Origin of the sequence: Desulfosarcina alkanivorans, from assembly GCF_009688945.1 — a bacterium.
Taxonomy (GTDB): Bacteria; Desulfobacterota; Desulfobacteria; order Desulfobacterales; family Desulfosarcinaceae; genus Desulfosarcina; species Desulfosarcina alkanivorans.
In genome coordinates, this window is the sequence record NZ_AP021874.1 from 5,637,752 (window position 1) to 5,695,422 (window position 57,671).

Below are 57,671 nucleotides of genomic sequence, written 5' to 3' on the forward strand. Positions count from 1 at the left end.
GTGGCCATGGGCACGGCCCAGCTGGTGGTGTCCACCGCCGAAGGGGCCTTTTCCGCCCTGGTCGAAGATCTGGTGGTCACCGAACGCCTGCGGGGACAGGGCATCGGTGCGGCGCTGCTGGCGACCCTGGCGGCCTGGGCGGTGCAGCACGGCGCCACCCGGCTGCAGTTGCTGGCGGACGGGCAAAACCGCCCGGCACTGGATTTTTACCGCAAGAATGGCTGGCTGCCTACGCAACTGATCTGCCTGCGGAAATCAGACCTTCCGGAGGGGTAGGCGCAATGGCACCCTTCACCGCAAAAATGCCCGTGCATATCATCGATACGACCCTGCGTGATGGCGAACAGGCACCCGGCGTGGCTTTCTCCACCGGCGAGAAAATGTCCATCCTGCGCCTGCTGACCGATGCCGGCGTGAATGAACTGGAGGTGGGCATTCCGGCCATGGGTCCGTGGGCCTGCAGGGAGATCCGCCGGCTGGCGGCTCTCGAAGCCGACTGCCAGCTCACCTGCTGGTGCCGGGCCGTCGAAGCGGACATCGAACTGGCCGCCGGATGCGGGACCGGCGGCGTGCACATCAGTTTTCCGGTTTCTTCGATTCTCCTGCGAGCCATGGGCAAGACCGCGGACTGGGTGCTGGCGCAGCTCGATGCACTCGTCTCCCTGGCGGCAGAACGGTTCGGGCTGGTGTCTGTGGGGGCCCAGGACGCCTTCCGGGCCAGTCCGGCTTTTCTCGACACCTTTGTCCGGTCGGCAGCCGGCTCTGGCGCCCACCGGGTGCGTATTGCCGACACCGTCGGGCTGGCCAGGCCCTCACAGGTGGCCGAGGTGGTCCGGCGATTGACCCGGTCGGCCGGCTCCATGCCGCTCGAGTTTCACGGGCACAACGATCTGGGCATGGCCACGGCCAATACGATCGCTGCCATCGAGGCGGGGATCGGGGCTGTCAGCGTCACCGTAAACGGGATCGGTGAACGGGCCGGCAATGCCCCGCTGGAGCAGGTGGCCGTGGCGACGGATATCCTCGACGGCCGGACCAGCCCGATCGATCCGCGGAAGCTGGTCAGGATCTGCCGGTACGTCGCACGGATTACCAAACGGCCCATCCCGGTGGACCGTCCCATTTCCGGAGAAGGGGTGTTCAGCCACGAGTCAGGCATTCATTGTGCGGCCCTGTTGAAGGACCCTGATACGTATCAGCCGTTTTCTCCCGAGACCCTGGGAAGACGGCATGCACGGCTGGTGGTGGGGCGCCACAGTGGTTCGGCCGTGATCCGGCACATCATGGAAGAGGCCGGTCTGATCCTGAACGATGAAAAAACAGAGCAGTTGCTGACCTTTGTCCGGGCCGAAGCCACGCGGAAAAGGGCCTTTCTGTCTCCCGGTGAACTCGTCCAGCTCTACCATCAAACCTTTTCCTGATCGTCGACCATCGGGCAGCCATTCACCACTCCTCCCCCTGAAAAAAGACGTTGAAAACCCGCTGTCGATTCGATAGATTGGCCCTCCGGGCAACGCCCGGTGCCGATCCTCTCCGATCCGTTTCCAAGTCGTTTTTTGAACGCATGCTGGCAGTCGAGGTTCAACCCGATGAAAAAAGGAGCGCTGTTTAAAACCGTTCGTGTGGTCGTGGTGCTGCTGGTTTCGGTGGCCATCGCCGTCGTTCTGGTGCAGTTGCGTCCCCGTGCCGAAAAGCAGGCGCGCACGTCAAACGGACGGCTGGTGGAGGTCCTTCGCACCCGTCCACAGTCGCTTCCCATGATCGTCGACGCATATGGGACGGTTGCTCCCCGGGAGGCCTTAAAGCTGGTGGCGGAGGTGCGCGGGCAGGTGGTGGCCATGCATCCGGCATTCATCGAAGGCGGGTTCGTCAGATCCGGCGAGGTGTTGTTGACCATCGATCCAAGGGATTATGAACTGGCCGTCCGCCGGGCGAAAGTCGGCGTCCGCCAGGCCCGGGCCGAACTGGACCGTCTGGCGCAGGACATCCTCAATATCAAGGCCAGCCTCGCGCTGGCCGCATCGGATGTGGATCTGGCCCTGGCGGAAGTCAAGCGATTGAAAAAACTGGCCGGTAGGGACATGACCTCCCAGAGCGTTCTGGACAAGGCGGATCGCCAATACCTTACCAGCCGGGAGCGGCTCCAGGCCCTGGAGAACCAGATGGCCCTCACCGCGACCAGCCGGATTCGGCTGGAAAGCCAGCTGGACATGGCTGAAGTGGCCGTGGAACAGGCCATGCTCAATCTCGAGCGCTGCCGGATCGAGGCGCCCTTCGATGCCTGGGTGACCGAAAAAGCCGTCGAGACCGGTCAGCATCTGACGGTGGGTCAGGCGGTGGGCGGCGTATACCGGGCCGGCGCTTTTGACATCGACGTGAAAATCCCGGTGGGGGACCTGGCATGGTTCCCCGATACCGGCAGGGCCGGTGAAGGGCCGCCGGCCAGGGTGCAGTATACGGGGACAACCCCGCCCCGCTTGTGGAATGGCCGCGTGGCAAGGGTCAAGGCGGCCCTGGACCCGACCACCCGCACCCTGCCCGTGGTGGTTGAAGTGGACGAACCGGCCACATCCGATTCCCTCGTTCATGCCGCCGACCGCATGAAGCCGGGCATGTTCGTCACCGTGAGCATCCAGGGCCGGCAGGTGGAGAACGTTCACCGGCTGCCCCGCCACCTGGTCCATGACGGCGACACGATCTATCTGGCGGACGACCTCCAACTGCGCGTCCAACCGGTGACCATCCTGCGCCGCTTTAAAGAGACCGTACTGGTCAGCGACGGCCTGTCCGACGGGGATCTGGTGATCACCACCCCGCTTTCCGGCGCGGTGCCGGGGATGAGGGTGAGGATTGAATGAAGAAACTTGCCCAATGGTCCGTCAACAACCGCGTGGCGGTGAACCTGGTCATGATGTTCATCATCGTGGCGGGACTGTTGACGGTGTTCAATATGCGGCGGGAGATGTTTCCCCAGTTCGCCCTGGACATGATCAATGTCTCCGTTCCCTATCCCGGCGCCAGCCCGGCGGAGGTGGAGGAGGGGATCTGCATCAAGATCGAAGAGAAGATCAAGGGCATCGAAAATATTACACGGACCTACTCTTCATCCCGTGAAAGCCTGGGGTCGGTGACCGTGGAGCTGGATAAAGATGCCGACGTCCAGAAAGTCATGGACGACATCAAGAACGAGGTGGACCTGATCGACACCTTTCCCGATGAGGCCGAAGATCCGGTCATTACCGAAATCATCAACCGCAACCCTGCCATTACCGTAGCCGTTTATGGAGACGTCTCCGAGAAAATGCTCCGGCGGACGGCGGATCGCATACGGGACGACCTGGTGGACACCGGCCCCATTTCCCTGGCCACGCTGGTGGGCGTGCGGGACTATGAGATTGCGGTGGAGGTGTCTGAGGAGAACCTGAGGCGCTATGGCCTGAGTTTCGATCAGGTGGTCCGCGCCCTGCGGACCGGAAGCCTCGATCTGCCAGGCGGCGCCATCAAGACCGACCATGGCGAAATCCTCGTGCGTACGAAAGGACAGCTGTACACCGGCAGGGAGTTCGAGAACCTGCCGCTGATCACCGATGCGGCTGGCACCGTGGTGCGGCTGGGACAGGTCGCCACGGTGATCGACGGGTTTGAGGATACCGACATCAAGGCCCGCTTCAACGGCAAGCCTGCGGCCCTGGTTCAGGTCAACCGTACCAACCAGGAAGACGTGATTGCCATTTCCGACACGGTGCGGCAATACGTGGCGGACCGTCGTGGCAGCATGCCCGCCGGTATCCGGCTGGCCACCTGGTTCGATCTGTCCACCATGGTGCGGGATCGTATCGACCTTCTGCTGCGCAACGGGTTCCAGGGGATTATTCTCGTTTTTATCGTTCTGGCCCTTTTTCTCAACCTGCGGCTGGCCTTCTGGGTTTCCGTGGGCATCCCCATTTCTTTCATGGGGGCTTTCATGGTGCTGGATTATAACGGGGAAACCATCAATATGATCTCCCTGTTCGCCTTTATCATGACCCTGGGCATCCTGGTGGACGATGCCATTATCGTGGGCGAGAATATTTTCACCCATTTCGGACGGGGGAAGTCGTCGGACCGCGCCGTGGTAGACGGCATCGGGGAAGTCGGCGGACCGGTGGTCATGGCCGTGACCACGACCGTGGTGGCCTTTACCCCCCTGATGTTCATCGCCGGGATCATGGGGAAATTCATCGGTGTCATGCCCCGGGCGGTGATCGCCATCCTGATCGTTTCGCTGGGCGAAGCCCTGATTATTCTCCCGGCCCATCTGGAGGGGGCTCTGGCCGGGAGCCGGCGCAGGGGAGAAAAACTGGGGCGCGTGGTCCATCAGCGTGTCAGGGGGCGGATCGAAAATGGCCTCCAGTTTGCCATTGACCGCATTTACACCCCGACCCTGCGCTATGTGGTGGACAACCGCTATTTCACTTTTTCCATCGGCCTGGGCGTGCTGATCGTCAGCATCGGCCTTCTGCGCGGCGGATATGTGCCCTTTGTTTTCATGCCCAAGGGCGACAGTGACTGGGTCATTGCCGAAGTCAACTATCCCCTGGGGACACCGGTGGAGACAACGGCGCAGACCATCGCCTATCTGGAGGAGCAGGCGTTTAAACTCAACCCGGCTTTCCAGGGACAGCTGGCGGACGGCGACTCCCTGATCACCAACACCTACTCGCTGGCCGGGTTCATTCCCCGGCGTGACTGGAAACCGGCGGAAATCGGCGGCCATTGCGGGGAGGTATGGATCGAAATGATTTCATCGGCCGAGCGGCCCAGGCTGTCGGTCAACACGGTCATCAACCGGTGGCGGGACCTGGCCGGTGAAATTCCCGGGGTTGACCGGCTCTCTTTTTTCACGATCGAGGGCGGACCGGCCGGCAGTCCCATCGAAATTCAGCTCATCGGCGATGACTTCGGGCAGATCGAGCAGGCCGCGGGGGAACTCAAGGAGGAACTGGCCAGCTATCCGGGAACCTACGACATTGCCGATGATTTCAAGCCCGGCAAGCCCGAGCGGCGCTTCCGGATCAAAGACGGCGCCCAGAGCATCGGCGTCACCATGCGTGATATTGCCCGGCAGCTGCGGCAGGGGTTCTACGGTGAAGAGGCCCTTCGCATCCAGCGCGGAAAAGATGACGTGAAAGTGCAGGTCCGGTACGCGGAAACGGACCGGCGTTCCCTGTACGCCATCGAGCAGGCCCGGGTCCGCACGCCGGACGGCCGGCAGATCCCGCTGGCCGAAGTGGCCGAAACCACCAGCTCGCGGGCCTATTCACTGATCCGGCGGGTCGACCGCAAACGGGTGGTTACGGTGAGCAGCGACATCGACGAGGATCACGGCAACGCCAGCCAGATCGTCACCGACCTCAAGGCAACGTTTCTCCCCCGGCTGATCGCGCGCTACCCGGGCCTGCGCTACGACCTGGAAGGTCAGGCCAAGCGGACCCAGGAGTCCCTGGACAGCCTGAAAAAAGGTTTTACCCTGGCGCTCATGGCCATTTTTTTGCTGCTGGCCACCCAGTTCCGGTCCTACGTCCAGCCGGTGATCATCATGATGGCCATCCCCTTCGGCCTCATCGGTGCCATCGGCGGCCACCTGGTGATGGGCCTGGCCTTTACCATCATCAGCATTTTCGGCATCGTGGCGCTTTCCGGCATCGTGGTCAACGATTCGCTGATCCTGATCGATTTCACCAACCGGGCCCATCGCGGCGGGATGAGCGTGGTCGAGGCGGTCATGGCATCCGGGCGGTCCCGTTTCCGGCCGGTGCTGCTCACCTCGATAACCACTGTCGCCGGGCTTTTTCCACTGCTGCTGGAACGCAGCTTCCAGGCCCAGTTTCTCATTCCCATGGCCGTGAGCATCAGCTTCGGCCTGCTGGCCGCCACCCTGCTGACCCTGCTCTATGTCCCGGCGCTCTATCTGATCGTGGACGATATCATCCGTGCGGTGACACGGCGATTAACCCCGGGGCGATCGGATGATGCGGCCGGTGAGGACTTGGGATCCCCGTGAATCGATCGACAAAGAGCCGGCTTACCGACCGGCAGCTGTCCCGGTTTCCCGGCGATACCCTTTATGATAGAATCGCCCGGGCGGTCTGCCGTGTGGGGACGCTGCCGGGCAAAGAATTCTTCGAAGCCTGGGAGGTGGCCCGGCGGGTGAGAAGAAAGTACCGCGGCGGCCGGGTGGTCGACCTGGCCTGCGGACATGGGCTGCTGGCTCACATCATGCTCCTGCTTGACGATACGTCTCCCGGCGCACTTGCCGTCGACAATCATCTTCCCCGAAGCGCCAGGCGGTTGTCCGACGAACTCATCGATGCATGGCCCCGGCTTGGCGGACGGATTCGTTGGGCGGAAACCGATATCGACGCGTTCGATCTTTCGCCATCGGATCTGGTCGTGTCCGTGCACGCCTGCGGCACCCTGACCGATACCGTTCTGGGAAAAGCCGTCGGGGCCGGCGCCCGGGTAGCGGTGCTGCCCTGCTGTCACGACCTGAAACGCTGCGACACCGGCGGCCTGGAGGGCTGGCTGGACGGGCCCACGGCTGTTGATGTGACCCGTGCGGCACATCTGCGTGCCTGCGGGTATCGGGTGATGACCCGGTATATACCGGCGGATATCACACCCAAAAACCGGCTGTTGATGGGGCATCCTGAACCGGGATGAAGGGGTAAGCCGCCACGCTGTACCGGCTTTGGCCACGTGAGGGCTGTTCCGGGTGCCGCCGTCATTTTACGCACTGGCATCCGTGCCGGAATGGGCATTGCCTGAAATCATCGGGCCAGGGGTCAGGGTGACGGTTCTTTTACGGGAAGCGGGCCCCATTCGGCCCCCTCATGGTCAAGCACTTTCCGGACAGTCTTCGCCAGGTGATTCAGGGTGACCGGCTTCATCAGCACCTGTTTTACGCCAATCTCCGCCAGGGTCTCGGCGTCGATGTTCACACCGAACCCCGAACAGAGAATGATGGGTATGTCTGGTCTGATTTTTTTGATTTCTTCGGCCAGTTTTTCACCGGTCATTTTCGGCATGGTCATATCGGTAATGACCAGATCGTACTTGTTCGGATTCATCCGGAAGGCTTCAATGGCGTCAATGGGACTTGACCGGGTCTCAACCAGATACCCCAGCCCTTCCAGCAATTCGTTTCCAATCTCCGTCAATTGCGCCTCATCGTCGACAAAGAGGATATACCCTGTACTGGATGAAAAGAGCCTGGTTTCCCCTGTTGGCGGGGCGGACGGTTTTTCGGTCAGGGGGAGAAAAACCTGGAACGTCGTGCCGACACCGGCTCGGCTGTAAACTTTGATGCTCCCGCCGTGGTCCTTTACGATCCCATGAACCGCCGACAGTCCCATGCCGGTTCCCTTGCCTGATTTCTTGGTTGTGAAATAGGGATCAAAAATTTGAGCCAACCGATCCTGATCCATACCATGGCCGGTGTCGGCCACCATGAGTTTCAGGTACTTTCCCGGACGAATTACCGGATAGCTCGACGAATCATAAACGCCAATGGTGACAGGGCCAAGGTCGACTTCGAGCAAGCCGCCTTCTTTCTGCATGGCATGGAATGCATTGGTGCAAAGGTTCATTATTACCTGTTGTATCTGTAATTCGTCCGCAAACACGTCACCGATAGTCGGTTTGATATGTTGCCTGATTTCAATGGTTGAGGGAAGGGTCGCCCTGATTAATTTCAAGGTTTCATCGATCACGCTGCTGATATCGATATTCCTTTTTTCCGATTTGCCCTGTCTGCTGAACGTCAGTATCTGCTGGACAAGACACTTTGCCCGCACACTGCCAATACTGATCTGATCGATGTAATGCTGCAACTTGGGGTGCTCCGAACACCTCAGCCGTGCCAGTTCAGCGTATCCGGAAACGGCTGAAATGATGTTGTTGAAGTCATGTGCGATGCCGCCGGCAAGCGTTCCCAGGGCCTCCATCCTCTGGGTCTGGCGAAGATGCGCCTCCATGATGGTTTTTTGCCGCTCGTCATTTTTTTGCCTGGTGATGTCCCGGACAAACCAGATGGAATATTTTCTCCCTTTAAATTCAAGCAGGTTCGCCGTGACATCCACGGGAAAGGTCGTCCCGTCCCTGCGGCGATGGACAGCCTCAAAGTTCACGGTGCCTTTTTCACACAGGCGCCGCCATAATTTATTCCGGTCCTCGACGGACAGGCCCGGATCGACATCGTAAACACGCATTTTGCAAAGCTCTTCACGGTTGTATCCGAGTCTTTTGCAGGCTTGTTCGTTAGCGTTCAGAATCCGACCATCCTTCCCGGCCCGGAAGATACTGATCGAGGCTTTGTCGAAGGAAAACTGTGTCAGGAGCAGGGCCTCTTCAATTCGTTTTTGTTCGGTAATGCGCTCGGTGATGTCCCGGCATACGCAGAATATCAGTTTCTGCCCCCTGTAAACGGCGCCGTTGGTGCTGATCCCGACATGGTAGCAGGTGCCGTCTTTGCGGCGGTGCCGTGTTTCGAAGTGATCTCCGCTATCGTCGATGGCCGCCAGCATTTCCATCAGCTGATCTTTGTTGAACTGAGCGTCCCAGTCCCACACATGAAGCTGGTGGAGTTCTTCAAGCGAGTATCCGAGCATCCGGGCAAATTGCTGGTTGGCCTCATATAATTTGCCGTCGGGTTTCAGAACAACGATCCCGTCTCTTGACTGTTCCACCAGAATTCGCCGACGGTTTATTTCATCTTTCAGCAGCGCTTCCGCCTGTCTGTGACCGGTGATGTCCTTCACGTGTCCGATGGCTCCCATCACATTGCCCGCATCGTCTTCCAGTCGGGAAACGGACACCTCAAAACATTCGGAAGGACGCTGTCCCGTAGGATGCGGCAGGATCTCAATGTGCGGTTTTCCCGTATCCAGAGACACCATGCAGGGGCACCCGGAACAGGGTTCCTGCCTGTTCCGAAAAGCGTCGTAGCACTTCCTGTGGATCAATGGCATCTGGGATGCGTACTTTTCTTCCATCCAGCGATTGGTGTGAACAATCGTAAAATCACGGTCCATGACGATGACGCCGTCCTGAATGGCATTAAAAACACTTTCCAATAAGGGCCGTTTATCCTTGAGGTAGTGGTCGAGAGCCGTCATTTTAATTTTTCTCCAGCCGTATGATCCCCAGTCGGTATGTGGCCTGGTGCCATAAAGACGGAACAACAGGCGAAATCGACAGATTCGTCGGACGTCAGTGTCAGCAGGTGCAGGGGGTCGCAATTGCCGCTTTGATCGGGAAAAAGGACTAGGCTGCGAACAAATGCTGAAATTCATGAAAAGAATGAACGGGTTGTGATGGTCAAGGACCATCCAAAATGGTGCATGTGCCGGACCTCTGATCAACGATAGCGATACTGCCGTTTTGTTTCGGGAGGATATCGCACGAAAAACGACGTTAATAGAACGCAGGTGATTCAGCCTTCAGGTACCATATTTCGTGCTGTTGTGACAGCTCGTTTTTGCATGACCCGGGTTTTCAACGAAGCTCATTAGGCCACAGATTCGTTTCTTGATTTGGTAAGGATGAGACCACTTTCATGTCTGAATGGCGGCCCATCGGTTCGTCGAATAAATTGCCCCCCGGACAGGGTGATCGTCCCGCAGTTGGATGGGGTGGCCGTTTTGATGAGACGCTCTCATCTAATCATCCCATGCCGTCCCAAAATCCCACGTGTCTTTTATGATTTCCACAATCAGGGAGGTTTCCGCCGAATTTACGCCGTCGATCTGGCTGATGCGTTCGAACACCAGTGTTCTGAATTCTGCCAGGGAGCCGGCAATGAATTCGATATCGATGTCACTGCCGCCGGTGGTCAGGGCAACATAACTCAGGGCGTCGATCTTTTTCAGTGCCCTCAGAATGGTCTCCGTTTTTTTCAGGTCGATGCTCAGCTTGATGTTTCCGATGATTTCAAATCCCAGCTGGATCGGGTTGCTGACGGCAACCACCTTGATGACGTCGTCCGCCAGCAGCCGTTTCAAGCGGCTCCTGGCGGTGGTCTCGGAAATACCCAGTTCCTTGGCGATGGCGACGATGGGCATGCGGCCATCTTTTTGAAGCAGCGATACCATTTGTCGATCGACGCGGTTGAGCTTTTTGATCTTGGATCCGTTTGGCTTCATGCTGGCATTCTCCCGATGGATAGATTGATTGGCCGGGTTTCTCCATGGACCACTAATGCCGATCGGTTCCGAATGTCAAGGGACCTGCTTGCCGGGTGTTACCGAGCGGCTGCCGGCGACCCTGCTTACCGGTCGAAAAGGGCGCCCACATCGATCCGGTGATAGTCGTTTTCACAGGGCGGCCCCTGGGAGAGGTACATCATTCGACGGTCCGGGGCCATGATCATGGATGCATTGGTCTGCCATTCGGCATCAGGGTCGACCAGCCCGCAGGGGTGGGTGCAGATGCTGGCGGGGTGGTCGAAATGGTCTTTCAGCGTCCGCTTGATCCAGATCATATCGTCGCCCTGGTCTCTTTCGGCGCATAACTGCCCGGCCCTGGCGCCGCGAACAATCGTATCCGGCCAACGGGCCGGCATCAAATCGGCATTGGCGGGGTTGGGTGCCAAAAAATGGTTGGTGTGGGTCAACAGTCCTTTTTCCGGATAGAGAATGTTGAGGTGGCCGGGAGAGGCTTCGACGTCCACGGCAAACCAATCACCGTGCCCGATGAGGTAGTTCCCTGCCGACGCCCGCCGGGTTTGCGTGACGGCGCCGATGGCATCCACTGCGCGCCGGGCGTTGAGGATGCCCCGCAGGACGGCATGGTAGGGCACGCCCACCCGCCATCCGTCGGTCAGCAGGGCATTGGTGCAAAGGCCGATCCCTTCTGAATTCATACCCATCTTGGCGATCAGGCCTGCTTCCACCAGCTGAAACACCGTCGGCCGGGGCGGCTGCCGGATCAGCAGCAGTACGCAATTGTCCATGGTCTTGCGGTACCAGTCCCAGTTCTGGGCCATGAGCATCGACCCGCCGGTTTCCGGCCACGGAATCGTGGCGATGGATGTGCAGCAGGGTTTTGGCGGGGCCGCGCCGGATGTGAGCAGAAAGAGCAGTTCACTGCGGGTGTTGATGGCCAGAATCTCGTTCAGATCGACCCTGGCGCCCTGGGCGATCCCCCGTATCTCCTCCATGATATCCGGATCGTATGATTCGATCGGTTTGGCGAACCCGGCAGCGGCGTCCAGCGCCCGGGGCCAGTCCAGCCCGCCCTCGGCCCGGAAGATAAACCGGTAAAAATCGATGGTGGCCCGGATGCGATCCCGGCAGGCAGCGCCGTAAGTGATCCCCCGCTGGCGGGGCGGGCCTTCCATTACGATAAGGGGGAAGGGCAGTTGCCCGGTGGTCATGACATGATTCCTTTCAACGTGTGGTTGCTCCGATCCGCCAGGTGGCAGGCGACCTGATGGCCCTCTCCCCATACTTTCAGGCCGGGGCGCTGTGTCCGGCATCGGCGCTCGGCCATGAAGCAACGGGTGTGAAAACGACATCCGTCGGGCGGATGGATCGGATTGGGCACATCGCCCTGCAGCAGCACCCGCCTGCCCTGGGCGCGGGGGTCCGGAACGGGCAGGGCGGACATCAACGAGAGGGTGTACGGGTGCATCGGCCGCCGGAACAGGTCGTCCACCGGTGCGATTTCGATGATGGATCCCAGGTACATGACGCCCACCCGGTCGCTGATGTGTTTGACGACGCTCAGGTCGTGGGAGATGAACAGATAGGTCAGGCCGATGTCGCGTTGCAATTGCTTGAGCAGGTTGAGTACCTGGGCCTGGATCGACACATCCAGGGCCGACACCGGTTCGTCGCAGACGATCAGGTCCGGATCAAGCGCCAGGGCGCGGGCAATGGCAATGCGCTGGCGCTGCCCGCCGCTGAACTCATGGGGGTAGCGGTTGAAGGCCGCCGGTGTCAGGCCGACCCGCCCCAGCAGTTCCCGGACACGGGAACGTCTTTCGTCAACGCTGCCGATCCGGTGAACGGTCAGCGGCTCGGCCACGATCTTCTCAATGGTTTTGCGGGGGTCCAGGGAACTGAAGGGATCCTGGAAGATGATCTGCATGCGCTTGCGCAGCAGCCGCAGCGCCTCCCGGTCCAGGTTGAAGATGTTGTGCTGATCGAAATGCACCTGGCCGCCGGACGGGGGGATCAGGCCCAGCATCACACGGGCCACCGTGGATTTGCCGCACCCGCTCTCACCCACCAGACCGAAGGTTTCCCCCTTCCGGATATCGAAGGAGACATCGTCCAGGGCCTTGACGGACTCCCTGGGCTGGAAGGGGCGCCATTCACCGACGGGAAACTGCTTTTCCAGGTGCCGGACAGACACCAGAGGGGCCGTATTCATGGGCCGGCTTCCTTTTCGTAAAGATGGCATGCCACCTGGTGATGGGGGCGATGTGAATTCAGCCGGGGCGTAATTTGCTCGCAGACCGCCATACGCCGGTCGCATCGCGGAGCAAAGCGGCATCCGGTGTCGGCAAATTCGCTGATACCGGGCACCACACCGGGGATGTTGTACAAGGTTTCCACGCGCCCGTCGATGCGGGGAATCGATGCCATGAGGCCGCTGGTATACGGATGCAGGGGCGATTCGAAAAGATCGAGGACCGGGGCCGATTCGACGATGCGACCCGCATACATGACCATGACCCGGTGGCAGATTTCGGCCACCACCCCCAGGTCGTGGGTGATGAACAGCACGGCCATCTCCCGCTCCGCCACCAGTTTGCGCAGCAGGTCGAGAATCTGCGCCTGGATGGTTACATCCAGGGCCGTGGTGGGCTCATCGGCAACCAGCAGGGCCGGGTTGCAGCAGATGGCCATGGCGATCATCACCCGCTGGCGCATGCCCCCGGAGAGCTGGTGGGGGTATTCGTTCATGCGCCGGCGCGGGGCGGGAATGCCCACACTCTCCAGTGCCTTCACGGCGCGTGCATGGGCGGCGGCGCGGTCGAGGCCCCGGTGCAGGCGCATGGGCTCCATGATCTGGCTGCCGATGCGCTGGGTCGGGTTGAGCGAGGTCATCGGCTCCTGGAAGATCATGGAGATGCGGTTGCCGCGGATGGCCTGGAGCTGACGATCGCTGAGGTGCTCCATGTTCCGGCCTTCGAAGCGGATTTCGCCACCGGCGGGAAAGCCGGGTTCGGGCAGCAGACCGAGCAGGGAGAGGGCGGTGAGGCTTTTGCCGCATCCGCTCTCGCCCACGATGCCCACCACTTCGCCCCGGTCGATGGAAAAGCCGATGTTTTCCACGGCGGTGAATCGACCCCGGTGGGTGGTGAAAACCACCGAATGGTCCCGGCATACCAGAAGGGGGTCACGGTCGCTATGGGAGGCGGTATCGTTCACGGTTTTATTCGGTCCTCGGATCGAGAATGTCGCGCAGGCCGTCACCGGCCAGGTTGGCGCCCAGCACGAAGAGAGAGATGGCGATCCCCGGATAGATGCTGATCCAGGGGGCGTTGAAAACCCAGTCGCGGCCGTCGCTCAGGATGGCGCCCCAGCTGGCCTTGGACGGTGCGCCGAAACCCAGAAAGCTCAGGGCCGCTTCGGAGAGGATGGCATAGCCGAACACCACCGTGGCCTGAACGATCAGCGGGGTGAGGCAATTGGGCAGCACGTGATCGAACATGATCCGCAGGTGCCCGGCGCCGACGGCCCGGCTGGCTTCCACATACTCCAGCTCGCGGATGGACAGCACGGCGTTGCGGGTCAGGCGGGCAAATCCCGGTACGTAGACGATGGCCAGGGCGACCACCAGGTTGACGGTGTCGGGGCCCAGGGCGGCCATGATGGCCAGGCTGAGCAGCAGGGCCGGAAACGCCATCAGGCCGTCGATGATGCGCATGACGATGAAATCGGCCGGCCCCAGGAAATAGCCGGCGGCCAGTCCCATTGTTGCCCCGACGATGCCGGCAGAAAGGACGACCAGGGATGAAATCAGCAGCGACACCCGGGCGCCGTAAAGCACCCGGCTGAAAATGTCGCGCCCGAATTCATCGGTGCCCATCCAGTGATGGGCGCCTGGCGCCTGGAGCCGGTCGAGAATGCGAACCTCGGCTGGATCGAACGGGGCCAGCACCGGCGCGAAGACGCTGAAAAAGATCAACGCCGCAATGATGGCGAACCCGCTCATGGCGAGTGTGTTGCGCTTCAGCGAACGCCATGTCCGTCCCTGGCGAAAGCCCTTTTGGGTTTTTGATGAGTGCTCTGTCATGTCAATAGCGGATCCGGGGGTTCATCAGGGTGACGATGAAATCCACCAGCAGGTTGACCAGCATGTAGATGATGGCCATGTAAAGGATCACCCCCTGAACCACCGGATAGTCGCGGTTCAGGATGGAATAGACCACCAGGCGTCCCATTCCCGGGATGCCGAAAACCGTTTCAATGACCACGGTGCCCCCCAGCAGCCAGCCGAAATCGAGGCCGATGACGGTGATGACCGGGATCATGGCGTTTTTCAAGCCGTGGCGGATGACCACCGCCCACCGGCTCAGTCCTTTGGCCCGGGCGGTGCGGATGTAGTCCTGGCGCAACACCTCCAGCATGGCCGAACGGGCCATGCGGGCCGATACCGCAGCCATGACCAGCGCCAGGGATACGGCCGGCAGCAGCAGGTAGCGTATTCCCTGGAAAAAATTTTCAAAGATCGAGACATATCCAGATGACGGAAACCAGCCCAACTGGACGGAAAAGAGAATGATAAAGAGAATGCCCACCCAGAAGCTGGGCAGGGACACCCCCAGCAGCGAGAAGAGCATGACGGCCCGATCGGTCAGTGTGTTCTGCCTGACTGCGGCAGTGACGCCCGACGGGATGGCGATGGCAATGGCGATGGCGATGGCCAGAAACGCCAGGGCCATGGTGTGGGGCAGCCGTTCGAGGATGGATCGGGAGATGGACCGGCCGCTGATGACCGACAGACCCAGATCCCCGTGCAGGGCCTTGCCCAGCCAGGTGGCGTACTGAACCGGCAGGGGGCGGTCCAGTCCCATCTTCAACCTTACGGCCTCGATCTCCTGCGCACTGGCATTGCGCCCCAGCATGGCCGTTGCCGGATCGCCTGGAATCATGCGCAGGAACAAAAAGACCATCACCGAAACGATGAACAGCACGGGGATCGCGGCCATCAACCGTTTGAGCAGATAGGAGACGCTCATGCCGGACCCCTGAGCCGATCGGCGGTGTCAAACGCAATCCCTCCGGGGAGGGATGGCGCGATAAAGGACGGGAGACAGATCATTTTTCGATCCAGACGTCCCAGATTCGCAGAAAAAAAGCGCCCCACGGCTTGAACCCATGGAGCTTCTTGCCGTATCCGTAGAAGTACTCCTCGGAGAAGGTAAAGAGCAGCGGCAACTCGGCGTTGATGATCTGCTGGGCCTGGTCATAAAGTGCCTTGCGTTTTTCCAGGTCCGTCGTGGATCGGGCTGCTTCGGCCAGCCGGTCCAGTTCGGGGCTGCCCCAACCGTTGAAGGTGTTTGTGCTGAGCATGCGGGCATAGTAGAAAAAATCCGGGTCGGCATGGGATCCGTAACCGTAGGAGACCACGTCGAAATCGCCCGATTTGTACTTTTCAAAGAGGGAGGACCAGTCATGGTACTCCAACTCGGTGTTGATGCCCACCTGTTTTAAATGGGCCTGGGCCATCACGGCCTGTTTGTCCATGGCCGGATACCCCTTGCTGGTGATGATCTTGATGGTCTCGCCTTTGTAGGCGCTTTTCTTCAGGTACGCCTTGGCCAATGCCGGGTCGTACCCGGGCCCGGCTTCCGGAGCGTGGGCCTTGGTGTACCAGAAGGAATAATTGGGGAAGGGGGAATTGACGACCACGCCGGTCCCGCCGGTGGTGGCCAGCAGCATTTCCTGCTTGTTGACCGCGTGGGCAAAGGCCTTGCGCAGGTTCAGGTCGGCAAAGGGCGAGCCCGCCTTGCAGTTGAACCAGAAATTCCAGAACTCGAAGGTGGGGCCGGTTCCGGCGATCACCAGGTTCGGGTTGGTGGAGAGCCGCTGGCGCTCGGCGCTGGGAATGGCCACGAGGTCGAGGTCTCCGGCCTCCAGGGCAGACACGCGCACGGCCCGTTCGGTCATGGGGCGGAAGATCACCTCGTCCGCATAGGCGGTCTTTTTGCCGCCGGTACCCGTGGCTTCACCCTCGCCGCCCCAGTAGTCTGCAAAGCGCTTCAGTTTGACGTGCCGGTCCGGAATCCATTCCACAAAGGCGAAGGGACCGGTGCCCACCGGGTGCTGAATATTGTCGCCCTGCCGCTCGATCTCCTCTTTGGGCATCACGCCGACGGTGTAGGGGCTGGCCAGGTTGATCAGGAACGTGGCCGTCGGTTTGGAAAGGGTCACGGTGACCCGATAGGGACCGGTGACCTCTGTTCTGGCGATGGTTTCGAACTTGCTTTTGATGCTTGAAACCGTCAGCCGGTCCAGGGTCGCCTTGACATCGTCGGCGGTCATCTCCTTGCCGTTGTGGAACTTGACCCCTTTTCTCATATGGAAGGTGTAGGCCAGGCCGTCGTCCGATACCTCCCATTTGTGGGCCAGGCCGGGAATGATGCCGAAGCCGTCGTCCACGGCCAGGATGCCTTCGAACACCTGGCGCAGCACTTCATGATTCTGCCAGCCGATCTGATGCGGGTCGAGGCTCTTGATGTCCACATTCATGCTCAGCCGAAGGGTGCCGCCCGATTGGGGCGTCATGGCGAAAAGGGAAGAGGTGTTGACAAGTAAAACCGCCAGTAGGACAATGCATAAACGCAACAGACACAATGGCACTTTTTTTTTCATGAAACCCCCTTGTTTTGCTAAGCAGTGTTAAAAGTTGTGACCTTCTTTTGATTGGGCATCGACTTCTTTTTTGGAAAATCCGAATTGTCAGGATCTTCTCAAACCTGCCGTATGTTCGAAAAGCCAGTGCGAAATTCGTCGCCGATTGAATGCAACCGGTGTGACAACCGCGTGTGATGCCAGACGCTACAAAATTGTAATGCGCAGCGACGGCTTTGGGCCATACGCTAATTAATGGTTAACTGTTTGTTTGAATAGTATTTTGTCATCTTATTGCCAATACATAAAAATCGACGGCGACAAACTGGTTATACAAAAATGTAGATAGATTCTTGTCGAAACACGTTAAAATTGACCCAATTTTTAGTGGAAAACATTAAAAATGTCAATAATTTTGTTGAAATAGAAACTATTATGGGCTATGAAAGAAACTGGTTGCACTGTTTGATTCCGGTCGGCAGTTGGGTATCGGCGCCCGGAGCGCAAAGCCATCCGACGGCAATCGCGGGCATCCTGCCGGACACGCTGTCCCCGGACCCGGAGACCGCATGCCGGATTCTGTAGACCGTTTAATTCAGTCCCATAAGGAGAAAGCATGAAACGCATTATTGTGATCGGGGTCGGCGCCCAGGGAAGTACGGTTGCCAAACGGATGAACGAGCATCCGGGGGTGTCTGAAATTATCTGTGCGGATTATGACCGCAAGGCCGCAGAGGCCCTGAGCGGATCGCTCAGCAAGGCCAAAGCCCTTCAACTGGACGCCAGTGACGTCAACAATGTCATTGACGCGGCCAGGGGATGCGACCTGATCGTCAACGGCCTGCCGCTGGATTTCAACCTCCGTGTCATGGAGGCGGCGCTGGCGGTCAACGCGTCTTACTTTGACATGGCGGGCCCCATGGAAGATATCGGTTTCGTTGAAAGTTACAAGCTGCTCTTTTCCGAATGGCATGACCGCTTCAAAGCCAAAGGGCTGACCGCCCTCGTCGGGGGCGGGTCGTCGCCCGGCCTGGCCAATGTCATGGCCAGGGAATCCGTGGAAAAGATGGACAGCTGCGAAACCATCAGTATCTTCGTTTATGAGAATGTGCTGACCAAGCGATTCACCCCCTTCTGGTGGTCGCCTGAGGTGGCTTTCTGGGATATGGCCTACAAGACCTTCCGCTATGAAAACGGCAGGCATGTCATCGATATTCCTTTCAGCCGCCCCATCCGGATGAAGCTGATGGGAATCGATCGTGAAGTGCGCATGGTGGACCATGAGCACGATGAGCCGGTCACCATGGGGCTGCTGGCCGACACGGTTCTCAAGGGAGTCAAAAATGTGGAATTCAAGTATGGCGGCTTCGGCGTGAAACTCTCCGAACTGTTTTACAAAATGGGACTGCTGTCCGACGAACCGGTGGATGTCGACGGCACGAAAATCGTTCCCATGGACCTCATTCTCAAGCTGTGCCCCCCGGCCCCGAAATATCCGGATGAACTCAAAGCCATCATCAATGACGGGGTCGTGGCCGAAGAGGGGGCCTTTCTGGTCCGCGTGGAAGGCTTCAAGGACGGGAACCCCATCCGCATCGACAGTTATGCCATGGGGCCGGGCCTGGTGGAAGCCTTCGAAACGTCGGGCCTCAGCCATGAAGCCTACCTGACCGGCCAGTGCGCTTCGGTCTTTGTTAAAATGATGGTGGATGACGCCTTTTCCGAACCGGGGCTTTTCGTTCCCGAACAGCTCGAAGCGGATGCCCGGGAATATTGTTTCCGCAACCTGGCTGACCTGGGGGTGACCATCGACGAAACCCAGCAGCAGAAAAGCGTCTATTCTCGTGAAAATCGAAAAAAAGAAGCCTGAAGCCAGGCGGCGTCCATTGCCGGCGGCAGACGGAACGCCACCCGGACATCCTCTTTTGCGAGACCGTTGACCGGCCGGTTCCGTCGGCGGTGGTCGGACGCATGGGCGGGTGCATCTTCCGCCGGCAGCCACGCGGCGGTTTAAACCAGTTCAACCCACAGGGGAAAAGGAGGCCAGATGAAATTCATCCGTGTCCATATGTCGGAAAAGACGGTGGTGACTGAAACCGTGCCGGACGCCTACCGGGGGATCGGGGGGCGGGCATTGACATCTTCATACATCAACGACCATGTTCCCGCCGACTGCGATCCGCTGGGGGCGGACAACGTCCTGGTTTTTGCTCCGGGCTACTTCAGCGGTACGCCGCTGATCAATACCAGCCGCCTCTCCGTGGGCGCAAAAAGCCCCCTGACCGGCGGAATCAAGGAAAGCAATGTGGGCGGAACCGTCGCGGCGTCGCTGGCCAGCCTGGGCATCACCGCCGTGGTGGTCGAGGGGATGGCCGCCGCCGGCCAATGCCGGGTCCTCGAGATCGATGAAGCGGGCAACGCCCGGCTGCTGGATGCATCGGACTGCCAGGGGATGAGAACCTATGCCCTGGTGGAAAAACTGAAAGCCGCCCACGGTGAAAACAACAGTATCACCTGTATCGGTCCGGCCGGCGAAATGCAGCTGGCGGCGGCTTCCATTCAAACCACCGACCTGGACGGACGCCCCTGCCGGGCGGCGGGCCGCGGCGGGCTGGGTGCGGTGATGGGATCCAAAGGGCTGAAGGCCATCATTGTCCGCCGGTCGGGCAAGCTTGCCGACCCGCTGGACGACCCCGATGCGTTCAAGGCGGCGGCCAGGGAGTATGCCAAAGCCGTCAAGGCCGATGAGTTCAGCGGCGAGATCCTGCCGGCCCTGGGGTCGGCTGCCCTGGTGGCGCCGATCAATGAAGCCGGGGCCTTTCCCACCCGCAATGCGCGCGAGGGGCAGTTCGAGGGCGCCGACAGGATCAGCGGAGAGACCATGGCCCGGATCATCCGTGAACGCGGGGGCAAGAACGCCCACAAGGGATGCGCCGGCTGCATCATCGACTGTTCCAACGAGTATGTGGATCCGGATGGCCGCTTCGTTACCTCCTCCCTGGAATACGAAACCATCTGGTCCATGGGCGGGATGATCGGCAACGACGACCTGGACGCCATCGCCCGGCTCGACCACCTCTGCGACGACATCGGTCTGGATACCATCAGCACCGGCGTGGCCGTGGCCGTGGCCATGGATGCCGGATACAGATCCTTCGGCGACGCCCGGGCCGCCATCGAGATGGTGGAGGAGGTGGCCGCGGGAAGCGCTTTCGGAAGGATTCTCGGAAATGGGCCGGCTGCCGTGGGCAGGCATTTCAACCACACCCGTGTGCCGGTCATGAAGGGCCAGAGCATGGCCGCCTATGATCCGCGCGCCATTCAGGGTATGGCGGTGACCTATGCCACCTCGCCCATGGGAGGGGACCACACTGCCGGCTGGGTGGTGGACCAGAACCTGGAGTCCTTCGGGGGAACCCTGGACCGGTTTTCGGCCGATGGCCAGGTGGCGGCGTCCCGCGATACGCAGATCCACATGGCGGCCGTGGATTCGGTGGGCATCTGCGACTTTGCCCAGAGCGGCCTGGCCTCCCCGGAAGGGATCGCCAATGTCTACCGCATGGTCGCGGCCAAATCCGGGAATCCATTCACCGAACAATCCTGGCGGGAACTGGGGCTGCGCGTTCTCCGGGCCGAGCGGGACTTCAACCGCCGGGCCGGCTTCACCCCCGCGGACGATCATCTGCCGCGCATGTTCTACGAGGAGCCGCTGCCGCCCCACAACAAGGTGGTGGTGATCAGTGATGCCGCCATGGAAAAGACCTTCGACTTTTGACCGCCATGGCCCTGCAGCTGACCGTCAAGCTTTACGGGACCCTGGACAAGTGGGTTCCGGGATACCAACATGAATCGGGTTGTGTGGTTCACCTGCAGGCATCGTCGACGGTGGCCGACCTGATCGGCCAGCTGGGCATCCCCCCCCGGTCGGTCGGCATTGTGTCGGTCAACGGCCGGATGGCCAGAAAAGCCGACCTGCTGCCGGACAGGGCCGTGGTGAAGGTGTTTCACCCGATTTTTGGCGGTTAAGCTCCCGCTTGACGGTTGCCCGGATCGGTTGTGCAGGATGTGCGGGTGCTGCTATAGCCCGTTGCGGCCCGCCATCGACGCCGGAACCGAATGATCGTTGCGGACCTGTCGTTATGATTCCGTTATCACCGTTTCGTATGAATCGCGCACCCGGATCTCAGAGGATATGAACCCAAACCAGAATCTCACCACCGACCAGGGCCTGATTGCAAAACATGTCTGCAAAACCTTCGGGGATGTCAAAGCCCTCGATGACGTGACGCTCGATGTGTCACCGGGGGAGTTTTTTACCCTGCTGGGCCCGTCGGGATGCGGCAAGACCACCCTTTTGCGGATCATTGCCGGGCTCGAACTGGCCGATTCGGGCCGGATTTACAGCGGTGGCAAGGACATCACCGGCCTGCCGGCCATCAAACGCCAGGTGAACACGGTGTTCCAGAGCTATGCCCTGTTTCCCCACCTGACCATCTACGAGAATATCGCCTTTGGCCTGCGTTCCCGCAAGTTTCCCGAGGCCGAAATCAAAAAACGGGTGGAGCGTCGGCTGGAGATGCTGGATTTAAGCGCCATGGCCCGGCGTCATCCCCACCAGTTGTCCGGCGGCCAGAAGCAGCGGGTGGCCCTGGCGCGGGCGTTGGTCAACGAACCCGACGTGCTGCTGCTCGACGAACCCATGAGCGCCCTGGATGCACGCCTGCGCGCCCAGGTGCAGGAAGACCTGCGGCGCCTGCAGCGCAAGCTGGGGCGGACCTTCATCCTGGTGACCCACGATCAGGCCGAAGCCCTGGTGTGCAGCGACCGGCTGGCCGTGATGCGCCAGGGGCGCGTGGTCCAGTGCGGGACGCCCGAAGACGTCTACGATAACCCCAGGGACAGCTTCGTGGCCAAATTTCTCGGCGCCGCCAACCTGATTCCCTGCACCAAGGCGCCGGGCGGCGTTCAGACCGCCTTCGGATTTCTGGCCCTGGAAAAAGAGCCCGCCTGGCAGGAGGGCACCGTGGCCATCCGGCCGGAGTGGATCGGTATCGGAGACACGGAACCCGAGCGCAACGGAATTCGCGCCCGCGTGACTGAAATCGTATACAGGGGAACCAATTTCGACCTGTGGCTGGAACCGGGGCCGCTGCGCGTGCGCACCAGTTCCTACCGGCGAATCGATCCCGGCCGGGAGGTCTGGCTGGAACTGGCTCCCAAGGAACTGGTGATTCTTGAAGACGAAACGCGCTGATTCGCTGATAACCTGGTTCGGGGAACTGACCACCCGGCAGCGGCTGCTCAAACGCGGGTCGCTGCTGTTGATGCCCGGCATGCTCTGGCTGATGCTCTTTCTGGTACTGCCCGGCCTGGTCCTGGTGGTCGTGAGCGTGGTCACCCGGGGGGCTTACGGCCAGCTGGAGTGGACGTTCACCCTGGAAAACTACAAGCGCCTGGCCGGCTTCACCCTCTTCGGCTGGACACCGGATTACCTGATGATCCTCTGGCGATCGGTGGTGGTGGCCTTTTTTACCACGCTGGTATCCGTGATCCTCTCCTATCCGCTCTGTTTTTTCATTGCCGGCCGTCCCGAACGAAGCCGCTACATGTGGCTGACCCTGGTCATCATTCCTTTCTGGACCAACATGGTCATCCGGGCTTATGCCTGGTTTCTGATCCTGTCACCGGAGATGCCCTTTGCCCGGCTGGCGGCGGTTTTCGGCTTTATCCCGGACGGCACCCCGCTTTACCCGAACGCCTTTGCCGTCTATCTGGGCATGGTGTCCATGTTTCTGCCCTTCGTCACCCTGCCGCTCTACGCCAGTGTTGAGCGGCTGGACTGGTCGCTGGTTGAAGCGGCCCAGGACCTGTACGCATCGCGATTGCGAACCTTTACCCAGGCGATCCTGCCGCAGACCATGCCGGGCCTGTCGGTGGGGATCATCCTGACCTTCGTTCCCGCCATGGGCATGTTCGTCGTTCCCGATCTGCTCGGCGGGGCCAAGTACATGCTGGTGGGAAACCTCATCCAGCAGCAGTTCGGAACCAGCCGCGACTGGCCGTTCGGGGCGGCCATCAGCATGGGATTGATGGTTCTCACCATGATCGGGCTCCAGATCTACCGCCGTAAAGGAAAGGAGATCAAGGTCGTATGAGGCGCCAGCATCCGATAATCATCGCCATTTCCTATCTGACCATGGCCTTTCTTTACCTGCCGCTTTTCGGCGTGGCGGTATTCTCCGTCAATGAGGCCCGTCGCGGGCTCGTCTGGAAAGGGTTCTCCCTGAAATGGTATCTCAAGCTCTTCGAAAACGAATGGATTCTCGAAGCGGCCTGGAATACCCTGCTGCTGGCGGTGATATCCACGGTTGTCGCCACCATCCTCGGTACGATCCTGGCCATCGCCATGGACCGCTTTCCCTGGCGCAGCCGGACCAGCAATTTCCTGGACATCATCCTGCACATTCCCGTGATCATTCCGGACATCATTCTGGCCGCGTCCCTGGTGGTGGCCTTCGGTTTGCTCCGGCTGATATCGTCCATTTTCGAACCCGGCCTGCTGAACATGATCATCGGTCACATCACCTTTCAGATCGCCTTTGTCGCCCTGGTGGTGCGCAGCCGCCTGGTGGCCATCGGCAGCGAGGTGGAGGAAGCGGCCCGGGACCTTTTCGCCACGAACTGGTACCTGCTGCGGAAGGTGATGCTGCCGCTGTTGATGCCGGGCATTATCGCCGGCGCCATGCTGGCCTTCACCCTTTCCCTGGATGATTTCGTGATCAGCTTCTTCACCGCCGGTCCGGAGTCGCAAACCCTGCCGCTGTTTATTTTCGCGGCCGTTCGCCGGGGGGTTACCCCGCAAATCCATGCCCTGTCGACCCTGATCATGCTGGTCACGGTGGTATTGGTCGTTGCGACGGAGCGGTTCACGCGCCAGCATGAAAAGAAATGACGGGCCTTTTTTCAGTCAACAGGCCGTCGACTGATGACTATCAATGCAAGATGGACTCGTAACGAGCCGCATTTCTGACGAATTCGTAAAAACGCCGAGATCAAGGCTTGCAAAGCCCGAGGAATGAGGCGTACTGAGGGTACGCCGCAGTGACGAGGGATGAAGCGTAACGCAGATATCGGCGTTTTTACGAATTCGTCAATGCATACTAACCCCCATTGCTGAAAAGGAGAAACAAGATGCGTAAACTCGGTCTGCTCGTACTGGTGTTGGTGCTTTTTGGCGGGATGGCCGCCAGTGCCGAAGAATTGAGGGTATACACCTGGTCGGAGTACATGGATGAGGAAAAGATGCCGGCCGATTTTGAAAAAAAGTTCGGCATCAAGGTCCGGCTGGACATCTACGAGAACAACGAGGAAATGGTGGCCAAGCTGCAGGCCGGCGGGGCGAGCCAGTACGACATCATCGTCCCCTCCGACTACATCATGCCGGTGCTGATCAACCAGAAACTGATCCAGCCCCTGAACCTGGCCAAGATTCCCAACCTGAAAAACCTCAAGCCCCTTTTCAGGGAAACCAGTTATGACCCGGGCAACAAATATTCCGTTGCCTACCAGTGGGGCACGGTGGGCCTGATGTACCGCAGGGACAAGGTCGGTGACGCCGCGGCCCAATCCTGGTCGGTGCTTTTCGATGCCGCCAAACAGCCCGGCGCCTTCTGGCTGATCGATTCGGTTCGCGAGATGATGGGCATCGCCCTGGTCTACCAGGGGCATGATTTCAACAGCACCGTCCCCAAGGAACTCAAGGCCGCTGCCGACCTGCTGGTGGCCACCAAACGGACCAAAAACTGCATGGGCTTCAAGCCCGGGGTGGGCGGCAAGAACGATGTGGTCGCCGGCACGGCGGTCGCCGCCATCGTCTACAACGGGGACGCCATTCAGTCGGTGACCGAAGAACCGGACAAACTGGGTTTCGTCATCCCCAAAGAGGGCAGCGAAATCTGGTTCGATTCCATGTGCATCCCCAGCAGGGCACCCAACCCGGATGCCGCGCACAAGTGGATCAACTGGATACTGGAACCCGAGGTGGGTGCCGAGCTTTCCAATTACAACCAGTATGCGACGCCCAACCAGGCGGCCGAGGCCTTCATCACCCCCGAAGACCTCAAAAATCCGGGGATTTACCCGACACCCGAGATCATGAAGAATCTTCATTTCACCAAGGATCTGGGCAAGGACAACCGGATCATGGACGAAGCCTGGACGCGCGCCAAGTCCCACTGATCGATGGTCAGCCAGAGCACCCGTAAAGTGCCACGTCTTCCTCTCCCATGGAGGGCAAGGGGCGTGGTGGGGTGTCAGGGCTTGAAACAGATACAGAACGCAGACACACCAGGCGCCTGATCTGCCGGCAACGCACGACCGCACGGATCAGGCGCTTTTCTCTTTTCCGATAACGCTGGCGGTCAGGATTGGAAACTCAGGCGGCAGGCGATGTCAGGTCGGCCTGACCCACTTGTCTGTTCCCTCGTTTAACCGCTTGCAACGCCGTCGGGGCGATTTATCCGCTACCAACCGGCGCGGCATAATCGTTGATCCGGTGGGCCACAACCATAGCGATGTATATCATCCAGAAGATCAGGCCGATGTGAAGCACGTCATTCTGGGAGAACCAGACCCCATCTCCCCTGGCCCAGAGTTTTCCGGTGATATCCATGTCGTCGTAAAGACAATAGGCGGCGCTGGTGAGAAGCAGCAGCGCCCAGGTGCCCAGAAGCGCAAGATCCATGGGGTCCCTGAACAGGTAATACCGCCAGCCGTTCAGGATGAAAACGATCAGGAGAATCGGGGTCGATACCCGTACCATCATCGTGAAGGTGATAAGCGACTGGAAGGGCGCCATTGCTCCGATGAAGGCGACAATGACATATGCCACGGCGCTGACCAGCGCGTAAGCCAGCAGCGCCTTCTGCAACATCCCATCGGTGCAGGAATAGGCCACGGCTGCCAGCATGGCGTCCATGCTGATTTGCTGGAGCATGAGGTAGCTCACCTCCCACCAGCTGGTCCAGGCGCAGGTGTGCCGTCCGGCACACTTGATCTGGTAGCCAAAGGCCTGGTAACTGGTTCCGGCCAGAAGCGCACCGATGCCCCACAACATCAGCGATATCCCCCACCACAGACGAGATTGTTCACTCCCCCGGATCTGCAGAAAATAGAGGCCGGTGGCAATGGTCAAAAGCCCCAGGGCGTAGACGAAGACCGTCGAGCTCGGCTGGGTCAGGAGGATATCTCTCGATGCGAATCGAATCTTTGTGCACGGCTGTGCTTCGCACCAGTTTGCCGGGGTCAGCTCCGAATCGGTGTGCCGGATAGATTTCAGGCGGCTGAAAGCGGCCGACACGGTCGTGATTGTCATCAAGTAGTATGAGCGCCTCATAAAACCCTGTTGTCGTGTTGAACGTCAAAGACGGCACAAAGGCGTCAAGGTGCAACGATCCCGGCTTTAGCCCCGGGTCATCTCTTTTTCGCTTTTCGTCGCATGGTCAGGTCCTGCGCACGTGTGAGCCTCAGGGCGTTGTTCCGGACAGTACCGGATGGGAGTCATCCAGCGGAGGTGGAATCAAAACGAATTTGCCCACATGCTTCTTCTCCGTGAACTCGCGCTGCGCCTCCGCAATCCGTTCAAGCGGGAACGTCTTTGCAAGGAGCGGACGGATCTCACTCTTCTCGATATAGCCCACCAGGTTGGGGAAAACAGGCTCATCCCAGGCGGTGCAGCCGATCATGGTCAGGTCCTTCAGATAAAAATCACGCATATCGAGTGCCACCATGGGCCCGCCAATGGCACCCGAAGATGCATATTTGCCACCTCTTTTCAGAACTTTAAGCATTTCGCCGAAGGCCGGACCCGCCACGTTGTCAACAACGACGTCAACGGATTTTTCACCCAGGCAGGCGACGATATCGTCGCCGCGGGCGACAAGGCGATCCGCGCCGATGGTGCCTACCTGCTCAAGTTTCTCCCGCCCTGCAATGGCTGTCACTTCGGCCCCGCGGCGTTTTGCCAGCTGCACGACCGCCGAACCGACGCCGCCCGACGCCCCGGCGACCAGTACATGGTCGCCCCTGGACACCTTTGCCCTGTGGATCATATTCTCAGCCGTGCCGTAGGCACAGGGGATCGTGCCCAGCTCGGCATCGCTCCAGTCACAATCCACCGGAAACACTTCGCCGGCCGCCACTTTGACGAATTGGGCGAATGCGCCATCGAAATCAGAGGCCATCCAGATATTTTCAAGGGAATCCCATCCCGTGCTGCGGATGCATGGTCGTATCAGCGCGCGCGAACCGATGATGCTCTGATCTTCACCGGGAGCAACGGCAACAACACGCCCGCAACAGTCGGTGCCCTGGATGAACGGAAACGGCGTTGCTTCGTTCCATCCGCCATCCGCCTTTTTTTTTGCTTTTTCTTTCTCGGCAGCCGTCAACGCTTCGGTGCCGCTGGTGACGGTCGAGGAGTACCAGCCCAAACGGGTATTGATTTCGGTGTTGTTGACGCCGGCTGCGAGGACCTGCAGAAGGACTTCTCCCGGTTCCAGCACGGGAACCGGGACATCCCGGTACGCGAGCTTTTCGTAACCACCGTTTCCCAGAGTGACCACCGCTTTCATGGTTGTTTTACAATTGCTGATATCAAAGCGGTCCTTTTCGGGCTTGACTTCGCGTGGGCTGTTCATGTTGTCCATTTCTCCTCTGTTTTTTACCTCAAAGCTTATCGTATGAATACGGTGGCCGTTAGATGTCTGGTGTAACCCTTTAAAAAGTTTGATATCACAAAGGGTATTATAGTCAACGACCCGTTTCTGCAATGTTGGGGGGTCGTTATTCCCCAAGAGGGCAGTGGGATCTGGTTCGATTCCATGTACATCCCCGACAAGGCATCCACGCCGGATGCCGCGCAGAATTGGATCGACTGGTCCCCGGAGCCTGAAGTCGGCGCCGGGCTTTCCAGTTACAACCAGCATGCGACTTTCATCCAGGCGTTTTTTTCCCGATAAAAGCGTTGTGGTGGGATCGTATAATGACATCACATACAAAGCTTACAAAATGTAATCGCAAACGAACCGGACTTCCAACCGACCACAACATGTAGATTCATCCGAATACAATTTAATATCAATGTGTGGCAAGTTGTGTTGTGAGTTTGGTTATGTTGTGGGTTTCATTCCCCATTTCATTCCATCTAATTCCAAAAATATTCAACAATCCATATCATTCATCTGATTCCTCCCCCCTATCGTTTCACGACGACTGGAAGGAATACCTGTATAGCTCTGACTATCCGGATCTCTTGTACTTCGACCCACGATTTGCGACTCTAAATGGGAATAGATAGAAAAGCCCGAAGTGGCACCTTCGGGCTTTAGGCAAGAGCTACCGCAAGCATCCGGAAGCTCCCACACCATACTTCCTTTCTATTGCACCTTCCGGCTGTTTGCAAGGCCGGAGGCATGCCCAAGGTGTTACTGATTCTCATTCAATGTCGATGGTGCGATTTTACTTTTTGTATCTGCAGAAGCTGTTTTAGAGGACAGGCCTATTGTTGTGATGAATGCCGTAGTGCGGGAAAGCGCAAAAACCATTGCAAAGCACAAAGAAAATATCGCCGGACCCAAAAGGGCAAAAAGAACCACTGTGAAGCTGAAAACCGTCGCAGACACGGCAATGCGCAAAGAAAACCAAAAAACATGGATGATGCAACTTCCACACCCCGGCGCCCATGGGCTATGAAGATAGTCATCCGCCTAAAAAGCTGTATCTGCCGTATCGATACAAGGCCATTTTGCCATTTTTGCGGTATCCGTGGCCGGATTGTGGAGACGTTCCCTCGCCGCGGATATGGTTAACCCAATCGAAAAGGTGGCCATGATGATTAAAAAGAAAGTTCTCAACCCTGATCGTATCAGGCGCATCCATGGTGGATTCAGTTTTGTCCCGCACCGTTTTCTTTCCCAGGGATTTTTGTCATCTTTGCAGCAAAAGGAAATACTTCTCTACCTCTTGCTGGTGCTCGCTTCAGACCGTCATGGACTCTCTTTCTACAGCTACGACACAATTTGCAGTTTGCTGCAGATGAATCTTGACCAATACATCAACGCCAGAAACGGGCTCATAGACAAAGATCTGATCGCTTTTGACGGCACGGTTTTCCAGGTACTCGAACTTCCCGCAACGCCCGTTTTGTCGCCAACCACATTGCAGGTAGACAGCAAACCAACAAAGCAGCAGGTGTCCATCGCCCGCCTTGTCGACCGATCGCTAAAGCGGATGACGCCATGATGGAGAATCGTCAGGCAACTGCTGAAGGGGTCGTCATTGCCCTTAAACAGGCCATCAAAAACCATCGGCAGTGGATGGCCACCCAGGGCTATGCCCAGAGCACCCAGAGAGATTACCGCTGGCGATTGATCCAATTTATCGATTTCATCAAATCCGGAAGCTATGAATGGGAGGGCATTTTTACTTTCGCGACCATCAAGCGCTTCAAAAGTCCTCCTCACGCGGTTACCAACCTGTCGAGATATCTTTACGCGCAGGGCAAAATTGCTCAACCGATTCGCTATCCAACACCGTCCGTGAACTTACCAGACGTGTTCGAGGATTATCTGCGCTTTCGAAAAAAATTTCATCAAACCCCTGAACGCACCATCAAGGCCAACCGGCGCGTGCTCAACGCTTTTGCCCACTACCTCCAGCGGCACCGGATCAAGCTGCGGGCGGTCGGCATCGAGCAGATCGATGCATTTTTAAAGACGTTTTTAAACGGGTTTTCAACTGCCTCCTGCAGGATTTATCGGTCCTATCTGCGCGGATTTTTACGTTACCTGTTCGCCGAACGCCGATTATTGGCCAAAGACCTGGCGCCGCTGGTCACCGGACCACCCTTGTTTGCCCAGCCAAAACCGCCCAAGTTCTTACGCAAGGATGAAATCAATAAGCTGTTTGCCAGTTTAAGGTATGCGACGGCCAGTGAACTTCGAACCGCCGCAATGATCCATCTGGCCTATCTGCTGGGGATGCGTCCCTGCGAGATCCGATCGCTCAGATTGGACGATATCAGCTTCGGCAAGGCGGAAGTTTACCTGCGGGATCGCAAAAACAACCGTCCGGCCAAATTGCCGTTGCCCGATGCAGCGATCAAAGCCGTCGCCGCCTACCTGATCGGCGGTCGCGCCCAAAGCAACCACCGGGCTTTGTTTTTAACCCTGCATCCGCCTCATCGACCGCTCAGTCCCAATGTCATCGGCCATTGCGTCCGCAACTGTATGCGGGCTGCGGGCCTGGACGCCAGCGCCTATTGGCTGCGCCACACCTATGCGCAAAACCTGTTGGAAGCCGGTGCATCCATTTACGAGGTCAAAGAGATGCTGGGCCATGACAGCATCGAGTCCACCCGAAAGTATCTGCACATCCATATCGAATTGATGCGAAAGGTATTATTCGATGACCCCCTTTAACAGCTTTCTGGCAACGCGGCTCACCGATTATATGGCCTACCGCCAGTCCCTGGGGTTCTCGACCAAAGCGCTGTATGCCCACCTGAAGACTTTTGATTGTTATCTGGCCAAACGTCATAAAGAACCGGCTGCTCTGCCGGCATCGTTTTTTCTTGAGTTACGCGCCGATCTGAAGGTCGAATCTCGCAGCATCAACCGGGTGATCTCCACCGTGCGGATGTTCTTCGGCTATTTGGTGCGCTGCGGGGATTATGCGGTCAATCCGGTAAAGGACATCCCGCTGTTGTCGGAAAATGAGATCATCCCCTTTATCTTCTCTGCCAAGCAGGTCGATCAGCTGCTTTTGGCTGTATGCCGGACGATCCGCAGGCAACCCAGGTGCTTCATGAAGGATTTGGCGGTGTATCTGGCGATCTTGCTGCTGGCCCGCTGTGGGATGAGAATATCGGAACCGGTGCGATTGCTCAAGCATCACTATCGCCAGTCGGAGCGGACCCTTTATATCGAAAAGACCAAGTTTAAAAAGGACCGCCTGATACCGGTGCCGACAGCGGTAAACACCCAACTGCAAAACTACCTGAATGTGCGTCGCAACCTGATGGATGATGCTCACAACCCGTATCTTCTGGCCGGGTCCCGGTACGGTGGCCTCACTCCAGAACGGATCCGCTTGATCTTTAACCAATCCGTCAGAACCATCGGTATTGAACAGGTAAGGCATGTTGTCGGCCGCACCAACTTTTGCGCCCCGACCGTACACAGCTTGAGGCATTCGTTCGCTGTCAACACCCTTTTGCAGGTCAAATCCCGGCAAGGATCGCCCCAACAAGCACTGCCTGTCCTGGCCGCCTATATGGGGCATAGTGAGTACAAGCATACCGTCAAATACCTGAAAATGGTCGATGCCGACCAACGAGAACAACTGTTGGATTTTGTTCTCACCCGAAAACGATGAATCTTAACCAAAGTATACACCAATTTTTTGAGCAGTACCTGCCTCGTATCAAGGGCTGCAGTGTGCAGACGATAAAGGCGTACCGGGACACCTTTAAACTATTCTTGCCCTATGCGGCCGCATACCATGGCGTTAAGATCAAATCGCTGACAGTCGATCATTTAACCAGTGCGTTGATCCTGGACTTTCTCGACCATCTTCAAACCAAACGCGGCAACCGGGCATCAACACGCAACCAGCGGCTGGCGGCCCTCAAATCATTGGCCAAAATGATCCGCTTTATGGTTCCGGAGAAAAGACGTCTGGCCGGCATGATCCTCTCTATTCCCCAGAAACGCTCGCAACGACCGTTGATCGGGTTTTTGTATCCCGATGAAATCCTTAAGGTCTATCAAGCCGTTGATCTTTCTAAATCCGAGGGGTTGCGCGACTATGCCTTATTGCATCTGCTTTATGACTCAGGGGCCAGAGCCAGTGAAGTCGCGACGTTGAACCTGGAATACTTTGATCCCCATCATCAAACACTGGCCGTCTTAGGCAAGGCCAACCGCTTCCGCCAGATGCAACTGTGGCCGAAAACGGTCGACTTGATCAACACCTACATCACCGGCTACCGAAAAAAGCCGAACCCAATGTCCCGGCAGCGGTTGTTTATCAACCAACGCGGCGACGGCTTTACCCGGCACGGGATCAATCGAATCTGTAAAAAATATCTACAGCGGGTACTGGACCCGAAACGCCTTGCAGACATCAATCCGGCCCATAGCTTTCGCCATGCATGTGCGGTAAGAATGCTTTGCGCCAAAGAGCCAGTCTCCGATATCAAAAACCGATTAGGTCACGAAAATATCCAATCCACAATGACCTATCTGCAAATGGATCTGACGCACAAACGAAGCATCCAGGAGCAGTTTATCCGATACAGCCAGTCGCTGCTCAATCCGGACCCCCGCCTGGAAGAATTAATCGACTGGGAAAACAAACAGGACACGTTGGCTTGGTTGGACACACTGTGACGGGGTGCGACCCGGTTCCCGACCATCTAACGGTATGTCGATGGAAGCTACATTATGTTGACTGTTTTTTGAAAAAATCACAAAATGATCCGCAATTCATTGATATCATGCAGAAATCGCATTTGGATAGACCTTGTTGAAATACATCGAAAGTTCAATGGGTTACGTGTACTCGCAACATAAGGCAAGGTATTGCAAAACCTGGTGGCTTGCGCCCTGAAAGTGGCCCTGTATTTAAATGGAGCTGCAGCAGTTGTGGCTATGTTTGGGGCAAAGCCTGAGGGAAAAAAGAACTGCTGTCGTGTCAGGCTCACTGTTTTTACTTTCAGAATTCGTAATTGCAGACTACTGATACGTTTGCGAGTGACAGGCCGAGGGTGGGAGATCGAACCCGCCTGCGATAGCTCGTGGAAGCTGCGCTATTCTGTAACTTGGAAACTTGCCAGTCATCTATTTATTTACTCCTTTTTTTAAATCGAGACATTGGTCCCCTTCCCATATTTGATTGGAAACTGATTCCAATGAAAGCCGGAAGGGTGTTCTTGATAGCGAATTATAGTGAGATGTTTAAAGGACTTGACATGCGTGCAAACAGCCATCGTGGTCAGTCCACCGGCGAAGAAATCGCCAACAGCATCAGTCACGGCGCAGGGCTAATCGGCGCGCTGGTCGGAACGCCATTTCTGGTCATGCATGCAGCAAGGCACGGAGATACCGGATTCATAGTCGGTACGAGTATTTTCGCCGCGTCCATGATTCTTCTTTATCTGGCCTCAGCGCTCTACCATGCGTGGCCAATAGGCAAAGCCAAACGCTGTTTTCGGATCATCGAGCATTCCGCGATCTTTATCCTTATCGCCGGCACGTACACGCCTTTAACCCTTGGCATACTCCGCGGTCCATTGGGCTGGACGCTCTTCGGTGTCATTTGGGGTCTGGCCATAGCCGGGGTCGTGCTGAAGGCATTCTATAAAACCGACCATCCCATAATCTCCACCTGCCTTTATCTGTTGATGGGGTGGCTTGTGGTGATTGCTGTCAAACCGTTACTTGACCGCATGCCAACTGCGGGTTTGTATTTGTTGATTGCGGGAGGACTGTCCTACACCGCTGGGGTCGCCTTTTTCGCAACCGACTCGCGGATACCCTACGGCCACCTGATCTGGCATCTATTCGTAATTGCGGGCACCACATGTCATTACTTTGTAGTCCTAAATTATGCTGCATAGACTTCAATTCCGCCTAATATATGGTCAAATATGACCAATGGTTATATGTGACCTGAAACGCTAAGCATGTTCTTCCCTCACAGCTGAAGCCTTCCAATCATATTTCTTCATTAAATCAACTTGATGCGAAAAAGAAACGAGCAGGAATGATTCGGCATGAACTTTGAGATAGCCAATCCATTAATGGATGCTTCCGGTGGTTGGAAGCAATAATCCACATATACTAAATGGTGTGATGCCCTAAACAAACAAGCATCGATGAAGCTGATCGGCTCTTTTACTAGGAGGTAAGTTATGACTGAATGGAATCAACCCCAAGGGGGATCCAAACCGACGTTGGATGACGTGCTGGAAAAAATCCTACAGCAGTTTAAAAGATTCAAAGGCGGTCCGGTCTTCATTCTTGTCGCCGGTCTGGTGGTGGTGGTCTTATGGACTGCATGGTTCACCGTTCAGCCGGAGGAGACGGGGATTGTACAGCGCTTTGGCAAGGTCATGCGCACGGCCGGCCCAGGACTGCACTTCAAATTGCCCTATGGCATCGAAAAGGTCCGTCTGCTGCCTACGGCTCGGGTGCTTAAAGAAGAGTTTGGGTTTCGGACGGTATCGGTTTCCACCGTTCCCGGTGAAAAGACCCGTTATGATACGCGAGGTGAATATAAGGACGAGTCGTTGATGCTTACCGGCGACTTAAATGTCATCGATGTTCAATGGATCATCCAATACCGCATCGAAGATCCGATCCGCTATCTGTTCCAGGTCCGCGACACATCGAAAACCATCCGCGATACCACTGAGGCGGTTATGCGCCGCGCGGTCGGCAACCGTCTGGGCAGCGATGTACTGACCACCGGACGGGTGGCCGTGGCCAGTGAAGCCAAAAACGAAATCCAGAAAATCCTGACAACCTATGAGTCCGGCGTGCGACTGGTTACCGTGGAACTTCAGGATGTGACTCCGCCGGATACGGTTAAACCGGCTTTCAATGAAGTCAACGAATCGCGCCAGGACAAAGAGCGAACGATCAATAAAGCCCAGGAACAGGCCAACCGGGAAATCCCCAAAGCTCGAGGGGTGGCTACGCAAAGCATCAGCGAGGCCGAAGGTTACGCACTGGAACGCGTGAACCGGGCCCAAGGAGAGGCCACCCGTTTTGAGGCCATATTAGGACAATATCAGCAGGCGCCGCAGGTCACGCGCCGGCGGCTGTATCTGGAGGCCATGACCGGTTTCCTGTCAGACATGAAAGGGCTCTATATCGTGGATAAGGACCAGAAGGCCATGGTGCCCTGGCTCCCATTGGAATCCAGTGGGCAACTATCAGCACAAGGGAGGCAGCCATGAAGTTTACCTTGAAAGCAGTAATCATTGCGATAGCGGTGGTGATCGTTATCGCACTCTATGGCGGTCTATATACATTGGAAGAGGGTCTGCAGGCCATTGTCGTGCAGTTTGGCCGACCTGTTGGGGAACCGGTAACCCAGGCGGGGCTGCATATGAAACTGCCTTTTGTGCAGGAGGTCCGGCGATTCGAAAAGCGTCTACTGGTCTGGGATGGCGATCCGAACCAGGTTCCCACCAAGGGGCGCGAGTTCATCTGGGTGGACACCACCGCCCGATGGCGGATTGCCGACGCGAAAAAATTTCTGGAGAATGTGGCCAGTGAAGAAGGTGCCCAGTCGCGCTTGAACGATATTCTCGATTCGGTGGTGCGCGACCAGGTGTCGAGCAGTGAACTCGTGGAACTCGTGCGCAGCGCATCGTGGGAAGTGCCTGAGGGCGAGGCCCTGAAGGAGATCCCAAAGGAGCGCGAAGAGGAGCTTAAAAGGGAGATTGCCCGCGGCAGGGAGGAGATCACCCGAACGATACTGACTGAAGCACGAAAGATCATCCCGCAATATGGCATCGAATTGGTGGATGTCCGCATCAAGCGTCTGGATTACGTGGAAAGTGTCCGTGAAAAGGTCTATGAACGCATGATCTCCGAGCGCAAACGGATCGCTGCGCAGTTCCGCTCCGAAGGTGAGGGACGCAGTGCCGAGATCCTCGGTACAATGGAAAAAGAGCTGCGCCAGATCCGCTCCACCGCTTACCGCCGGGTGCAGGAGGTCCAGGGCGAAGCCGACGCTGAGGCAACGCAAATCTATGGCCAAGCCTACAATAAAAATGCAGAATTCTATGCTTTTTTGCGCACCCTTGAAAGCTACAAGGAAAAGACTAATAAGAACTCCGTTTTGATTCTCACCACAGACAGTGATTTCTATCAATATATCAAGCAGGCGAGCCCCGGGAAAGGGCGGGTTCGATGAATGCCGATCCGTTGACTTTGTTCACTCCCCGGGAGACGAGATGTTACCGGGAAAAATCCAACAAATAGATAAGAGAGGTAGTATTCATGAAACAGGAAACTCAAAGTAAAATGAAGTATGGAAGCTGGGGGCTTGTGATTGGAGCCGCCATCGCGATGATCATCGGTTTCGGGTGGGGTGGCTGGTCTACCGCATCGGCTACCCAAGAGATAACCGAAAAAGCGATTCTGGAAGGCCGGACGGCGATTTGCGTGGCCCAATTCATGGCGGATTCCCGCAAAGCGGACAATCTTGTGGAATTTGAAAAGATCGACAGCTGGAAAAGACATGAGTTGGTTTCAAAGGGCGGTTGGGACAAAATGCCTGGGCAGGAAGAGGCAGGTTATGGCGTCGCTCGAGCTTGTGCCGCTGGAATTGAACTGCTTTTGAAAAAATGAGCCCGTCTGTGAAAAGAAGATGCAACCATTGTATCCGCCGGCTAATAGATTTTTGCCGAATTCCATGCCGGGTCGGGCAAAAAACGGTCGAAAGGACGCATCATGTCAGAATACTTAGAATCCAAGAATATCGAACAATTAATGGCCGAGGCCGATGAACTGGTCAAGCGGATTGATGCCGATGCCATTAAAAGCATGGAAGAGGAGCATCGCCTGCAGGTTGAAATACACGCGCAACACTTGAAAATGATCAAATCCGCGGTTCAGGACAAAATCGAAAAGAAAGGTTCATCCAAAAAAGACCACGGCGCCGAAGGCATGCACGAGGCGATCCAGGAAATTACCAAGGCCATGGGAGCGTTGAAAAAATACATCTCCGGTGATTGAGCATGCGCCGTTAAATTACAGACGAGAAAATGGAAATGGCATCCAATTCAAACAAAGATCCCATCGCTAATCTTACGGATAAGCTAAGAGACCTCTTTGGTTTCGGCGATCATCCGAAAAATAAGGACACGTTGCCGCCCAAGAGGCGTTTCAACATCTGGTATTTCCTGTTGGCCGTACTCTTTTTTTCTTATCTGCAGCCTTTCTTGTTTTCTGAAAAAGTGGAAACGATCCCGTACAGTAGGTTCAAACAAGCCATCGCCGACGGAACCGTGGGCAAATTGATCATCGGGCCTGAAACTATTACCGGAACGCTAAAGGGTTCCACCGGTCAAGCGTTCAAGACCATTCGGGTCGACGATCCAGGTCTGGCGAAGGAACTGGACGAACGCAAAATCAGTTATTCCGGACGATACGAAAACAAATTTCTGAGCAGCCTTCTCTCCTGGGTTCTCCCTTTGGGCTTTTTTTTCCTGATCTGGCGCTTTGCCATGAAGAAGATGGGGACGGGGATGGGTGTGATGTCTTTCAGCAAGAGCAAAGCCAAGATTTTCGCCGAGAGCGAGACCAAGGTCACGTTCGCCGATGCCGCCGGCATCGATGAGGCCAAAGAAGAGCTCCAGGAGGTGGTCGAATTTTTAAGCACCCCGGAAAAGTCCCAGAAACTGGGGGGCCGGATACCCAAAGGAGTGCTGCTGGTTGGCCCGCCGGGAACCGGTAAGACCCTTTTGGCTCGAGCGGTGGCCGGGGAGGCCAAAGTGCCTTTCTTTTCCATCAGCGGGTCCGAGTTTGTGGAGATGTTTGTCGGTGTAGGGGCGGCCCGCGTCCGTGATCTCTTCTCTCAGGCCGCGGCTCAGGCACCCTGTATCATCTTCATCGATGAACTGGATGGCTTAGGCAAAGCGCGGGGGATGAACGTGATGGGCGGCCATGACGAACGCGAGCAGACACTTAACCAGCTTCTGGTGGAGATGGATGGGTTCGAAACAAATAAAGGGGTCATCATCATGGCCGCCACCAACCGGCCGGAAATTCTCGATCCGGCGTTGCTGCGGCCAGGCCGGTTTGACCGGCAGGTGCTGGTGGACCGGCCGGACATCAATGGACGCGAAGCCATCTTGAAAATCCACTCCAAGAATGTGGTCTTGGGTCCCGAAGTCGACCTGCGACTGATCGCCGGCAGAACCCCTGGATTTGTGGGTGCGGACTTGGCCAACATCATCAATGAAGCTGCGCTTCTAGCGGCCAGGAACAATAAAGAAATCGTCGAACTGACAGATTTCGACGAGGCCATTGACCGGGTGGTGGCAGGTCTTCAGAAGAAAAATCGGGTGATGAACCCCAAGGAGAAGGAAATTGTCGCCTTCCATGAGTCCGGACATGCAATTGTGGCCGAGTCTGTCGAGCATGCCGATCCGGTGCATAAAATTTCGATCATCCCCCGCGGGATCGCGGCGCTTGGGTACACCCAGCAGCAGCCCACCGAGGACCGTTATCTGATGACCCGCGCGGAACTGCTGGACCGGTTGGCCGTCCTCCTCGGCGGTCGCGTGGCCGAGGAACTTGTTTTTGACGAAATTTCCACCGGGGCCCAGAACGATCTGCAGCGGGCGACGGACATTGCCCGCTCCATGGTTGCGGAATATGGCATGAGCGATCGCTTAGGACTGGTGAGCTATGAGCGCCCGCGCCAGGCGATGTTTCTCCCGGAAAGCATTTCTTCCGCTAAACAATACAGTGAAGCCAAAGGCGCCCAGATCGATGACGAGGTCTTTCGGTTTGTCGATGAAGCCCATCAGCGCGTGCGCAAAATCCTATCGGAACGGCGAATCATTCTCGATGATCTAGCCCGTCTCCTCTCGCAGAACGAAAGTGTGCAGGGAGATGAACTCAGGCAGATGTTGTCGGTCGCCACACCCGGAACGGTAACAGTACCGCCCATTGATCTGCCCGAAGACATTAACGGGAAAACAGATCAGGAAAATGTCATCTAATCAAAACCAATGCAACAGTTAGTCATCATCGTCCTGTACCCCGGTCTGTCCGGCCGATGCTGACCTGAACGGTACCGTTAAACGTATCCGAAGTTTCAAATCTCCGGACGATATTAGATCCAAAAGGTTCGCGCTGCGCACAGAACAACCAACAACCCTGGTGGCCCGAATGTCACGCATGATTCCAAACAACCAGATTACCCTGTTACAAAATGGCGAGGCTTATTTCCCGGCGATCGAAGCGGCACTGGATCGGGCGATGCATGAAATCTTTATAGAAACCTATATCTTCGAAAACGACAATACCGGCCGACGCATCTCCGAAGCACTCAAGCGGGCGGCCTTGCGTGGCGTAACAACCTGCGTGCTGATCGATGGATTTGGCTCGATCGGTTTTCCGAAAACCATGGTCGATGACCTTGAGGCGGCCGGCGTAAGGGTGCTGAAGTTCCGGCCCAAGACATCCCCCTGGACGTTGCGGCGCCGGCGGTTGCGTCGCTTGCACCGCAAAATCGTGGTCGTGGACCAGACGATCGCATTTGTAGGTGGAATAAATATTAACGATCATCGGGATATAAGTAGCCAAACATCGCTGCGAGTTGACTACGCGGTGAGTATTCAAGGGCCGTTGGTAAAAGAAATTCATGATTCCGCCCGCCGGGTATGGTCGCGTGTGGCCTGGATGCGCTGGCTTCCCGACCGGGGCAGGAACGACGACAGATATAGGCCTTCAACCGAACCCACAGGCCTGATGCAGGCGGCTTTTCTGGTACGCAACAACATCCGCCACCGCCGCGACATCGAAGAAGCCTATCTGCAGGCGGTCGAGCAGGCGCAAGACGAAATTATTCTTGCCAGTGCCTATTTTTTGCCCGGATTGAATTTCCGGCGTGCGCTTACAGATGCTGCCGGGCGGGGTGTTCGGGTGGTGCTGCTGTTGCAGGGAAGGATGGATCACCCATTGCTGCATTATGCCTCGCAGGCCCTCTATGGCAGTTTTCTCGCTGCAGGGATCGAGATCCATGAATACCACAAGAGCATGATGCACGCCAAAGTCGCCGTTATCGACGAGCATTGGGCCACGGTGGGATCTTCCAATCTTGACCCTTTCAGCCTGCTGCTTGCGCTGGAAGCCAATGTGGTTGTTGACGATGAAGCCTTTGCCAAAGAATTGAAGTTCAGCCTGGAGCAGGCCATCGAGACAGGGGCACAGCGAATAGGTGAGAAAAACTGGGGAACCCAATCCATCGGACAGCGTCTGGCGAGTTGGCTGAGTTACGGCGTGGTGCGATTCATGATCGGAATTGCGGGCTATGCCCCGGGTGAACTGCCTGGCCGAGCAGTGCCGATCGATCACGCGGCATAGAAGAGAGGCGCGGTAGCGCACGTATGCAAAACCGGGATTTGTGATGAAAACCTACCAAGACATCAAATCGGCAGCGACCATCGATGCCGTCATCCATTATATTGAAGCGCTGCTTGATACTCGTTTCAAGCGTGTTAAAAAAAATCGGTACAATGCCCCATGCCCATTTCACGCTGACACCAATGCGAGTTTCATGGTGTATGTCAACAAGGATGATGAGGTCCGGTTCCATTGTTTCGGCGCCTGTAAGGGCGATTGGGACATCTATGACCTGATCATGCTGCGCAGGAACTATCGGTTCAGCAAGGCACAGCAGGTGTGGGCGGCGCATTTGGGTGTCACGGATTTCAATTTCGATGATGGCAGCAGTTCCGGTATTCCTGAACCTGACGAGACATCGGAACCCGATGAACCGGTTGGGTTTGTCGAACCGAAGCAAGGCGATGCAAAGGGGCTTGCCGCCCTGGAAAATGCCGCCGACTTTTACCATGAGCTGTTTGTCGCTAATGAAGACCGGTTCAGGACCGTTTGGGAGTATCTTGCCCGCCGGGGCGTCGGAAAAGAGACCATCGACAAGTTCACCATCGGCTACGCGCCGCCATACAGCGACGAACAATACCACGGTAGGGCACTGATAGATGGTTTCGTGCCACACTTTGTAAAGGACACTGATGCCTTCGAAGCATTCTCAAACGGGGGACTCTTCAGGTTTTTAAACGATGCGACCGTGAAGGGATACGGGTACTATTGCCGGCAGATCGATTTCAACCGCAAAAACCTGTTTTCAAGAAATTACGGCGATTTCTTCGCCGGTCGGATAGTGTTTCCCATTTATGGCGCCGACGCCGGTGTGACCGGAATGGTAGGCAGACGCCCGGGTGATAGGGGCGTTCGCTGGCTCAAACACCAGGTCAGAGAAGTCCCCCTATCCGCCAAAAGCTGGCTTTATGGCATTGAAAAGGCCGCGCCGTCCATCCGGCAGTACCGGACGATCATCCTGGTGGAGGGCCTATTTGATTATTTTGCCTTTTACAACCTGCTCCAAGACCAGGACAAAGCGGTAGTGGTTTCGACATTGGGTTCCTATCTCACCCCCGAGGCGGCGACCTTTCTCAAAGGCCTTGATATCGAAAATTATATAGTCGCCTACGACTGGGATGAACTCGGCAGAAACGGCATCGAACGGATTGCAGCCAAAACAGGCGGATGGGTCTATTACCTTGGCGGTTTGGCAGACGGCCGGGACCCTTTCGCTATGTTGAAACCGGTGGTTCATACCATCAGTGGATTTTCCCTGAAACCCATGCAGACCGATGCGCAATGAAGAAAAAGTTCTTTCGAATAGCCGAACCACTGAACCAATTATTGCGGCTTCACCCTCTACGCAATGGATCTGAATCCCATGGAATTTACAACGCTGGGGTAGTCTGTCTTTGCGCCCGGTTGCGTTCACCATACAACTATATTATTATGAATAAAACGATATTCTGGACAAGAAGCAACTGCCTAATAAAATTAAAACAATCCGGTATACGGATAACGCAAGACAAGTTAATGGGAAAAGCTTATCCGGATATTTTTGATAGCATCCTCGGTTCGATTCGGGAACCAGTGGTAGTACTTGATCCTGATCTGAAAGTGATCAAGGCCAACCCTTCCTTCTACGACACGTTCAATGTTAACCCCAAACAGACGGAAGGGGTGTTGATATATGATCTCGGCAATAGGCAATGGGACATCCCCAAACTCAAAGAATTGCTGGAAGAGATCCTCCCTCAAAACACTAAGCTCAATGATTTTGAGGTGGAGCATCACTTTGAGTCCATCGGGCGTAAGATCATGCATTTGAATGCCAGGCGAATATACACCGAAGAAAATCATACACAGCTGATTCTATTGGCCATCGAAGACGTAACCGATCGCGAATATTACAAAAGAAATCTTGAGGACATTGTTGAAAAGCGGACCGCCGAACTGAGAATAGCAAGGGAGGAAGCTTTAAACAGCAAACACGTGGCTGAAAACGCGTTAGAAAAAATAAAGTGCCTCAAAGACCAACTCGAAGCCGAGAGGGCCTATCTTCAGGAAGAGATAAAACTGGAGTTCAACCATGAGAACATTATTGGCCGAAGCAACGAAATCAAATATGTATTTTACAAAGTCGAACAGATCGCCGCCGCGGATACCAATGTTTTGGTTTTAGGCGAAACCGGAACCGGTAAAGAACTTGTGGCGCGGGCGATTCACGGATTGAGCTCAAGCAAGGATCGGGCTCTGGTGAAAATGAATTGTGCCGCACTGCCTTCGAACCTCATTGAAAGTGAGCTTTTCGGCCATGAGAAAGGCGCTTTTACCAATGCGTATTCCAGACGGTTGGGACGATTCGAGATCGCCAATGGTACAACCCTGTTTCTGGATGAAATCGGCGAGCTGCCCCTGGATTTGCAGCCCAAGCTGCTTCAGGTAATCGAGACCGGCGAATTTGAGCGCCTGGGCAGTTCAGAAACCATAAAAGTCGACGTCCGCATTATTGCCGCCACCAATCGAAATCTGGAAGCGGAAGTGCGCAAGGGAACGTTCCGGGAGGATCTTTGGTATCGGCTGAATATTTTTCCGATCACCATGCCCCCGCTCAGAGAACGCAGGGAAGACATCCCTTTGCTGGTCGATTATTTTATCGATAAAATCTCCAAGCGGTTGGGAAAATCGATCAACCTGGTTCCGGTGAATGTGATGAACACATTGCGGAACTATCATTGGCCCGGCAATATTCGCGAGCTTGAAAATGTCCTCGAGCGAGCCGTGATCAACTCATCGGGTCCCAAACTGCACTTGGTGGATGAACTGAAAAAGCCGAATAAAGATTTAACAAACACGAATCGGACCCTTGCGCACGTAGAGCGGGAGTATATTCTGCGAGTGCTTGAACAGACCCAATGGAAAGTCAGCGGAAACAACAGTGCGTCTGAAATCCTCGGCCTTGAACGCAGCACATTGCGCGCCCGCATGCGCAAACTTGATATCCACAAACCATAAATAATGGTCACATATGACCAATGGTCATATGCGGCCAATCTTATAATCTGCTTTTTTCTGCCATCTTGACCTGCTCAATCTCTATTTCCCATTAAATCAAATCAATACAGTAAATTCACGGCACATTCCAAAACCGGCATGGACTTTGAGTGTCAAGTTGACGGAATCCGTTGCATCGGATCCGAATTTCCGTCAGCGGAAAGCTATAAGGTGAAGGGATGTGCGCCCCTCTCAACACGGTTCAAACCGAAAAAGGTCGTCCTCTGATGAAAGAATTCATTGAACTCATTGCCCGTGCCCTGGTGGATCAACCCGAAGCCGTATTCGTTACCGAAATCAACGGGTCCTATACGTCAATTGTAGAGCTTCGTGTCGCCAAAGAAGACATCGGCAAAATCATCGGCAAGCGGGGTCGAACGGCAGATGCCTTGCGGACGCTTGTCAACGCCGTTTCCTCCAAGGCCAAGAAGCGTTCGCGGCTTGAAATCATCGATTAACCTGAAAACTGGCATTGCCGGGAGGTCGCCGCCATGATCGTTGTTAGAATTACCATGCACGTGCTTCCGGAAAAACAGAAGGAACTGGTCCAAACGATTCTCTCAATGGTCGAGCCCATGGAGAAGGCGGCGGGCTGTCTGAGTTACGCCCTTTTTTGCAATATGGAAGACAAAAACCTTCTGAACCTTCTCGAAGAGTGGCAGACAAGAAAAGATCTTGATCAGCATTTACAGTCCGAAATTTTCGGCGTTTTGCTGGGGACCAAGAGTCTGCTGACAGAGCCGCATGGGATCCATATCCACACGATCCATCAATCGGAGGGGATGGAAGCCGTTCTCGCCATTCGGGGAGAATAGCACGACTGCAATGCAGCAGGTCTGCCATCGTTGCTTTCGAAGAATTGACGTCCGATTGAGTGGGATCGTCAACCTAAGCAGAGAAACGTGACGACACTGATATTACCGTCTTGCAACAGACGTTATCTCATCACGCACGAGGAGAAATTCACATGGATTATTTTTGGATGATCTTAATTGGCTTGATTGCCGGATGGCTTGCCCGGCAATTTATGACCGGCAAAGCTTTTGGGGTGGTTGGAGACATCATTACCGGCATGGTTGGTGCACTGATCGGTGGTCTCCTTTTTGAAAGAACCGGTCTGTTTGCTGACAGCAGCCTGGTCGGAAGTTTGCTCATCGCAACCAGTGGCGCGATTATCTTCCTGTATGCCATAAGGGCGTTTAAAAAGGCATAGGTGGCGATCATGACATCTGTTATCAAGTATTACGAGGGAATCAACTCGGTGGCCGTAATCGGAAACTATCTGCCCCGCCAATGCGGCATCGCCACCTTTACTACGGATCTGGTCGAAGGCCTGTCAGCGGAAGCGCCCGATATAAACTGTTGGGCGGCGGCCATGAACGACAAACCCGAGGGATATCCTTATCCGGAAAAAGTACGCTTTGAGATCAACCAGAACAAATTGAGCGACTACAGCATGGCGTCTCAATTCCTCAATATCAGTCAGACGGATATTGTCTGTGTGCAGCATGAATACGGTCTTTTCGGCGGTCCCGCCGGCAGCCACCTGCTGAAACTACTGGGTGACCTGCGTATGCCGGTGGTGACGACCTTGCACACGGTGTTAAAAGACCCTCCACCGGAATACCGTGCCGTCATGGGCAAGCTGTCCGAGCTTTCCGACAAACTGGTCGTGATGAGCCATAAGGCATTCGACTTCCTCAAAGAGATATACGCGGTGCCCGAAGAGAAAGTCGTCTTTATCCATCACGGCATTCCGGACACACCATTTATCGATCCCAGCTTTAACAAAGACAAGTTCGGTGTGGAAGGCAAACAGGTGCTGCTCACCTTCGGTTTGCTTTCCCCCAATAAGGGCATTGAAAATGTATTACAGGCGCTTCCGGCGGTCATCAACAAATACCCTGATTTGGCATATATTATCCTGGGGGCAACCCATCCGCATATTTTGAAACAGCATGGGGATGCCTACCGTATCATGCTGCAGCAGCTCGTACGCGAACTCCACATTGGCGCGCATGTCATTTTTCAAAATCGTTTTGTTGAACTGAACGAGTTGTGCGAGTTTCTCGGCATTGCCGATATCTACACAACCCCTTATCTTGAAGAAGCCCAGATTACCTCCGGTACGCTTGCCTATGCCATGGGCACCGGCAAAGCCATCATTTCGACGCCGTACTGGTATGCCACCGAGATGCTTGCCGATGGCCGGGGTCGAATTGTCCCCTTCCGCGATCCAGATGCCATGGCCCAACAAATAATCGACCTTCTGGACAATGATGTCGAGCGGCACGCCATGCGCAAAAAGGCCTATACATTCACTCGTGAGGCCGTGTGGAAGGAGGTCGCCCGGAACTACCTCCAGGTGTTCAGTGATGTAAGGCAAAACCGCACCCAGAACCCGCGTCCACGGCACTCCTACGTTGAAAATATCAAGGCCATCACTAATTTTGATCTTCCGGAGATCAAGCTCGATCACCTCAAAGCCTTTACAGATGATACCGGCATCCTGCAGCATGCCAACTATACCATCCCCGATCGTACCCATGGCTACTGCACCGACGACAATGCCAGGGCGCTGCTGGTTGCCGCCATGGGTCAACGATACCGGCCGACAAACGGCTGGGGACTCGATTCACTCAGCGGCCATTATCTTGGATTTCTTCTGTATGCGTTCAATGAGGAAAAAGAACGCTTTCGCAATTTCATGACCTATTCGCGGCAGTGGACGGAAGAAATCGGTTCCGAGGATGCCCATGGCCGGGCAATCTGGAGCCTTGGCAGCGCGGTGGCTTTTCTTCAAAACCCGGGGCATCTGGCAATGAGTACGACCCTATTTAAAAAGGCCCTGCGAGCGATCGAAAATTTTCATTCGCCCCGGGCCATAGCATTCTGCCTCGTGGGTGTGCATGCCTACCTGGATAAATTCTCCGGTGACAGCGATGTGCGGAGGGTCCGGGAGATCATGGCTGTCAGGCTTTTCGATCAGTTCAAAAACCATGCAACGGACGATTGGCCATGGCTTGAGAACGCTCTGAACTATGCCAACGGCAAAATGCCCCATGCCCTGCTGCTATCCGGTCAGCGGATGCAACGCAGCGACATGGTGGATATGGGACTCGTCGCACTCAAGTGGCTGCTTGCCATCCAGACTGAAGACGGCCATTTCGTGCCAATCGGCAGCAACGGATGGTATGGACAAGGCGGCCCCAGAGCCCGTTTCGACCAGCAGCCCATCGAGGCCAGCACCATGGTCGAAGCGTGTGTGAAAGCCTTTGAGATCACGCGGGATCAATCATGGTTCGACAAAGCGGTCATGTGTTTCAATTGGTTTCTCGGGCACAACGACCTCAACCTGCCGCTCTATGATGCCAAAACCGGGGGCTGCCGGGATGGGTTGATGGCGGACGGCATCAATCAAAATGAAGGTGCCGAGTCCTCCCTGGCCTGGCTACTTGCGTTGATGGCCTTGCAGAAGCTCTACGCCGACGAGATTTTAAATCAGCCGTCGTCACAGGAACCAGACTAACGTTTTCCAATAAATAAAAGGATCAGATATGCACATTGCAATGCTATCGCCGATTGCATGGCGTACGCCGCCACGGCACTATGGACCCTGGGAAAACGTGGCCTCTCTTTTAACCGAGGGACTGGTGTCGCGCGGTTATGATGTCACTTTGTTTGCCACCGCGGATTCTGAAACCAGCGCCAGCTTACATGCTGTCTGCCCGCAGGGCTATGAAGAAAATCGGTCACTCATACCAAAAGTCTGGGAATGCCTGCACATTTCAGAACTCTTTGAGCATGGCGATGAATACGATATCATCCATAACCACTTTGACTATCTGCCACTGACCTACACTGGTCTTACCAACACCCCGGTAGTAACAACCATTCACGGATTTTCATCGCCCGGAATTCTGCCGGTTTACAAGAAATACAACAGCAGCGCGTATTATGTTTCCATCAGCGATGCCGATCGATCACCGGAACTGGATTATATCAAAACCATCCATCACGGCATCGATATCCGGCAGTTTGATTTCCAGAATACTGCGGATGACAGCCTGCTTTTCTTCGGGCGCATTCACCCGGACAAAGGAACGCGCGAAGCCCTGAACATCGCCAGTGCCTGCAGTAAAAAGTTGATATTGGCAGGTATCATCCAGGACCAGGCCTACTACGATCAATATGTCGTCCCTCTGTTTGACGACAAGGTGGTCTATATCGGCAGCGTCGGCCCAGACGAGCGCAACCGGTTGCTCGGCAGGGCCTGCGCGCTGTTGCATCCCATACAATTTGATGAACCTTTCGGCCTGTCCGTTATCGAATCCATGGCCTGTGGTACACCCGTAATCGCTTTTGACAGAGGCAGCATGCCTGAGCTGATTGAAAACGGCCAAAATGGTTTTCTGGTGAGCAACGTGAACGAGGCCGCTGCGTCTGTCGCACGGCTCCATGAGATTGACCGCGCAACCTGTCGCCGCCATGTTGAACGGCGTTTCACAGTCGAGCGGATGATCGATAAATACGTACATGTCTATGAACAGATTATTCAGGAACGATCCCGATGAATATCCAAAATCAAACAATAACACGGTTTAAAAATAACCCCATCCTGATAAGCAAGGATGTGCCCTATCCGGTAGTTACCGTTCACAATGCCGGCGTCGTCAAACACAACGATCGTTACCTCATGCTCTTCCGGTCGCATCTGCGCAACGGGCGCTCCATCATCGGCAGGGCCGATAGCGATGATGGTTTTTCATTTTCGGTTCATCCCAAACCCTTTCTGATACCTTCGACAGGCACTGTTTTTGCCGAATATGAAGCCTTCGGTGTCGAGGACCTCAGAATTTGTCCCGTCGAGGGAGCGTACCTGCTGACCTACAGTGCCTATTCCCGTCACGGCGTGCGGATTGCCCTGGCGCGTACCAGCGATTTCGAAAAAGTGGAGCGGGTCGCGCTAATCACCCAGGCCGACCTGCGCAACGTGGTTATTTTCCCTGAAAAATTTGGTGGTCGGTATGTCCGTCTGGACCGGCCGCACTCTGAAATTTCCCAGTGGTCGATCTGGATTTCCTATTCTCCCGACCTCGTGCACTGGGGCGATTCCCGGGTGATTATGAAGCCGGTGGCCTATCACTGGGATGAGATGAAAATCGGGCCCGGTGCCCCTCCCTTTAAAACCGACAAGGGCTGGCTGCATATATACCATGGCGTTTTCAAGACCATGTCCGGAACGGTGTATCGACTCGGTGCGGCCCTGCACGACCTTGATGATCCGTCGGAGATCATCGGCGTTTCCGATGGATGGATCCTGCAGCCTGAGGATCCGTGGGAGGTCAATGGCTATGTGCCCAATGTGGTCTTTACCTGCGGCGCTGTCCCGGAAGACGATGGTACCGTAAAAATATACTGGGGCGGCGCAGATACGGTCATGTGCGTCGGTACGGCCGTCATTGATGAATTGGTGGCGCTGTGCCTTTCTGATTCCCGACCTCCGCTCTAGCGGACCAGGGCCGGATGATCGCCGACTGAAACATAAACCTGGAGGATTGGCTGGAATTGAAGATCGACCCCGTTGCCGCGCACCGCTGTCAATCGTCTTTAAGGACTCAATGGTATGCCCCCTAAAAAGCGCCATAAGCTAGAAGTTAAAAGAAAAGCGATTAAGATCATCGGGGATACGTCACGGGTCATCACCCGGCTGCATACTCCCGATAAGCGATATCGCATCCCCAAATTAATTCAGCGGATAATGAGCTTGCCGGACACGGCCGCCGAAAGATTAATTGCGCAAATAATGGCTGACTTTTCCGGCAGGCACGAAGACATCGGGCACATTTTTGAGCGGCACCTGAATGCTGTGAAGAAATATCTGCCATCGGATACAGTGCTCAGCGATGTTCAAAGATCACTTATCGGGGCTTACTTTACGAAAGAGTACTCGATTGAATCGGCTGCTCTTTTCAACCCTTCCATCGTCGCCCATCCCGATCAAAGCCATCTGAACAAAGGCAGCCTGCGCTTTATCATGAGCCTGCGGGCAACCGGTGAAGGCCATATTTCGTCAATTGTCTTTCGCAGCGGTGTTCTTGATCGACACAACAAGTTCCTTTTCGACCCGATCAGTGATTTTGTAGAAACGCCGGATCTCCAATTGGATTCGGTATACAAGCGCAATCCTTTCCAGCTCAAGCTAAACGAGATGGGAGCAGGCGATGAGATAAGCGTACATATTCTTAACCAGCTGCCGGAAGATTTTACGTATAATGAATTATTAGAAAAAATTGGAAACCTTCGCGAAAAACCGCAATTTCCGGAAGCGAACCAAAACAGAACCTTCCAGGTGATGAGCTGGCTCGCAAATTCCAATTATGAGGTCAGTTTCCACCCCGATCACCGCATATCCGAACGGGTGATATTTCCCGTTTCCAAAAACGAAAGCCGGGGCATTGAAGATGCCCGCTTCGTTCACTTTTTCGATAGCCAGCAGGAAAGCACCTATTATGCAACCTATACCGCCTATAACGGCCATACGATCTTACCGCAACTGATGGAAACCAAGGACTTTATCAACTTTAACATTGTCACCCTCAACGGCAAAGCCATACAAAACAAAGGCATGGCGCTTTTTCCGCGAAAAATTGGCGGTCGTTATGCCATGCTCTCACGCCAGGATGGTGAAAACAATCATATCATGTTCTCGGACAATCTCCATTTCTGGCAAACGTCCCAAATCATCCAGGAGCCTGAATATCCATGGGAATTCATCCAGATCGGCAACTGCGGGTCCCCCGTGGAGACCAATGAGGGCTGGATCGTACTCACACACGGTGTCGGACCCATGCGTCAATATTGCATCGGCGCCATGCTGCTTGATCTTGAAAATCCTTCAAAAATCATCGCTCGCCTGGATGAGCCCTTGCTTGCCCCGCATGAGAAGGAACGCGAGGGATATGTCCCTAATGTCGTTTATTCCTGTGGTGCGATCATTCATAACAACGAATTAATCATTCCCTACGCCATGTCTGACATCAATTCCGGCATTGCGACCGTCGCTGTGGATGCGCTGCTGAAATGTATGCGGCCGGTGAAATCATGAAATCCTTAAATTGTGCACGAAAAGCCCACCGCAATCGGGAAAGGTATCCGAAAACCGGATCATCCGTTTATGAAAATACCGAAGGAATTCGATCAGTGAAAAATGGCCAGGCAAGAAGGAAGATGTTGACACTGCTTGGAAAGGGCGTCTCGCCAGGGATAGCCGAAGGGGAGGCCTTTGTCTATATAGACGTGCGGTTAAGGGATTCTGAACTCTATGTGATCGACGATAGCCAAATCGACGAAGAGAAAGCCAGAATCCAAAAAGCAATCGACGATGTAGGCAATTGCCTGTCGATCGATGCCAGGCAAATTGAGGGCAAGTTGGGCAAGCAATCGGCGGACATTTTTCGTGCGCAAGAGGCAATCCTTCGCGATTCCCATGTGATTAAGGAGATGAAGCGGGTTTTGGAAAAGGAGAAGCTCAATGCGGAGCAAGTGGTCAGGATGGTGTTCAGAGTGCTGGCGAGCCGATTCAGAGACTTGGAAAATGAATTGTTTCGGGAACGTGCTGATGACATCGACGATCTGTCCCGCCGGTTGCTGCTGTCCTTAGCAGGTATTCATGCGCACAGCCTCGAAAACCTGCCGGCCAACACGGTGCTCGTCGCCCGACGCCTCCTGCCATCGGACACGGTGTTCCTGTCGCGATCATCCACTGTCGGCGTTCTTGCCGAGTTCGCCGGTCCCGCCGCCCATGCAGCTCTTCTGGCCCGAGAACTCGGTATTCCCTGTGTGGGGGGGATTCCCGATCTATTGGAAAAGGTCCACACGGGTGACGTTGTGCTTGTGGATGGAACCAAGGGGTCGGCGGTGATCAATCCGAACCGCCAAACCCTGCGGCGGTACAAAACAGGATTCAAAGAAGCACGCCAACGCAGGGAAACGATGGCAACCGCCAACGGCATCAAACGAACTGTCACCCGTGACGGTCTTGAGGTATCGGTCATGGCCAACGTCCGCAGCCGTGAAGATGTCGAACTCGCTATGGAACGCGGGGCTGATGGAATCGGGTTATTTAGAACAGAACCCTTCTTTCTTGCAGCCAAACATTTACCGACCGACAAGGAATTCGCCACGTTTCTTCTGGAGAGCTTGAAGCCGGCCCGCGGAAGGCGTATCGACGTTCGTCTACTCGATATTGGTGCCGATAAAAATCCGATTTACCTTCACCTGCCACCGGAACCCGATCCCTTCTTGGGACGGCGTGGTGTGCGTTTGCTGCGTGAGTATCCAGAGCTGTTGGCGGCGCAGTTGCGGGCTATATTGGAAGTGTCCAAGGAAGTCGAAATCGGGGTCCTGATACCGATGGTCACGATCGAAAACGATGTGCTTCATGTCGTATCGATGCTACAACAATTTGCCGCTGAAATGGGCATTTTTAAACTGCCCCGTATCGGTGCGATGATCGAAACACCGGCCGCGGCATTGTCAATCACCTCACTGAAGACGCATGTAGACTTCTTCAGTATCGGCTCGAATGATCTCACGCAGTATACCATGGCCGCTGGCCGGGAAAATCCTTTGGTAGTGGAGTATTTCATCGACGACCATCCGACGGTTCTGCGGCTTATCGAATGGGTGGTCAGGGAATCCGGTACCATGCCCGTTTCTATTTGCGGGGAGCTTGCGAGCCGGATCGATGCCATCCCTAAATTACTGAGAACTGGAATCATGTCGCTCAGTGTAGCTGCCGCATTGGTTCCGGAGGTGAAGATGGCCATAAGGGGAATTGAAATCAAAAAAAGGAGGGAACCATGAAGCTGACCAAATCAGGATTGGAATTAAAAGAGGTGATCGAAAAAGCAATGAAAGATCATATCATTACCAACAGTGAGTATGAGGAAATAATGAAGGTAGCGAACAAAGACGGCATGGTTGATGATCATGAACAGCGATTGCTCAGCCAACTCCAGGAATTGTTGGAGAACGGTACGGTAGATCGGGTTAAAGGATAAATGTGTTTTGGTCCAAAACACAGCACACGCCAATCAATTCAAATCCAGTTCAACCAGCTGGATTTGATTGTTTGGACCGTTGCGAATGTGTAATTCGCAGTATCGGATGAAGCATGCAGCGTTTTAAAATTCTTCATCGTACTTTTTATAACTCAACTTTCGGGATTCGTTTAGCTACATGTAAATTCAATTGGTTACGTATCGTGTTCGATACAAATAGCAGTGTTTTATTGGCAATGCAGCTTGTACTTTTTCGACGTTACCAAAGATATCTTACTGTTATTATTAAACAATACAATTTTTAGCGAATCCCGAAAGTTGAGTTATAATTTCTCGGGAATGGTGAGGCTCGGCCCCCATCACCTGCGCCTTCGTTTGCGGGAAGACTATGAACTGCGAATTGAATCCTCTACCTTGGCGATTACACCGCCGGCGACTCTACTTTGGCACCGGGACGTGGAAGGGAATTCAGTGGCCACCGCGACATTCAATTTGCCTACCAACCAGCTTGCGGTCGAAAGCGAAGTGATCATCCAGCAATACAACGAAGCACCGCTGGACTTTCTGGTCGCCGATTACGCCATCGAATACCCGTTTACTTATCCATCCGACGACAAGATTCTGCTGTCGCCCTATATGGTATACCCGGCGCATAAGATGAAAAGCCTTTTGGGTGAATGGATTGCTAATTTATGGACATCCGGTGAGCGGATTCAGACTTACACGTTGTTGCAGCGGCTTTGCATCCACATTCATCAATCGCTGTCGTATCGCGTGCGGGAAGAACCCGGCGTACAAACTGCCGAGCAGACACTATCGAGCGCTACTGGTTCTTGCCGTGATTTTGCGGCGCTATTTATGGTTGCAGCGCGGTGTTTGGGTTTCGCCGCTCGCTTTGTAAGTGGCTATTTACATGCACCGCCATCAACAGATAATTGGGGGGCAACCCACGCCTGGGCCGAAGTTTACCTACCGGGCGCTGGTTGGAAAGGGTTCGATCCCACCATCGGAGAAATTGCCGGATCGGATCATTTTGCCGTGGCGGTGGCCAGATTACCCGAATCGGTTCCGCCAATAGCGGGGTCTTTCGTTGGTACTTCGGGATCGAGTCTTAATGTTGGCGTATGGGTAACTAAGTGGCCGTAAAGAGCAACTCCTGTTTTTGTGGATCATGAAATCAAATCTTGTGCTCACGAATTTTGAAAAACACTTGAAACCGCCATGCAATTGAGACTCGAATCGTCACTTCGTCCTTTACAATCATAAATTGGGAATATCCGATCACCGGGTTCATTGCACACCTGCAGTGCGTATTCACGTAATCGATCCGCTACTTTCTGAGGGACGAACACGAATTCGTATTCCTTGCCGCTTTTAGGCTCACGCAGAACCAGTTTACGGTCCTGCAGATCGCCCAAGCGCAGCTTCAGCACTTCACCGATGCGCATACCGCCTCGGGCCATCAATTCGAGAATCAATCGATTACGGACCTTTGTAGTACGAAAGATGATTTCGTCAACGGTCTCCTTTTCGATGATTTTCCATTTCAACGGCACCCTCTTCCGATACAGTTTTCGGACAATGGGTCTGTCACTGTCACAAGGGTTTCTTAGTTCGGGGTCGATATTTTTGCGGACGAAATTGAAAAAAGAAGAGAGCTGGGAAAAACGAATTCGCTTGGTGTAGGGTTTGTTGCCTTCGGTGAGGCGGTTAAGGTAGGTTAGGATCTGTTCCGGGGTGACCTGCTCGACGGGACCATCACCGAATTCCTGGATAAACCGTTCGATGATGGCCCGGTATGCTCTTACCGTATTTTTTTTTCGAATGGATCTTGTGGTAATCGATCCAGATTTTGGCAGCTTTAGATAGTTTCATGGCCTACCTCCTTCGGTGAAAAGGTTGATGTTATGGGCGAAGGGCCCAAGGTAAGCCTATGATATCCAGATGCTAAATGCAAATTCTATGTCTTGTCTTATACTTAGGGGGGCTGGCAAGTAACATGGATTTTCCGTAATGCCGTTTTTCGTGGGATAGACGACAATAATCCAGAAGAGCACAGGAGAAATCATCCGTTAAAAAATTTAGACTTCCGTGTGGAATATGGGACGCATTGCTAAATTGAAATTATTGCTATTGTCAATGACCTCTATCTCATATAATTCCTGTCAAAAGTGAAACGCACTATGCTCAAGATGCGTTTAATTCCGAAGCCTGTGCAAATATTGAGCTGAATTCAGGCAGGCTTTCCAATTTTATACATCTTACGGTTTTGGCAAAATTCCTTGCTTGATCGCGATACGTTCGGTTTAGCAACGCATTAACCGCACCGACGCCGGCTGCATTGTGGATGGTCTCAATTTTTCCCTGAAGAATGGGTTTAGGAACCATACCGATGGAGCAGGCATTTTCCCAATTTAGGCCGGCGCCAAAGGCTCCTGTAAATATCGTTTTTTGGATAGCATCGAGGCCAGTCGTTTCTAAAAGGGCATCAATTCCCACGCGGAGGGCTGCTTTGGCCAGTTGAATTTGTCTGACATCTTTTTGAGTGAGCTTTAAATCCACCTCTGACCCGTCCTTAGCCATGCCTTTGAATGCTATTGCCCTTCCCGAATCTTCTTCAATGAGACCACTGACATCTGGGGTGATTCTGCCGTTCGGTTGGATTAGATTGATCTTTCTGCATTCCGCCACCGCATCGATTATGGCTGATCCGCACAGGCCGATAGCCCTTTTTTCAGGATTTCCAGGAATGATTTCATAATCGAATTCATTCTTTCGTGCATTCCACGTAATTTTACTGACAGCACCAGGCACGGCCCGGACCCCACAGGATATGGAATACCCTTCAAAGGCTGGCCCGGTGGCTGCGCTGGTGGCAACGACTCCCTGGCCGCTGATCAGTATCAGTTCCCCATTGGTACCAAGATCCACAACAAGAAGGGATTCACCGGACGTCGTTATCCCAGTAGCCGTAGCAGCCGCGATGGCATCTCCACCGACAAAAGCGGAAGGCATGGGAAAAAGATGAATATTTACGTCTTTTCTGACGCAAAGACCGAGAGAATGATTTGAAATATCAATAGGCTCATTGGTAACCGGAAGATAGGGGGCGCGACCGATGCTTAAAGGAGAAATACCTGCAAAAATGGACTGCATGGTTGGGTTGCCCACCACGCAGACATCATCGATATCATCAATACATTGTTCGGTTTCTCTAAGGCTTTGGTTAATCAATTCGTTGATATCATGAATTGCCTCTATCTGGAGTTTTTTCAGACCAGACTCGGCTTTAGAAGCGAATTCAATCCGTGAAATGACATCATATCCATGTATCCTCTGGGAATTAGCTTTAGAGCATGCTGCCAGAATTTTGCCCGATGGCAAGTCACAAAGATAAGCGGCTATTGTTGTGGTACCCAGATCAACTGCAATCCCCAGTGAACGGCGCCGGGAACCCGGCAGTATAGTTGATGCCAGGCCTCCCCTTTGAACAACGGTCAACTCCTTTTCGGCAGCAAAATACCGGGATAACCGGTGGAGGACCTCAAGAGAAAAATAAGATCCGGATCCATTGGCACCTGCGGGAGAAAGGTTGAAGCAGTCTGTTAAACTGGAACTGAAACCACTTGGAGAGATAACGCTGCGGGAAATCGTCGCTTGGGGCCGGACCATGACCTGAATTTTTGTTTTCGACGATTCACTTTGGACGGATTCATAAGTTTTTTCTATCAGAGAAAGAGAGATCTCATGAGCGGCTTGGCTGTTTTCCTTAAGCTTGACCTGACAGGACAGTCGAACGCCTTCTTGAATATGACCGTTTGACAAGAACCGTTTTTCGGCATCACTTAAGCTTGAAAGCGCGCCCTGGTCCTCTATCTTTACCTGACACTTGCCGCAGACTCCTTTGCCGCCGCAATCTGCCCGAATGTGAATGTCAGCGTTCGACAGTGCATGTTGAACGGTCTGCCCGGGTTCCAAGCAAATTTTTATCTTCTCTTTGTTGATTCTACTCCGATGCTTCACGGATACCTTCTTCGTGGCTGCTTTTAAATCCAATAGTTTCTTTTACGTTTTTATACCTGCAATGCCTGAACAGATGACAGGCCTTGCAGACTTCTTCCTCGGACCAACTGGGCATTGTCTTTCCCAACCCCCAGAGCATGGAACTCGATTTGAAAGGAACCATCAGCCGTTTCGGGGTTAATTTCATGCCAAGCTCCGAGGCTGGCAACAAGTCAAAAAAGATGTCCTGGGTCTCCAAAGACAAGCCGGGCATCCCTGGAGACATAGGGCTGCTGGCCATCAACCCCATCTGCGCAGCACGATCCCGGACGATTCGGGAAATTTCTTCAGTCAGGCAGTCAACCGCAGCGCTGCCGATGCTGTCCAGCATGACACCCAGTATCGGATCATCACTTTTTAAATATTTCCTGGACAGTCCTTCAATGCCGTTGCCGATGGTTCCTAATCCCAGCACCACATGGGTTGCCTGGGGCATGAGGTGAAACACCCGACTCCCGGGTATTTCGAGCCCACAAACCGTTGCGATCCGTCGCCTGGCAACCGACGAGAGTTTCTGTATCCACAAGGCACCACGGGCATCTATAAGATTATGGACGTCGACCATGTCCACCGCCCGTGCAAACTGTTCCATAATTTCAGGGGCCGGGGAGCGCTTTCGCCCCCCGTATCCCATTCTTCTGAAAAGTCCTTCCCGAGTAAGAGACAGAGGAATATCGCGGATGATTTCAAAAGGCGTCAATGGTATTTTCCATACTCACGCGTTGTTTCCATCCAGGCCTCCACATTCTCAGGCTTGGCTTCATCGATGAGGGCAGAAGCACTCATGATATAGCCACCTCCGTCACCGCAAACATCAATGAGTTTTTTGGTGTGATCTTTGACCTGATCCACAGACCCTGTCGTCAACAGGGAATTTGGCATGTTCCCCATGATACATGCCGTATCGCCCAGGACCTTTTTTGCTTTAAAAATATCGGTGCCTTCAAAATGATAAATGCATTTTCCCTTTGGAACGTCCTTGATGACATCCAGCCGGGTATTGTACAGCCCTTCAATCAATAAATAGGGAGTGCAGTCCGCTTCCACCAGATCAACAATGAGCTGCTGGAGCGTGGGCCAGTAAAACTCCTTGAACTGTTTTAAGGACATGAAATTATCGGTACCCTTGTGAAGGGGGATAAACACCCTTGGATTGCTTTTGCCCTTAGCGCCGTTTATGCCGATGGCTGAGACAAAGGGTGCCAGTTGGTTCACCGCCCGCTTGAGGTTGTCCGGCTGAAGCAGCAGATCCATTGCGGCCCCTGCGGTTCCTCTCAGATTATCGGCGACCAGGTCATAGGGGCAGAAAACCGTCTGCTCTTTTATGGAGGGATATCCTGAATCCTTGAGCTCCTTTGCAAACGCATTGAAGGCACTTACCCATTGAACTTGCATCTTCGATGTCTCAAGCAAAGTCTCAAGAGCCCGAGTAATATCAGGATCTGCGAGGG

General features: G+C 55.2%; 50 protein-coding genes and 2 pseudogenes (2 of these 52 running past the window's edge). 37 read left to right on the forward strand and 15 right to left on the reverse strand.

The window, feature by feature from the left end; all coding sequences use genetic code 11:
* From DSCA_RS24560 to DSCA_RS24580, 5 genes are all read left to right on the forward strand, one after another.
* Positions 1 to 276: the 3' portion of a GNAT family N-acetyltransferase gene (locus tag DSCA_RS24560; RefSeq protein ID WP_155318960.1), read on the forward strand. It extends 228 nt beyond the left edge of the window; the window shows 276 of its 504 coding nt (coding positions 229-504); its start codon lies off the left edge, out of view; its stop codon occupies positions 274 to 276.
* Between the two features lie 5 nt (positions 277 to 281).
* Positions 282 to 1,421 carry a homocitrate synthase/isopropylmalate synthase family protein gene (locus DSCA_RS24565; protein ID WP_155318961.1) on the forward strand — a complete coding sequence of 380 codons (1,140 nt, stop codon included), beginning with the start codon at positions 282 to 284 and terminating at the stop codon, positions 1,419 to 1,421.
* Between the two features lie 168 nt (positions 1,422 to 1,589).
* Positions 1,590 to 2,858, forward strand: coding sequence for an efflux RND transporter periplasmic adaptor subunit (locus DSCA_RS24570; RefSeq protein ID WP_155318962.1), 1,269 nt, complete (start codon positions 1,590 to 1,592; stop codon positions 2,856 to 2,858).
* A complete protein-coding gene (locus DSCA_RS24575; protein ID WP_155318963.1) occupies positions 2,855 to 6,043 on the forward strand; it encodes an efflux RND transporter permease subunit in 3,189 nt (1,062 codons plus the stop codon). The genes DSCA_RS24570 and DSCA_RS24575 overlap by 4 nt, the downstream gene beginning before the upstream one ends.
* Complete coding sequence (locus tag DSCA_RS24580; RefSeq protein WP_155318964.1) at positions 6,040 to 6,702, forward strand: methyltransferase; 663 nt, start codon at positions 6,040 to 6,042, stop codon at positions 6,700 to 6,702. Before DSCA_RS24575 ends, DSCA_RS24580 begins: the two co-directional genes overlap by 4 nt.
* 122 nt (positions 6,703 to 6,824) lie before the next feature.
* On the opposite strand, the gene DSCA_RS24585 is transcribed toward DSCA_RS24580, so the two are convergent.
* The 8 genes from DSCA_RS24585 to DSCA_RS24620 all read right to left on the reverse strand — a co-directional run bounded on the left by DSCA_RS24585 (position 6,825) and on the right by DSCA_RS24620 (position 16,868).
* Positions 6,825 to 9,155 (reverse strand): hybrid sensor histidine kinase/response regulator, encoded by a 2,331-nt coding sequence (locus DSCA_RS24585; protein WP_167527940.1) that lies wholly within the window; start codon positions 9,153 to 9,155, stop codon positions 6,825 to 6,827.
* A 543-nt stretch (positions 9,156 to 9,698) separates the two neighbouring features.
* Positions 9,699 to 10,181, reverse strand: a complete 483-nt coding sequence (locus DSCA_RS24590; protein ID WP_155318966.1) for an Lrp/AsnC family transcriptional regulator — start codon at positions 10,179 to 10,181, stop codon at positions 9,699 to 9,701.
* A gap of 125 nt (positions 10,182 to 10,306) precedes the next feature.
* Complete coding sequence (locus DSCA_RS24595; RefSeq protein WP_167527941.1) at positions 10,307 to 11,413, reverse strand: C45 family autoproteolytic acyltransferase/hydolase; 1,107 nt, start codon at positions 11,411 to 11,413, stop codon at positions 10,307 to 10,309.
* Positions 11,410 to 12,414 carry an ABC transporter ATP-binding protein gene (locus DSCA_RS24600; RefSeq protein ID WP_155318968.1) on the reverse strand — a complete coding sequence of 335 codons (1,005 nt, stop codon included), beginning with the start codon at positions 12,412 to 12,414 and terminating at the stop codon, positions 11,410 to 11,412. Before DSCA_RS24600 ends, DSCA_RS24595 begins: the two co-directional genes overlap by 4 nt.
* Complete coding sequence (locus DSCA_RS24605; RefSeq protein ID WP_197904659.1) at positions 12,411 to 13,418, reverse strand: ABC transporter ATP-binding protein; 1,008 nt, start codon at positions 13,416 to 13,418, stop codon at positions 12,411 to 12,413. The genes DSCA_RS24600 and DSCA_RS24605 overlap by 4 nt, the downstream gene beginning before the upstream one ends.
* A gap of 4 nt (positions 13,419 to 13,422) precedes the next feature.
* Entirely contained in the window at positions 13,423 to 14,286 is an 864-nt protein-coding gene (locus DSCA_RS24610; RefSeq protein ID WP_155318969.1) for an ABC transporter permease, read from the reverse strand.
* A 1-nt stretch (position 14,287) separates the two neighbouring features.
* On the reverse strand, positions 14,288 to 15,232 hold the full coding sequence (locus DSCA_RS24615) for an ABC transporter permease (protein ID WP_155318970.1): 945 nt from the start codon (positions 15,230 to 15,232) through the stop codon (positions 14,288 to 14,290).
* Positions 15,233 to 15,311: 79 nt separating this feature from the next.
* Positions 15,312 to 16,868 carry an ABC transporter substrate-binding protein gene (locus DSCA_RS24620; protein ID WP_155318971.1) on the reverse strand — a complete coding sequence of 519 codons (1,557 nt, stop codon included), beginning with the start codon at positions 16,866 to 16,868 and terminating at the stop codon, positions 15,312 to 15,314.
* A gap of 595 nt (positions 16,869 to 17,463) precedes the next feature.
* Here DSCA_RS24620 and DSCA_RS24625 point away from each other — a divergent pair.
* From DSCA_RS24625 to DSCA_RS24655, 7 genes are all read left to right on the forward strand, one after another.
* Positions 17,464 to 18,717, forward strand: a complete 1,254-nt coding sequence (locus DSCA_RS24625) for a saccharopine dehydrogenase family protein (protein WP_155318972.1) — start codon at positions 17,464 to 17,466, stop codon at positions 18,715 to 18,717.
* A 177-nt stretch (positions 18,718 to 18,894) separates the two neighbouring features.
* Positions 18,895 to 20,622, forward strand: coding sequence for an aldehyde ferredoxin oxidoreductase family protein (locus DSCA_RS24630; RefSeq protein WP_155318973.1), 1,728 nt, complete (start codon positions 18,895 to 18,897; stop codon positions 20,620 to 20,622).
* A 5-nt stretch (positions 20,623 to 20,627) separates the two neighbouring features.
* A complete protein-coding gene (gene thiS, locus DSCA_RS24635; protein WP_231716557.1) occupies positions 20,628 to 20,873 on the forward strand; it encodes a sulfur carrier protein ThiS in 246 nt (81 codons plus the stop codon).
* A gap of 166 nt (positions 20,874 to 21,039) precedes the next feature.
* Positions 21,040 to 22,101, forward strand: a complete 1,062-nt coding sequence (locus DSCA_RS24640) for an ABC transporter ATP-binding protein (protein WP_155318975.1) — start codon at positions 21,040 to 21,042, stop codon at positions 22,099 to 22,101.
* Positions 22,082 to 23,002 carry an ABC transporter permease gene (locus DSCA_RS24645; protein ID WP_231716269.1) on the forward strand — a complete coding sequence of 307 codons (921 nt, stop codon included), beginning with the start codon at positions 22,082 to 22,084 and terminating at the stop codon, positions 23,000 to 23,002. The genes DSCA_RS24640 and DSCA_RS24645 overlap by 20 nt, the downstream gene beginning before the upstream one ends.
* Positions 22,999 to 23,799, forward strand: coding sequence for an ABC transporter permease (locus DSCA_RS24650; protein WP_155318976.1), 801 nt, complete (start codon positions 22,999 to 23,001; stop codon positions 23,797 to 23,799). The genes DSCA_RS24645 and DSCA_RS24650 overlap by 4 nt, the downstream gene beginning before the upstream one ends.
* Positions 23,800 to 24,038: 239 nt before the next feature.
* Positions 24,039 to 25,085: a polyamine ABC transporter substrate-binding protein gene (locus DSCA_RS24655; protein WP_155318977.1), complete on the forward strand. Its 1,047-nt coding sequence runs from the start codon at positions 24,039 to 24,041 to the stop codon at positions 25,083 to 25,085.
* A 277-nt stretch (positions 25,086 to 25,362) separates the two neighbouring features.
* Here DSCA_RS24655 and DSCA_RS24660 read toward each other — a convergent pair whose 3' ends face one another.
* Positions 25,363 to 26,220, reverse strand: coding sequence for a hypothetical protein (locus tag DSCA_RS24660; protein ID WP_155318978.1), 858 nt, complete (start codon positions 26,218 to 26,220; stop codon positions 25,363 to 25,365).
* Positions 26,221 to 26,371: 151 nt separating this feature from the next.
* The gene (locus DSCA_RS24665; RefSeq protein ID WP_197904660.1) at positions 26,372 to 27,544 is read right to left on the reverse strand and encodes an alcohol dehydrogenase family protein; all 1,173 of its coding nucleotides are present in this window, start codon (positions 27,542 to 27,544) and stop codon (positions 26,372 to 26,374) included.
* A gap of 871 nt (positions 27,545 to 28,415) precedes the next feature.
* On the opposite strand from DSCA_RS24665, the gene DSCA_RS24670 reads away from it, so the two are divergent.
* From DSCA_RS24670 to DSCA_RS24785, 25 genes and pseudogenes are all read left to right on the forward strand, one after another.
* Complete coding sequence (locus DSCA_RS24670) at positions 28,416 to 28,598, forward strand: hypothetical protein (protein WP_155314551.1); 183 nt, start codon at positions 28,416 to 28,418, stop codon at positions 28,596 to 28,598.
* 135 nt (positions 28,599 to 28,733) lie between these two features.
* Entirely contained in the window at positions 28,734 to 29,147 is a 414-nt protein-coding gene (locus DSCA_RS24675) for a helix-turn-helix domain-containing protein (protein WP_155318979.1), read from the forward strand.
* Positions 29,144 to 30,325: a tyrosine-type recombinase/integrase gene (locus DSCA_RS24680; RefSeq protein WP_155318980.1), complete on the forward strand. Its 1,182-nt coding sequence runs from the start codon at positions 29,144 to 29,146 to the stop codon at positions 30,323 to 30,325. The genes DSCA_RS24675 and DSCA_RS24680 overlap by 4 nt, the downstream gene beginning before the upstream one ends.
* The gene (locus DSCA_RS24685; protein ID WP_155314548.1) at positions 30,312 to 31,280 is read left to right on the forward strand and encodes a tyrosine-type recombinase/integrase; all 969 of its coding nucleotides are present in this window, start codon (positions 30,312 to 30,314) and stop codon (positions 31,278 to 31,280) included. Before DSCA_RS24680 ends, DSCA_RS24685 begins: the two co-directional genes overlap by 14 nt.
* Positions 31,277 to 31,537: pseudogene (locus DSCA_RS32710) on the forward strand (site-specific integrase); the annotation flags it as partial. The gene DSCA_RS24685 and the pseudogene DSCA_RS32710, both read left to right, overlap by 4 nt.
* A gap of 12 nt (positions 31,538 to 31,549) precedes the next feature.
* On the forward strand, positions 31,550 to 32,296 hold the full coding sequence (locus DSCA_RS24690; protein ID WP_231716558.1) for a tyrosine-type recombinase/integrase: 747 nt from the start codon (positions 31,550 to 31,552) through the stop codon (positions 32,294 to 32,296).
* 581 nt (positions 32,297 to 32,877) lie between these two features.
* Complete coding sequence (gene trhA, locus DSCA_RS24695; RefSeq protein ID WP_155318981.1) at positions 32,878 to 33,525, forward strand: PAQR family membrane homeostasis protein TrhA; 648 nt, start codon at positions 32,878 to 32,880, stop codon at positions 33,523 to 33,525.
* 294 nt (positions 33,526 to 33,819) lie between these two features.
* Positions 33,820 to 34,869 (forward strand): FtsH protease activity modulator HflK, encoded by a 1,050-nt coding sequence (gene hflK / locus DSCA_RS24700; protein ID WP_155318982.1) that lies wholly within the window; start codon positions 33,820 to 33,822, stop codon positions 34,867 to 34,869.
* Positions 34,866 to 35,834 carry a protease modulator HflC gene (gene hflC / locus DSCA_RS24705; RefSeq protein WP_155318983.1) on the forward strand — a complete coding sequence of 323 codons (969 nt, stop codon included), beginning with the start codon at positions 34,866 to 34,868 and terminating at the stop codon, positions 35,832 to 35,834. Before hflK ends, hflC begins: the two co-directional genes overlap by 4 nt.
* 86 nt (positions 35,835 to 35,920) lie before the next feature.
* Entirely contained in the window at positions 35,921 to 36,271 is a 351-nt protein-coding gene (locus tag DSCA_RS24710; protein ID WP_155318984.1) for a hypothetical protein, read from the forward strand.
* A gap of 102 nt (positions 36,272 to 36,373) precedes the next feature.
* Entirely contained in the window at positions 36,374 to 36,658 is a 285-nt protein-coding gene (locus DSCA_RS24715; RefSeq protein WP_155318985.1) for a hypothetical protein, read from the forward strand.
* 206 nt (positions 36,659 to 36,864) lie between these two features.
* Entirely contained in the window at positions 36,865 to 38,652 is a 1,788-nt protein-coding gene (gene ftsH, locus DSCA_RS24720; protein ID WP_231716270.1) for an ATP-dependent zinc metalloprotease FtsH, read from the forward strand.
* Between the two features lie 169 nt (positions 38,653 to 38,821).
* Entirely contained in the window at positions 38,822 to 40,018 is a 1,197-nt protein-coding gene (gene clsB, locus DSCA_RS24725; RefSeq protein WP_155318987.1) for a cardiolipin synthase ClsB, read from the forward strand.
* Positions 40,019 to 40,061: 43 nt separating this feature from the next.
* Positions 40,062 to 41,342, forward strand: coding sequence for a CHC2 zinc finger domain-containing protein (locus DSCA_RS24730; protein WP_155318988.1), 1,281 nt, complete (start codon positions 40,062 to 40,064; stop codon positions 41,340 to 41,342).
* 230 nt (positions 41,343 to 41,572) lie between these two features.
* A complete protein-coding gene (locus DSCA_RS24735) occupies positions 41,573 to 43,054 on the forward strand; it encodes a sigma-54 interaction domain-containing protein (protein WP_155318989.1) in 1,482 nt (493 codons plus the stop codon).
* Between the two features lie 266 nt (positions 43,055 to 43,320).
* The gene (locus DSCA_RS24740) at positions 43,321 to 43,551 is read left to right on the forward strand and encodes a KH domain-containing protein (RefSeq protein WP_155318990.1); all 231 of its coding nucleotides are present in this window, start codon (positions 43,321 to 43,323) and stop codon (positions 43,549 to 43,551) included.
* A 33-nt stretch (positions 43,552 to 43,584) separates the two neighbouring features.
* The gene (locus DSCA_RS24745) at positions 43,585 to 43,908 is read left to right on the forward strand and encodes a putative quinol monooxygenase (protein WP_155318991.1); all 324 of its coding nucleotides are present in this window, start codon (positions 43,585 to 43,587) and stop codon (positions 43,906 to 43,908) included.
* Between the two features lie 152 nt (positions 43,909 to 44,060).
* Positions 44,061 to 44,306: a GlsB/YeaQ/YmgE family stress response membrane protein gene (locus DSCA_RS24750; protein WP_155318992.1), complete on the forward strand. Its 246-nt coding sequence runs from the start codon at positions 44,061 to 44,063 to the stop codon at positions 44,304 to 44,306.
* Between the two features lie 9 nt (positions 44,307 to 44,315).
* The gene (locus tag DSCA_RS24755) at positions 44,316 to 46,622 is read left to right on the forward strand and encodes a glycosyltransferase family 4 protein (RefSeq protein WP_155318993.1); all 2,307 of its coding nucleotides are present in this window, start codon (positions 44,316 to 44,318) and stop codon (positions 46,620 to 46,622) included.
* Between the two features lie 28 nt (positions 46,623 to 46,650).
* Positions 46,651 to 47,667, forward strand: coding sequence for a glycosyltransferase family 4 protein (locus DSCA_RS24760; RefSeq protein ID WP_155318994.1), 1,017 nt, complete (start codon positions 46,651 to 46,653; stop codon positions 47,665 to 47,667).
* Entirely contained in the window at positions 47,664 to 48,605 is a 942-nt protein-coding gene (locus DSCA_RS24765) for a glycoside hydrolase family 130 protein (RefSeq protein ID WP_155318995.1), read from the forward strand. Before DSCA_RS24760 ends, DSCA_RS24765 begins: the two co-directional genes overlap by 4 nt.
* 114 nt (positions 48,606 to 48,719) lie before the next feature.
* Positions 48,720 to 50,201, forward strand: coding sequence for a glycoside hydrolase family 130 protein (locus DSCA_RS24770; RefSeq protein WP_155318996.1), 1,482 nt, complete (start codon positions 48,720 to 48,722; stop codon positions 50,199 to 50,201).
* A complete protein-coding gene (gene ptsP / locus DSCA_RS24775; RefSeq protein ID WP_167527942.1) occupies positions 50,198 to 51,961 on the forward strand; it encodes a phosphoenolpyruvate--protein phosphotransferase in 1,764 nt (587 codons plus the stop codon). Before DSCA_RS24770 ends, ptsP begins: the two co-directional genes overlap by 4 nt.
* Positions 51,958 to 52,158, forward strand: coding sequence for a hypothetical protein (locus tag DSCA_RS24780; protein ID WP_155318998.1), 201 nt, complete (start codon positions 51,958 to 51,960; stop codon positions 52,156 to 52,158). Before ptsP ends, DSCA_RS24780 begins: the two co-directional genes overlap by 4 nt.
* A 243-nt stretch (positions 52,159 to 52,401) precedes the next feature.
* Positions 52,402 to 53,304, forward strand: a complete 903-nt coding sequence (locus DSCA_RS24785; protein WP_231716271.1) for a transglutaminase family protein — start codon at positions 52,402 to 52,404, stop codon at positions 53,302 to 53,304.
* A gap of 44 nt (positions 53,305 to 53,348) precedes the next feature.
* On the opposite strand, the gene DSCA_RS32715 is transcribed toward DSCA_RS24785, so the two are convergent.
* From DSCA_RS32715 to DSCA_RS24805, 5 genes and pseudogenes are all read right to left on the reverse strand, one after another.
* A complete protein-coding gene (locus tag DSCA_RS32715) occupies positions 53,349 to 53,708 on the reverse strand; it encodes a site-specific integrase (RefSeq protein WP_167527943.1) in 360 nt (119 codons plus the stop codon).
* A gap of 99 nt (positions 53,709 to 53,807) precedes the next feature.
* Positions 53,808 to 54,017 (reverse strand): annotated as a pseudogene (locus DSCA_RS33015) (hypothetical protein); the annotation flags it as partial.
* A 328-nt stretch (positions 54,018 to 54,345) separates the two neighbouring features.
* Positions 54,346 to 56,181 (reverse strand): ASKHA domain-containing protein, encoded by a 1,836-nt coding sequence (locus DSCA_RS24795; RefSeq protein WP_167527944.1) that lies wholly within the window; start codon positions 56,179 to 56,181, stop codon positions 54,346 to 54,348.
* Positions 56,165 to 56,656 carry a hypothetical protein gene (locus DSCA_RS24800; protein WP_155319001.1) on the reverse strand — a complete coding sequence of 164 codons (492 nt, stop codon included), beginning with the start codon at positions 56,654 to 56,656 and terminating at the stop codon, positions 56,165 to 56,167. The genes DSCA_RS24795 and DSCA_RS24800 overlap by 17 nt, the downstream gene beginning before the upstream one ends.
* A 260-nt stretch (positions 56,657 to 56,916) precedes the next feature.
* On the reverse strand, positions 56,917 to 57,671 hold the 3' portion of the coding sequence (locus tag DSCA_RS24805; RefSeq protein ID WP_155319002.1) for a uroporphyrinogen decarboxylase family protein. The gene runs 499 nt beyond the window's last position; only the last 755 of its 1,254 coding nucleotides appear in the window; the start codon falls outside the window, past its right edge; the stop codon is at positions 56,917 to 56,919.

Excerpts from the sequence above, each read along its gene's own strand:
- DSCA_RS24565 (WP_155318961.1), top strand. The coding sequence starts at position 282 with ATGGCACCCTTCACCGCAAAAATGCCCGTGCATATCATCGATACGACC.
- DSCA_RS24570 (WP_155318962.1), top strand. The coding sequence starts at position 1,590 with ATGAAAAAAGGAGCGCTGTTTAAAACCGTTCGTGTGGTCGTGGTGCTG.
- DSCA_RS24575 (WP_155318963.1), top strand. The coding sequence starts at position 2,855 with ATGAAGAAACTTGCCCAATGGTCCGTCAACAACCGCGTGGCGGTGAAC.
- DSCA_RS24585 (WP_167527940.1), bottom strand. The coding sequence starts at position 9,155 with ATGACGGCTCTCGACCACTACCTCAAGGATAAACGGCCCTTATTGGAA.
- DSCA_RS24590 (WP_155318966.1), bottom strand. The coding sequence starts at position 10,181 with ATGAAGCCAAACGGATCCAAGATCAAAAAGCTCAACCGCGTCGATCGA.
- DSCA_RS24595 (WP_167527941.1), bottom strand. The coding sequence starts at position 11,413 with ATGACCACCGGGCAACTGCCCTTCCCCCTTATCGTAATGGAAGGCCCG.
- DSCA_RS24600 (WP_155318968.1), bottom strand. The coding sequence starts at position 12,414 with ATGAATACGGCCCCTCTGGTGTCTGTCCGGCACCTGGAAAAGCAGTTT.
- DSCA_RS24610 (WP_155318969.1), bottom strand. The coding sequence starts at position 14,286 with ATGACAGAGCACTCATCAAAAACCCAAAAGGGCTTTCGCCAGGGACGG.
- DSCA_RS24615 (WP_155318970.1), bottom strand. The coding sequence starts at position 15,232 with ATGAGCGTCTCCTATCTGCTCAAACGGTTGATGGCCGCGATCCCCGTG.
- DSCA_RS24620 (WP_155318971.1), bottom strand. The coding sequence starts at position 16,868 with ATGAAAAAAAAAGTGCCATTGTGTCTGTTGCGTTTATGCATTGTCCTA.
- DSCA_RS24625 (WP_155318972.1), top strand. The coding sequence starts at position 17,464 with ATGAAACGCATTATTGTGATCGGGGTCGGCGCCCAGGGAAGTACGGTT.
- DSCA_RS24630 (WP_155318973.1), top strand. The coding sequence starts at position 18,895 with ATGAAATTCATCCGTGTCCATATGTCGGAAAAGACGGTGGTGACTGAA.
- thiS (WP_231716557.1), top strand. The coding sequence starts at position 20,628 with ATGGCCCTGCAGCTGACCGTCAAGCTTTACGGGACCCTGGACAAGTGG.
- DSCA_RS24640 (WP_155318975.1), top strand. The coding sequence starts at position 21,040 with ATGAACCCAAACCAGAATCTCACCACCGACCAGGGCCTGATTGCAAAA.
- DSCA_RS24650 (WP_155318976.1), top strand. The coding sequence starts at position 22,999 with ATGAGGCGCCAGCATCCGATAATCATCGCCATTTCCTATCTGACCATG.
- DSCA_RS24655 (WP_155318977.1), top strand. The coding sequence starts at position 24,039 with ATGCGTAAACTCGGTCTGCTCGTACTGGTGTTGGTGCTTTTTGGCGGG.
- DSCA_RS24660 (WP_155318978.1), bottom strand. The coding sequence starts at position 26,220 with ATGACAATCACGACCGTGTCGGCCGCTTTCAGCCGCCTGAAATCTATC.
- DSCA_RS24665 (WP_197904660.1), bottom strand. The coding sequence starts at position 27,544 with ATGAACAGCCCACGCGAAGTCAAGCCCGAAAAGGACCGCTTTGATATC.
- DSCA_RS24670 (WP_155314551.1), top strand. The coding sequence starts at position 28,416 with ATGAATGCCGTAGTGCGGGAAAGCGCAAAAACCATTGCAAAGCACAAA.
- DSCA_RS24675 (WP_155318979.1), top strand. The coding sequence starts at position 28,734 with ATGATGATTAAAAAGAAAGTTCTCAACCCTGATCGTATCAGGCGCATC.
- DSCA_RS24680 (WP_155318980.1), top strand. The coding sequence starts at position 29,144 with ATGATGGAGAATCGTCAGGCAACTGCTGAAGGGGTCGTCATTGCCCTT.
- DSCA_RS24685 (WP_155314548.1), top strand. The coding sequence starts at position 30,312 with ATGACCCCCTTTAACAGCTTTCTGGCAACGCGGCTCACCGATTATATG.
- DSCA_RS24690 (WP_231716558.1), top strand. The coding sequence starts at position 31,550 with ATGATCCGCTTTATGGTTCCGGAGAAAAGACGTCTGGCCGGCATGATC.
- trhA (WP_155318981.1), top strand. The coding sequence starts at position 32,878 with ATGCGTGCAAACAGCCATCGTGGTCAGTCCACCGGCGAAGAAATCGCC.
- hflK (WP_155318982.1), top strand. The coding sequence starts at position 33,820 with ATGACTGAATGGAATCAACCCCAAGGGGGATCCAAACCGACGTTGGAT.
- hflC (WP_155318983.1), top strand. The coding sequence starts at position 34,866 with ATGAAGTTTACCTTGAAAGCAGTAATCATTGCGATAGCGGTGGTGATC.
- DSCA_RS24710 (WP_155318984.1), top strand. The coding sequence starts at position 35,921 with ATGAAACAGGAAACTCAAAGTAAAATGAAGTATGGAAGCTGGGGGCTT.
- DSCA_RS24715 (WP_155318985.1), top strand. The coding sequence starts at position 36,374 with ATGTCAGAATACTTAGAATCCAAGAATATCGAACAATTAATGGCCGAG.
- clsB (WP_155318987.1), top strand. The coding sequence starts at position 38,822 with ATGTCACGCATGATTCCAAACAACCAGATTACCCTGTTACAAAATGGC.
- DSCA_RS24730 (WP_155318988.1), top strand. The coding sequence starts at position 40,062 with ATGAAAACCTACCAAGACATCAAATCGGCAGCGACCATCGATGCCGTC.
- DSCA_RS24735 (WP_155318989.1), top strand. The coding sequence starts at position 41,573 with ATGGGAAAAGCTTATCCGGATATTTTTGATAGCATCCTCGGTTCGATT.
- DSCA_RS24740 (WP_155318990.1), top strand. The coding sequence starts at position 43,321 with ATGAAAGAATTCATTGAACTCATTGCCCGTGCCCTGGTGGATCAACCC.
- DSCA_RS24745 (WP_155318991.1), top strand. The coding sequence starts at position 43,585 with ATGATCGTTGTTAGAATTACCATGCACGTGCTTCCGGAAAAACAGAAG.
- DSCA_RS24750 (WP_155318992.1), top strand. The coding sequence starts at position 44,061 with ATGGATTATTTTTGGATGATCTTAATTGGCTTGATTGCCGGATGGCTT.
- DSCA_RS24755 (WP_155318993.1), top strand. The coding sequence starts at position 44,316 with ATGACATCTGTTATCAAGTATTACGAGGGAATCAACTCGGTGGCCGTA.
- DSCA_RS24760 (WP_155318994.1), top strand. The coding sequence starts at position 46,651 with ATGCACATTGCAATGCTATCGCCGATTGCATGGCGTACGCCGCCACGG.
- DSCA_RS24765 (WP_155318995.1), top strand. The coding sequence starts at position 47,664 with ATGAATATCCAAAATCAAACAATAACACGGTTTAAAAATAACCCCATC.
- DSCA_RS24770 (WP_155318996.1), top strand. The coding sequence starts at position 48,720 with ATGCCCCCTAAAAAGCGCCATAAGCTAGAAGTTAAAAGAAAAGCGATT.
- ptsP (WP_167527942.1), top strand. The coding sequence starts at position 50,198 with ATGAAATCCTTAAATTGTGCACGAAAAGCCCACCGCAATCGGGAAAGG.
- DSCA_RS24780 (WP_155318998.1), top strand. The coding sequence starts at position 51,958 with ATGAAGCTGACCAAATCAGGATTGGAATTAAAAGAGGTGATCGAAAAA.
- DSCA_RS24800 (WP_155319001.1), bottom strand. The coding sequence starts at position 56,656 with ATGCCCCAGGCAACCCATGTGGTGCTGGGATTAGGAACCATCGGCAAC.